Origin of the sequence: Streptosporangium sp. NPDC051022, assembly GCF_040683035.1 — a bacterium.
In the GTDB taxonomy this organism is placed as follows: Bacteria; Actinomycetota; Actinomycetes; order Streptosporangiales; family Streptosporangiaceae; genus Streptosporangium.
In genome coordinates, this window is sequence record NZ_JBFBCF010000052.1 from 1 (window position 1) to 45,819 (window position 45,819).

The following is a 45,819-nucleotide window of genomic DNA, read 5'->3' on the forward strand; positions in this document are numbered from 1 at the left end:
ACGCCCAGCAACACGACCTACCCGACACCGTCAGCGGCCACACCGAGCTGACCGAAACCAGATAGGAAACACTCCGGGAAACCGGGGGAACCTCAGAAGGTTGCAGGGGAGTCAGGTGGCGCCGAGGGCCAGTGGCTGACATCCCGTGTTGCTTGGGATGAGTGAATGCCGGAGCGTGCTTAGCGGTGCTCTGGCCGCCGCCCGTGAATCCGGACACATACCTGGTTTGCCGACCTTGCCCGACGCGTATCGGGGTTCTGGACGTGCAGGTGACATGGGCGCGAGTGGTTCTCGGACGGCCCTGAACCCGGGTTAGGCCGACGGCGGAAGAACGGACGTTTGGGCTGATATTGCGATACCACTTTCTGTCAGAATGACAAAAAGCTAGTCTGGGTGCATGACCGACGACCGATGGGAGCCTCCCGTCGTCCTGCTTGCCGTCGACCTGGTGATCCTGACGTTGCGTGAATCGAGCCTGCAGGTGCTGCTCGTCGAGCGCGGCGTCGAACCGTACAAGGGCGCCCTGGCACTACCCGGCGGGTTCCTGCGGCACCTTGAGGAAGACCTCGCCGTCGCGGCCCACCGGGAGCTGTCGGAGGAGGCCGACCTGGACGTCGAGACCCTGCGCCTGGAGCAGATGGGCGTGTACGGCGAGCCCGGCCGTGATCCGCGCGGCCGGGTGGTGTCCGTGGCCTACCTGGCGATCGCGCCCCGGCTGCCCGAGCCGACGGCCGGGACGGACGCGGCCGACGCCCGATGGCAGCCGGTCGATCGCGTGCTCTCCGGAGACCTCGAGCTCGCCTTCGACCACCGGCGGATCGTCGCCGACGGTGTCGAGCGCGCCCGCGTCAAGCTGGAGCATTCGGCGCTCGCGACGGCGTTCTGTGGACCGATCTTCACGATCACCGATCTTCAGGAGGTGTACGAGGCGGTATGGGGGATGCCGCTCGATCCCAGGAACTTCTACCGCAAGGTTCAGAAGACCGAGGGTTTCATCGTCGCGGCCGGTTCGGCGCGTAAAGCCGCGACCGGGCGACCGGCCCGGCTGTTCAAAGCCGGTCCGCGCGAGGTTCTGTACCCACCGATGGCCCGGCCTGCCGGACCGTCGACCGAAGAGGAGAAGTGAAGTGAGTCGTCCGATCGTGATCCTCACCGCACTCGATCTTGAGTACCAGGCGATCCGCGAGAAACTGACCGGCCTGCGGTTGCACCGGCACCCGCAGGGCACCCGCTTCGAGGTCGGCCGCCTCGCCGACGGCCGGTGCCGGGTCGCCCTGGCCCACGTCGGCAAGGGCAACCAGTCCGCGGCGGTGCTGGCCGAGCGCGCCATCGCCGAGTTCACCCCGGCTGCCCTGCTCTTCGTGGGGGTGGCCGGTGCCCTGCACTCCCACATCGCTCTGGGAGATGTGGTGGTGGCGACGCACGTCTACGCCTTCCACGGTGGAACGAGCGAGGACGACGGCTTCAAGAGCCGTCCTCGCGTCTGGGAGACCTCGCACAGTGCCGACCAGATCGCCCGTCACATCGTCCGCGACGGTTCCTGGCGGCGAGGTCTTTCCGCTGACGACCGGGTCCCCGAGGTGCACTTCGGGCCGATCGCCGCCGGTGAGGTGGTCCTGAACTCCAGAATCTCCGCGCACGCGCGCTGGATCCGGGAGCACTACAACGACGCGCAGGCGATCGAGATGGAAGGCGCCGGAGTGGCGCAGGCCGGGCATCTGAACGGGGCGCTGCCGGTGGTCGTGGTACGGGGCGTCAGCGACCGGGCCGACGGCACCAAGGAGGCCACGGACCGCGAGCGGTGGCAGCCGCGGGCGGTGGCCAACGCGGCGGCGTTCGCCGCAGCCCTGGCCGGAGAGCTGGCCTGCGAGGGAGAAGACGACGACCAGTTCCCAGCGACGGGTACCGGAAGGAGCACGGCGATGGGGGAGACGACCCGAAACATCGCGAAGGGGAACGCCCAGGTGGGAGTACAGGCCGGTACGGTGAACGGCGGCATCCGGATAAGCCTCGGGCCGAACCCCCCGGCCGACCTGGGAGAGGCGCTCGCCGCCTTCCGTGCCCGGCTCCAGCGGGCGCGGGCGGCCGGTCACCTGGACGAGGACACCTACGCGGCGGCGGAGGCGGAGCTCACCGCGGCCGACGAGGCGCTGGAGACGGACACGCCGCAGAGCACGAGCAAACTGACGCTGGCGCTCAAGAAACTGCGCGGGCTCATCGGTGACATATCCGAGTTGGCCGCCGAACTGGCGGTCATCATCGCTCTGGCGCAAGGCTTGTCATGACGGTTCCGGGCACCACCACGACAAACGTTGCCGGGGGTTCCTCCTATGTCGGAATGCAGGCGGGGACCGTGCACGGTGATGTCTCCGTCTACACGACATTCGCGGACGATCCGCCTGAGAAGAAGTTCGAGACAGGTGCTCGATTCCTCGACGGCGGCATGCCGGGGCGGGCATGGCAGCTCATCAACGAAGCCGTCATGGCCGAGTACCGCAGTGACGAAACCTGTTTCCACCGGCTGCTCGCCCTGGTGAGCGGCAGAACGCGACGTGAGCTCTCCCCGGAGGAGGCGGGTCTGCTGCGGGACGCGCTGCACAGGTTTCCTCCCACCGGTAACAATGCATGGGCCGACGGCCTGAGAACGGTTCACCGTCTGCTGGACTCCGCAGGGAAACCCGAGGCGGATCTCCACGTCCTGCTGAAGGAGTTCGACAAGCTCGGCCGCGTTCAGCGCGCCATGATCCTGCGGCATCTGGAAGTGTTCCTGGACGGGCCGCTCAAGGACAAGATGTGGCATCGAGCCCTGACACGGGCCGCGCAGGAACAGATGGCCAACGGCCGGGCGGACCGGGTCTGGAAGTTCTTCCAGCCGGATCCGACCGGGCCGAGGAAACGGATGGCGCGCCCACCCGTCATCTCCCTCGCCACCTGGGCTCAGGCGATGACGGCTACGACCGTCTTCGCCGCGGCAGCGGCCCACATCGGTTACCTGCTGGTGCGTGAAGGTCCTATTCCCGCTCTTCTCGGCTACCTGCTGAGCATCGTCGGCGGTTACCTCGGCGCGCGTGATGGTGCGAAGTGGCGTTTTCACACGGTACGGCGCCGGGAGAAAGACAGGAAGTACGGGACGCCCCCGCGGCGCGAGGTCGCACCGCCCGGTGGGTTCGCCAGAAGAATGGACCAACTATTCGATCACTACTCCGCCAGGTACGTTCCACGGGGGACGGACCGCGCTGTCTGGCTGGCGGCGACCGCGGGGATCCGCAGGAGCATACGTGATGAGCTGGCAGACACCTACCGGGAGACGAGGACCGGGGCTGAGAAGGTCGCATGGCTGATCCGGTACCGGGTCGGCGACGTGAAGGAGCGCTGGGAGAAAGGCACGTTGTGGAACTACCGCAAGGAGCTCGTGGCGCCCCTGTCCGTAAAAACGATGACGATCCTCGGGCTCGCCGCTCTTGCCTGCGGAGGGAGTTGGGCGGTGGGCATCGCGATTTTGGCCAGTCCCTTGAGCGCGGCCTGTTCGGCGTTCCTGGCGCTGGTAGGCGGGTGGATCGCCGCCCGTGCCTGGCTGCGCATCACTTTGGAGCGTCGACGGTCCGCCGCCGACAAGTTCGAGAGCGAATGTGCACTGGAGGAGGACAGAGCGGCCTTCGAGCGGTGGAAGGCGAAACTGGCCGACAAGCCCGAAGACCATGAGATGGCCGCATGGCTGGACCATGACCGGAAGGTGCTGCTGAACGAGGCATTGCAGCACTACAAGCTGGCCATGAGCGACGTCATCGCTCACGCCTTCATCGAAACCCCCGCCCCTTCGGCCAAACGCGCACGAGTACGGAGCGGCCCGTGGCGCTATGCGAAATACCAGCTTCTCGTCTTTCTTCTTACCGCGGACGGGGTACGCCAGCTCGCCGTCAAGCTCGACTTCGGACAGGGCACATTCCACGATCGGCAGCGGATCAATTACCGCTTCGAGGCGGTCGCAGCAGTACGGGTGAGCCAGTCGGACGACGATGAACGGATCTTCGAGCTCGCTCTTGTCAACGGACAGGAGATCAAGGTCCAGGTGACGGGGCCGGGAATGGAGGAGCTCCAGCAGGGCGAAAGTCCCGGAACGGTGTTCGAAGTAACGTTGGACGCCGCGGGCCTCCAGCACACCTTGCACGTCCTGGAGGGGATCGCCGCAGAAGGGAAGGAATGGATCACACATGAACACCGTCGCGGCCAGGCCTGCGCGGGGAACCTCGCAACCGCCGTGCAGGGACCGACGGACTGATCATGGAGTAGTCATCTATCGAGGACTTGAAACGGCTCAATCCCGATCACTGTCCGGGGTCGGGCGCGTGACGTTCCCGGTGGGCGCGGAAATAACGTTCCGAGCGTGGAGAATGCGCCGTGCAGTCAGCAGGGAGTTGCGCAGCCCGTGAGCGGCGATCCGCTCGCGCAGCGCGGCCCAGCGCCCGGCCTGGGTGCCGACGACGCCCCACAAATCGTGCTGCAGCTTGCCGCGCGCCGCCCAGGTCTGGTCGTAGGCGGGGTGGACGCCTTCACCGCGCACAGCCTGCGCGCCGGCGGCGCCACCGTCGCCTACGCCGCAGGCGTCCCGGTCTCCGTCATCGCCAAGCACGGCCGCTGGGCCCCCGCCTCCCCGGTCGTGCTGCGCTACATCCGCGCCGTCGACCGCTGGCGCGACAACGCCATGCGCAACGTCGGCCTGTAACCCATGCAAAACCGGACGACACCACCTGGACCTTCACCGGCCTGACCAGCCCAAACGTCCGCGTGGCCTGCGCCGGCCCGCGTGTTGCTCGTTGCCGCCACCCGGGGAGGGCCTCATCGCCGAACACGGGGGCTGGACCGGAGCAACGACACCGCACATCGTGAGGGCTTCTCTGAGCGTCTCTGAGACGCTCAGACACTTTCGCCACAGCGGTCGTCGACACCCGAGAACGCCTCTCCCGGCACCGCACCCCGCCCCGGCTCGCGGGGGACGGGTATCGAGCCTGGCCAGGCGAAGAGACGGCGTCCGAGCCGAGGGGCTACTCGTCCTCGACAGAGGTGTCACTGACATCCTGGTGACGACTTCCGCTGACAGCAGATGACGAACCTCCAGCCTCCGGCGGCGTGACTCGGCCTCGAAGAAGAGCCCCGCGATGATCACTGGCAGCCCAAAAGGGCCTCTGAGCTGCGCACTGACACCTCATGCAGATTCCTGCTGACATCCCGGTGCAGATTCCCACACACGCGTTGGGGGAGTGGAAGAGACTCGCGGGGTGCCAACTTGCGGGAATCTTCATTCCCGGTAGTTGGCAACATGTCCCTGTGACGCAACGGATCGTGATTACTGTTTTTTAATTTCTGGAAAATAGAAAATGCTACCCTGGGGCGGTGAGTGAGAGGGCGGGCGCGGTGACGCCATGCAAGCACTGTGGGATGCCGATCGAGCAGCGCTCGGGACGGGGGCGTCCGCGGGCTTACTGTCCGCAGAGTGACTGTCAGGCGGCGGCCAAACGGGAGCGGGAGCTGAAACGGGCCACGCCTGGGCTGGAGGGGACGCTGGCTCGGGCGGAGGAGTTCTACGAGCGCATGGAGAAGGGCATGGCGGCGGTGATCGCGCCGCTGGCGCAGATCCTGGCCGACGAGTTGAGCCCGGCGGGGGTAGAGGCCAAGCTGAGCGCGGTGCAGGCCGAGGCCCACACGCGGGTGGCGATCGCGCGCACCGAGCGGGAACAGGCCTTCGAGCAGGTACGGCTGGCACGCGAGGCCACCACCCACGCGCGCCGCGAGCGAGACGTGATGGCACGGCAGGCGGAGGAGGCCCACGCCGAGCGGGACGTCGCCCTGGCCGACGCCGAGACCGCCAGGGAACAGGCACTGGCGGCCCTGCACGAGGCGGCGGCGACCGAACGGCTGGCCAAACACGCGGAACAGGAGGCGCGGCGGCGGGCGGAGCGCGCGGAGGCGGCCAGGGAGGTGGCGCTGCGGGAGGCGGCAGAGCGGGTCGAGGCGGCCGAGAGCGCGGCGGAACAGGCGCAGGTGCATGCCCTGCAGGAGCGGGAACAGGCCGAGCAGGCCCTCACGGAACGTGACCGGGCGGAGCGCGCCGCGGAGATCGCGCAGGAGGCGAGAGCCGAGGCCGAACGGGCCGTCGTCGCCTCGGAGGCCCGGGCTCAGGCGATCGAGGCCGAACGGGACCGCGCGCAGGCACGGGCCGACGCCGAGGCACAGGCCAGGGCGCGGGCCGACGCCGAGGCGGCCGAGGCTCGGACGCAGGCGGCGCGGGCCGACAGGAAGGCGGCCCAGGCGGTCAAACGGGTGGAGGAACAGCTGGCCGAGGTGCAGGCGCGGGCCGGCGGACGGATCGCCGAGGTGGAGGAACGGGCCTCGGCGAAGGTCACCGAGGCGCAGGCGGAGCGTGACCGGGCGCTCATGCAACTGGCCATGGAGCAGATGAGGCTGTCCGACATGCGCGAACAGCTGGAGGCGATGCGCCTCGAGGCCGCTCAGCTGCGGGAGCGCGCGGTGGCCGCGGAACTGGGCCCGGTGCTCAGGCCCGCCCAACCGGAGGAGAAGTAGTCTCCCGCTCTGTGCCGGCGGCGCCGGATCGGTCGTCGGCGAGGAGTGAGTGCCGAAAGCACAGGCCGTAATCGCAGAGTGTTACTCCGGGACCGGCGGCACGGGGAGGTGACCGGTTGTTCGGCGGCCACGGCTCGCAAGATGGATGGGGGAATGCGACACAAGGTGTCGGGTTTTACATCGAGTACGGGTTTCACCGGTCGACGTCGACGGCACATGCGGAACCGGACTTACAAACAGATAGGGATCTCAATGCGCGAAACACCAGAAGAACTCGAAGGACTCCAGGCCCTCCTCGATGCCTCCCTTTCCCGCTCCACCTCGCACCTCCGCTCGATCGTCACCGAGAACACCCTGAGCGCGGAGCAGCTCACCCGGATCCTGACCGGCATGTGCACTCTCGCCCTGTCCACCGTGACGGCGAAGGGCGAACCACGGATCAGCGGTGTGGACGGGCACTTCCTGCACGGAAAGTGGCACTTCGGTACGGCGCGCGGCGCCGCCAAGGCCCGCCACCTCGCCGCCCGCCCCGCCGCCAGCGCCGCGCACCTGCGCGGGGAGGACCTGGGCGTGTTCACCCACGGCACGGTGGAGATCCTCAACCCCCAGGACGGCGAGCCGGCCCCGGACTGGCCGGACCTGCTCGCGTACTTCAAGGACTTCTACGGCGACGACCTCTTCGACTGGGACAACGACGTGGTCTACTACCGACTGCATCCGCACTGGATGACCGCCTACGCCCCCGACATCACAAAGCTCACCGCGGAGTCCCGGTCCTGACCCCGGCACAGGCACTCGCGGGACCGTGTCGGCCACCGGTACTGGTGAGCTCGCTCGTTTGACTGCCGCGAACCGTCGTTCCCACGGGGCTGACGGTGACGTTCCGTGTTTCCCGGCGGCGTAGCGGTTCCCGGCTCCGCCGCCTTCCCCGAGGAGACGGGCGGTGGTCTTGTCGTGGTAGCCAAGGGCGACGGCTGAGGCGGGCATTTCGAGGAGTCGCCCCCGGATGGTGGCGCCGCGGGCGGCGTCCGCGGAAACGCCGATGGGCAGGCCAGGTGCTTGGACACCGTGAACTAGGCCATCCCGGACTCGCTGGTCAGGTCCACCATCCGGGCCTCACCGCGGGTCAGTCGAGCCACGATGCGCAGCCGGGCCCCATCTGCCGGCGGCTGGAACAGCACCGCGGCGGCAACCCGGCCGCGATGTCGGCACTGACGCATCTCCCGCCGTCACCCTCAACATCAATCGCCACACCGTGATGACAGTTTGAATCTGTGAGGATTCTGCAAGGGGGCGAATGTGAAGTTCACGACCAGCGCACCCAGCTCACCGGCCCGAGCCGGCGCCTCGCCGGATGAGCGCGCCACCCGGTTGCCCGGCAGGGGGCCGCGCTGGGAAGGCTCGGCCACGGCTGTCCCGGGTCTGCTGGCCTTCACCGGCGCGATCGGGTCAGCCGAGCCGCACGCGCACGCCGCAGTGCAGGCCCTGCTGGTGTTCGGCGGCGAGGTGGTGCTACGTGACGGCCGCGGCCACCGGCGACGAGTGCAGGCCGCGATCATCCCAGCCGGGGTCCGGCACGAACTGCGAGCCTCTCCGGACTCCTTCGGCCTGCTCGCCTACCTCGACCCGACCGGACCGGCCGGGCGCGCGGCCACCGCACGTGCCGCGGCCAGCGGTGAGGCGGACGCCGTGAGCACCTGGCAGGCCGCGGCCCTCCCGCTTGCCGCCACCGCTGGAGTCACTGCTGGGGTCACCGGTCCGGCGGAACTGTCTTCCGTGCTCTGCTCGACCGTACCGTCGGCGGGGACGGGCGACTTTCCCGCCGCGCTGTCGCGCGCGCTGCAGGCCGTCCCGTTGCTCGTTGACGGGCCGTTGCTGCTGGACGACCTGGCCGCCCGCGCAGGGGTATCGGCCAGCCGGCTGGGGCACCTGTTCGCCGAGCACCTGCACCTGCCCTATCCGGCCTGGCGGCGCTGGACCCGGCTGCTGCACGCCATTCAGGCCGTCCGTGGCGGCGCCACGCTCACCCGGGCCGCGCACGCGGCCGGGTTCGCCGACAGCGCGCACCTGAGCCGCACCTGCCGGGCCATGTTCGGCATCACTCCCAGCCAGGCCCTGGCAGCCACCGGTTGGAACACCGCCGCGCACGGACGCCGGTAGACGGCCGGGAGCCCTGGCAGCCATGGCGGTCCGGGGTTGATGGGCGTCGTAGCGGATCTGTTCAAGCCTGGATCCGGGGACGGCGCAAGGGTGAGGCCTATGTCCTTCGTGCACTCGTCTGTCGACAGCGCCGTCCGGGCGGCGGCCCGGACGGTCGTCCGCTACGGGTACGTCCCGCTGATGCTGGTCGGCGTCAACGGCGCCGCCATCGCCCTGACCGCCGCCGGTGCTTCCAAGCTGTGGCTGCTCGGCCTGCTGGCCGCCGCGATCGTCCTGTCCTTCGCCGCCGAACGCATCCTGCCCTATGACAGCGCCTGGAACTCCTCCCAGGCCGACGCCGGCCGTGATGCCGCGCACGGTGTGGTCAACGAGAGTCTCATCCTGGCCGGTGTCGCGGTCATCCCGCTGCCGGCATCCGCCCTGTCGACGGCGCTCCCAGGTGCCGCCGTCTGGCCACACACCTGGCCGTTCCCGGCGCAGGTGCTGCTGGCCGTGCTGATCGCCGATCTCGGCATCACCCTGACGCACCACGCCAGCCACAAGATCGGCGCGCTGTGGCGCCTCCACGCCGTCCACCACTCCGTCAAACGCTTCTACGGCCTCAACGGACTGATGAAGCACCCCCTGCACCAGAGTCTGGAGATGACCGCCGGCGTCGCGCCGCTGCTGCTGATCGGCCTGCCCGTGCAGGTCGCCTCGGTGCTGGCGCTAGCCGTCGCGGTCCAGCTGCTGCTTCAGCACTCCAACGCCGACTACCGCATCGGCACCTTGAAGTATGTGCTCGCCCTGAACGAGGGGCATCGCTTTCACCACCTCAAATGGGCCGGCATCGGCGACGTCAACTTCGGCCTGTTCACCCTCGTCTGGGACCACCTGCTGGGCACCTTCTCCTACGACCCCACCCGCCGCTTCACCTCCGAGCAGATCGGCATGGCCGCCAAACCCGACTACCCCACCGGCTATCTGGCCCAGCTTGCCGAGCCTTTCCGCGCTTCGGGCGCTTGCCACGCCGAGCCCGGCGGCGGCGAAGACGGGGTGCCGTCAAGGAGTCCGCGATGAGCCGCCAAACCTGGTCTGAGCTGGGATGTCGTGACAGTCGTACGGGGTCCGGCTCTCGCGACGTGGCCTGGCCGGTACAGGCGAGCCAGCCGTCCGTAATGCTGGGGCGTCGCGAGCGGATCTATCAGTATGGAGTGTCCGCCGCTCAGCATGGACGAGCCGGTCGGCCACTGGACGGTGCTCAGCGATGAGGCCGGCCTGGTCAACGCCAAGCAGGAGAGCACGCGCCTTGCTTTCGCGCCGCTGCCGAAGTTCCATACGCAGCACGGACGCTTCCAGCGTCGCCGGGCGGAGTTTCCCGACGAGGTGGTCGGAACGCATCGGTCACAGGTTCCGCAAGAACCTGTCCATGACGCAGATCGTCGAGCCGGCCCAGGCCGGCAGCGGCGTAGTCGCCGTGGAGAACCGGGCGGCCTGACGTTCGGCCGCCGGGGGGCCGTTGGTGAGAAGCACAGAAGTCCCGGCTCCGAAACGGTTTGGCGGCTCATCGCGAACTTCTTGACGGCACCCCGACTGAGCACACCGCAGGCGACCGGCTCGTGATCGGCCATCACTGGGGGAGTGAGTGAACATGACGACGGCCCGTACCTGGAACGATCAGCAGGCGAAGTCGGCCCGGCGCTGGACGCTCGGTGCCGTGGCCCTGAGCCTCGTGGCCGCCGCCGTACTCCTCCTCGTGCCGGTCTACGCGTCGGCCACCCCGTCCGGGATCACCGGCGAGCGCGCGACCGACCTCATCGGCGGTCGCGCGCTGATCTTCCTCATCCCGGTCGCGATCTCCGTGCTCCCCCTCCTCATCGCCGGAGCGCTGCGCAAGGCGTCCACCCTCGCCTCGACCGTCCTCCTGGGCGCCTTCTGCCTGATCACCCTGCCCTCGGCCGGCATCTTATTCATCCCCTCCGCCGTCTGCCTTCTCGTCGCGTTCACCCGCCTGCTGCCCCGCTGACGGACCCGGCCGACCAGCGCGATGTCCGGAATCGTCAACGTCCGATGTCCGGGAGGGGAAGACCGCTACTTCACCCCTGGCCGTGGCTTCGGGAGTCCTGGGCCCCTTGTGGGCTCACCGTGCCTGCCCCTTGCCTCCGGCGAACGAGGAAAGCGCCCCGGGGGTGTCAGCCCACTCAGCAGACGCAGTAGCAGTGACGGCCTCCGCCGTTGATGGGGGCGAGGATGTGGCCGTTGGGGCCGGGCACGATCACGTAGGTGGTCCCGCCGATGACGATCGTGCCGCCCGTCCCACCACCGGCAGACCGGCAAGCCTCCCGTTGATCAGGCCCGTCCCCTCCCCATGCTCCCTCCTCGAACCCCGCGACCACGGGAAGGGGCATGGCGGACGGCGAGCTCGGCCTGCGGGTCAGGCAGGGCCGCCGCTCAGCCGGATCGCGGCGAGGCCGCCGAACTGCTCAGCCGGGAAGGGATCGCGCTACGCGAGCGAACGCTGTGGCGGCTGCTGTACGAGTCCGCAGCGCGGTCTTCGGAAGTTCTAGGCCTGGATGTCGATGAACTGGACCTGCGCAACCGGCGGGCCCGGGTACAGCGCAAGGATGGCGCGGTCAACGTCATCGTCTGGCGCACCGGCACCGCCCGGCTGCTACCCCGTCTGCTGGACGGGCGCCAGACGGGGCCGGTGTTCACCACCGACCGGCGTGCTGGTCTACTTGGCACGTCGAGCGCGGGTCGGTGGTGGTGCACTCCCAGACGCTCAAGGCCTCGGCCTCGGAGGTGGCCGCGATGGTGGAGGGTGCCATCCGGCACGGCACCGCGATGAAGGTCGAGGGCAACTAGTGCTGTGACCGAAAACGATCACCGGGTTGACGTATAGAGCGCTGCTGCCAGTTGGATGGTGCTGATCACGTTCGATCAGCGCTCGGGAGGCAGAGTGACGCAACCGGTCAAGGTCCGCAGGCTCACGGACCTGGAAGGGCAGAAGCTGCAACGGATCGTGCGGCGTGGCACCACCAGCACGGTCCGCTACCGGCGGGCGATGATCCTGCTGGCCTCGGCAGGCGGCAACACCGTGCCGGTCATCGCCCGCTTGGTCCAAGCCGATGAAGACACCGTGCGCGATGTCATCCACCGCTTCAACGAGATCGGGCTGGCCTGCCTGGACCCTCAGTGGGCGGGAGGCCGTCCCCGCCTGCTGAGTCCTGACGATGAAGACTTCGTCGCGCAGACGGCCACCACGCGACCCGCCCAGCTCGGCCAGCCCTTCACCCGCTGGTCCATCCGCAAGCTTTTGCACTATCTGCACCGCCTGCCCGGCCGTAGCCTCACCCTGGGCCGGGAGGCACTGCGCACCCTGCTGGCCCGCCATGGCATCACCTTCCAGCGCACCAAGACATGGAAGGAGTCCCCGGACCCGGACTTCGACGCCAAGCTGGAAGAGATCGAGTACGCCCTGACGCACCGGCCCGAACGCACCTTCGCCTTCGACGAGTTCGGCCCGCTCGGCATTCGCCCCACCGCCGGCACGGGCTGGGCACCCGCGGGCGAGCCGGACCGGCTGCCGGCCACCTACCGCCGCACCCAGGGCGTCACCTACTTCCACGGCTGCTACTCGGTCGGCGATGACCTGCTTTGGGGCGTCAACCGATCCCGCAAGGGCATCGGCCCCACCTGGGCCGCGCTGCGCTCCATCCGCGCCGCCCGCCCGGACGGCGCCCCGATCTATGTGATCCTGGACAACCTGTCGGCCCACAAGAACTGGCGCATCCGCGCCTGGGCCAAGAAGAACAAGGTCAGGCTGCTGTTCACCCCGACCTACGCCTCCTGGGCCAACCCGATCGAGGCGCACTTCGGCCCCTTGCGCCAGTTCACCCTGGCCAACTCCGATCACCCCAATCACACCGTCCAGACTCGGGTGCTGCACGCCTACCTGCGCTGGCGCAACGCCCATGCCCGTCATCCCGACCTGCTGGCCGCCCAGCGCCGCGAACGCGCCCGGGTCCGAAGTGAGAAGGGCATCCGCTGGGGCCGCCGTCCCCTCGCACCGGCAGCTTGAGAGCTCACCCAACCCGGTGATCGTTTCCGGTCACAGCACTAGGTCGATTCGCACGGCCAGTCGGAGATCGGGTTCGGCATCACCCGGCTGCTGAACGTCGACCTGCTGCCGCGCATCAAGCAGATCAATCACGTGCGGCTCTACCAGAGCGGGCCGGGTGACGCGGCCCGCTACAGCAGGCTGGCGGCGGCGTTGACCCGGCCGGTGCGCTGGGACCTGGTCGCCAAGAACTACGACCAGGTGATCAAGTACGCCACCGCCATCCGCACCGGCACCGCCTCCACCGAGGCGATCTTGTCGCGGTTCACCCGCTCGGCCTCGCATCCGGCCTACCAGGCGATGCTGGAGATCGGCCGCGCCCAGCGCACCATCTTCGTGGCCCGCTACCTGCGCGACCGGAGCCTACAGCGCGAGATCGAGGAAGGGCTGAACGTGGTGGAGGCATGGAACGGCGCCAACGCCATCATCTGCTACGGCCGCGGCGGGGAGATCTCCACCAACCGGCGCGAGGAGGTGGAGATGACCGCGTTGTGCCCGCGGATCCTGCAGGCCGCGCCGGTGTTCGTCAACACGCTCATGCTGCAGGACGTGCTGGCCGACGCCCAGTGGGCGGACCTGCTCACCCCGGCCGACCGGCGCGGGCTGACCTCGCTGTTCTGGCAGCATGTCCGCCCCTACGGCGAGGTCAGGCTGAACTTGTCGGCCCGGCTGCCCATCGCCGGGCCAGCCGCTCCCGCCCCACGGGGGTGAGAGAGGCGGGAGCTGAGGCGAGGTGTCGCACGGGGGGCGTCCGTACGATGCTGTGCGGTCGCCGCCAGGCGTCCACGACGCGGCGGCAGCCGACAGGCGCGATCGAGAAACGGGGAGGGCGGGGGCGCGATGCGGCGACAGCGGTGGGCGATCTGGGTGCCGCTGGCCCCGGCGCTGCTGGCCCTGACGCTGCACCGAAGGCTGACCCCTTCCGGCGTTGTGGCCCAAAGGGGAAGCAGCCACCTCAGCATCGTCTAGTACTCCAGTGACACTTCGGGATCTTGAGGGGTCGGGGTCACATGGCTCGGGGTCATGGCCCTCCCGCCCGCGATGGACCCGGCGGCTCACCTGCTCAATGCCCTGAACGGCGTCATGCTCCGCCAGCAGCCGCCGCCACGGCCCCGGGGCGTCCAGCAGGAGGGGTGCGCCGGAGTCACCGGGGCGCCGGGCGGCGACTCGTACGGAACGCCGTCCGCCGTCCTGACGCTCACCCGCCTGTCCTCGGACACCTCCTCCAGCAGCTCGGCCCGCCCCTCCACGCGGACCACCAGGTGCCGCAGGCAGGCCCGCCACCAGGGGTCGGGCCACACCCCGGCGAGGAGTCCGGCAGGCACCGGCAGCCCGTTCAGCATCCATGACTCCACGGTGGCGCGGCACTCCTTTTCGTGCCCGTCCAGGTGCTCAAGCAGCGCCGCGAACTGCTCACCGACCGGGCTGGACCGCACGGCCCTGGGCACGGACGCCAGCAGCTGGCCGCCGGTCTTCCTACAGCGCAGGGTCATCCCGTCCAGCGCCTGGCTCGTGGCCGCGGACGGCGCGGACTCACGTGAGGGGAATCGTCATGGCGACGACTATGTCGGCGGGCACCGACAATCGTCCCGGTCTCTAACCCCGGAGGGTGCTTGATCACGGTTTGGTGTCGCGCGACCGAATGATCTTGACGTGGGAGCACCCATGAGACGTTATTAGAACATATTTTCCCATCCCGGCAGGAGGCTCTCGTGTCCCTATCCCTGGTTCGCCGATTAGCCGCTTACTGCGGCGCCGCCGGCCTGATCACCGGCCTGCTCACCGTCACGGCCCCCGCCGCCTCGGCGGCCGGCACCACCACCGACCTCGGGGTCACCGACTCCTACACCGCCGACCTGGCCGTCGGCGGCGGCCGGGTGTTCGTTCCGGCCGGCGACCGCATCATCGTGGCCGGCACTGACGGAAACCTCACCGGCGGTGTCGTCACCGGCCTGCCCGGCGTCCAAGAGCTGGCCGTGAACGCGGACGGCACCCGCCTGTACGCGGCTCTCACCGGCTCGAACGAGGTCGCCGAGATCGACACCGCGAGCCTCGCCGTCACCCGCCGGATCGACCTGTCGGCCCACCCCTGCCCGTCCACCCTGGCGTTGCTGGGCGAGCGGTTGTGGGTGGGGCACGGATGCGACAACGGCCCCGGCGGCGTCGTCGGCCTGGATCTCAGCGCGAGCGCCCCGGCGCCCGTGGCGGTCGGGGGCGAGCACCTGCGGCCTCCCGTGCTCGCGGCCGCCGGCGACACGCTCGTGGTCGGCCAGACCGCCCTGCACCACGCCGACATGCTGGTCTACGACCTCGGCGACGGCGCCCCCGCGCTGCGCGGCACGATCGACGGCGAGGAGTGGCGCATCGACTCCCTGCGCGACCTCACCCTGAGCTCCGACGGCGGCACCCTGTTCAGCGCGGCCGACACCCCCGGTCACTTCACCAGGTACGACACCAGGACCCTGGCGGCGACCGGCACCTACGGCGACGGCTGGGACGGGTACCCGTCCGCCGTGGCGCTCGGCTCGGACGGCGCGTACGTCGCGGCCGGACGCCAGTGGGGCAGCACCGACCTCACCCTCTACGACGCGGCGACGGGCGCGGAGCTGTTCGCGGCCGACCAGCCGGACGCCGAACTGCTCCCGGACGGCGTCGCGTTCTCCGGCACGGACGTCTTCGCACTGCTGCGCAGCTCCACGGACCGGCTGCTGCTGTGGCGGGTGACGGGCGTCGCGCTACCGGCCACCAAGCTCACGGTGACGGCCCCCGCGGACGCGTACGCCGGCTCGCCGATCACCGTCGAGGGGCGGCTCACCCGCGCCGACGGCGAGGCGCTCGGGCTCAAGCCGCTCACGGTGATCCAGTACCTGCCCGGTTGGAGGAAACTGCCGATCACCGGCGTGACGACGCGGCAGGACGGCACGTTCACCTTCCAGGACACGCCCGTCTTCGAGCTGCCGCCGTACATCGGCGAGGTGATCTACTGGGTGTTCTGGGACGGCGACGACGGCCACCGCCGCAGCAGCGCCTCCGTCACCGTGACGGTCAAGCGCGAAGCCACGCTCACCCTGACAGGGCCGCAGTCCGGCGTCGCCGGCACGGCCGTGGACCTGAGCGGCGTCCTGGCGGCGGGCGACAGGCCGCCCTCTCCGGGGTCCACGCTCACCGTGCAGCGCACCCTGTACGTCAAGGGCACCAGCGGTAAGACCGTCAAGCTCCCGCCGGTGAGGGTGAACGCCGACGGCACGTACACGTTCACCGACACGCCCGCCAACGCCGGCAGGTACAGCTACCTCGCGAGCTATGCGGGGGACGGCGGGACCGGACCGGCCCAGGCCACCCATCAGATCATCGTCAAGTGACCCGACGACCGGTGCCCGGCCGCCGGGCCGGGCACCTCGGCCGGGATCCGGCGGTGACTCACCAGGCCCTGACGGTTCCGGTAGCCCATGACTAATACTCCAGTGACAGTTCACGATCTTGTGGGATCGGGTCACATGGCAACGGCCACCGCGTGATCATTCGGAGTTTGTGAAGACAACCAAAGATCGTGCGGTGGCCGCGCGCCACAGCGCAGACCCTGACGGCTGGATGGTCATCTTCAACGAGCTGATGACCCGAATCGCCAGCCACTTCGGCCGCGTCGAACCACGCCGCGCCGCCACCGCCTACGTACGCGCCCTGCTGGCCGACATCGACCGCAAGAACTGCTGGAACCTGGCCGAGCACGCCGGACTGACCGGCCCGCAGACCCTACAGCGACTGCTCCGCACCGCCCGCTGGGACGCCGATGCGGTCCGCGATGACATCCGGGACTTCGTGGTCGACCGGCTCGGCCCCGACGGCGTGCTGATCGCCGATGAGACCGGCTTCGTCAAGAAGGGCACCGGCTCGGCCGGAGTGCAGCGGCAATACAGCGGCACCGCGGGCCGCATCGAGAACTGCCAGATCGGCGTCTTCCTCGCCTACGCCACCCCAGCCGGGCGGGTCCTGCGGACCGGCGGCTCTACCTGCCCGAGCACACCTGGCTGGCCGACCCCGGCCGCTGCCAGGCCACCGGCATCCCGGACGAGACCGCCTTTGCCACCAAGCCCGCCCTGGCCACCGCCATGATGCTGGCCGCGCTCAAGGCCGGCGTACCCGCCCGCTGGATGACCGGCGATGAGATCTACGGCCAAGACCCGCGCCTGCGCGCCGCCCTGGAGGAGCACCAGATGGGATACGTGCTGGCCATCGCGGGCAACCGCCGGGTCACTCTCGACGGCGTCCAGGTCAGCGCGGCCGAGGTCGCCACGCGGGTGGCCGACCGGCACTGGCATCGCTACCGCGCCGGGGCGGGCGTGAAGGGACCGCACTGGTATGCCTGGGCCTGGGCGCGAATTGACGACGGCCAGGCACAAGGCCATCGGTGGCTGCTGATCAGGCGTAACCTGACCACCGGCGAGCTGGCGTTCTACCACTGCTACGCCCCCACCCCACAGCCGCTCATGGCCTTGGTCAAGATCGCCGGTATCCGCTGGGCGGTCGAGGAGTCCTTCCAAGCCGCTAAGGGCCAGGTCGGGCTGGACCACTACCAGGTCCGCGGCTGGACGGCCTGGCAGCGGCACATCACCCTGGCCATGCTCGCCCTGGCCCTCCTGACAGCCATCGCCGCCGCCCAACCGCCCAGCGTCACCGACGACCGCATCCCTTTGACCTTGCCCGAGATCCGCCGACTGCTGACGGCACTCGTACTGACCACGCACCGCTCCATCACGAACATTCTGCGCTGGTCGGATTGGCGCCGCCGACACCAGGCCACTGCCCGACGCTGCCACTACCAGCGCAGATCCGAGCAATGATCGCGAAGTGTCACTGGAGTACTAGAAGTAGCGCGTGGCGCCGCAGTACGAGCCTCCCGCATTGTTGGCAACGCAGAGCTGCCCGGAATAGACATCGGCAGGCACGTTGATGGCCTGGGCAGCCGGATAGCCGACATACAGGCGGCTGAACCCATATCCGTCCTTGAGAACGTAATCGAGGTACGCGGCGTCGTAACCGTACGCCCTCACCCCTGCTGCGTTCACCCAGATCCACCCCGGAGCTCCGTTGCCCGGGTTGTTGTCCACCTGAGCCTGGGCGCCGAAGATGTGGGGGAAGTTGTATGCCGTGCTTGCGGTCGCGGAAGCGGGTTGCGCGGAAATCATGCCCGCGACGGCGGTCGCCGCCACGAAAGCGACTGCCTTCTTGAACAGCGTCTTCGTTGCCATTGTCTCCCTCTATTCTTTTTCGCCGGATATCCGGCTCGGTTGCGGGCACCCCGGAGATCCTGCGCCGTCCGGATGCCGTCGATGACGTATTCACGATCGCCCCCGGACGTCGCGTCTCGCCCCCGTAGAAGTCCCTGGACCATGCCCTGGCCGTCTACGACGATCACGCCAGATGCAGCCTGGAGACCCACCTGGCCAACCGCCTGCCCGCCGGCACCGTGGGGTCGCCGTAGAGGTCGCCGAAAAACGGGCGGATATGGCGGGACCTGGGATTACTGCGTACGACGCCGCGGCGCCAGGTGTTCGGTGACCTTGGCGATCGCCTCGGCGCCGGGTTTGACATAGCGCATCGCAGTGCGGGGGTTCTTGTGCCAGGTCTTGCCCATGATGAGCTGCAGCGGTACTTCGGCCTCGCCGAGATGGGTGGCCGCCGAGTGGCGCAGCTGGTGCAGGTCGAGGCCGGCGTACTTCTCCAGCAGGACTCGGGCGCGGCCGGTGTGCGGGCAGATGTCGGCGGCCGCCGGGCACCGGGCCGGGACAGGCCGTCGCTCGGCCAGGAACAGCGGCCCGTGCGTGCGGGTACTGCCGTCCGGCAGGCGGAGCAGCAGATGAGCGGTCCCGGTGTCCCAGTACACCCACTCGATCGCCCCGCCCTTGGAGCGCACCGGTGCTCGCCGATTCTCCAGATCGAGGTCCTCGAAGCATCCGCCACAGCGTCTTCTCACGCAGCGGAATGTCGCGGCGCGACAGCAGCCGGTGGATGGTGGTCTTGGCGACAGCGGCGCGGTTGCGGTTCCAGGTCGCCGGCGCGCATGCCCCCCACAGTTCGGTAAGCGCGGCGCCGATCTCGGCGTCGGCGACGTCGGCGAGCGGCCGGTCGCGGCCGAGCCGTGCGGTGACGCGGTCAATGGCCGAGGCGTAGGCGCGGTGGGTGTTGGGGAAGGTGAGCGCCCGGCTCGACATCGGTCGGGCAGTCCCGGGAGCGCACGATCGTGATCGTTCATCACGACTCCGGCTGTCCCTGACGACGCCGCTCAGCAACACCCGTGGGTTACCCGGGCGCGAACGAACACCTTGGCGAGTCAGGCTGGAGCCATGATCAACGAACTACCTGGTCCCACGCTCACGCAGGTATTCCGCCTGCACGCCGTGCTGGGCGCTCCTGTCGATCTCGGATACGGCGGGCGCCTGATCGTGCCGCTGATCGGCGGCCGGTTCACCGGCCCGGAACTCCACGGCAACCTGGTCGTCGAAGGCAGCACCGACCGGCGGGATGCGTTCCCGGACGGAACCGTCCGGGGCCACATGCGCTGCACGCTGCGTACCGACGGAGGCGATCTGCTCGACGTCCACTCGCATGCGATCACCCACGGCGGCCCGGCCGACGCCCCGCTGATCCGCGCCACCACCCGGCTGCAGGCCGGCGCCCCGCATCTCGCCTGGGTCAATCAGGGCGTGTTCATCAGCGTCAGTCTCTACCGAGGCGACGGTATGACCTTGGAGACATATCTGGTGTCATGAGATGACCGCATACTTCAGGGATGACGGGCAGCTCTGGCACCAACTCGCTCCTACTCGGCCGTCAGGCCGAGTGCGCAGCTATCAACGCGCTGCTGGAGCGCGCTCGCGACGGGCACGGAGCGGTTCTGGTCCTGCGGGGCGAGACGGGTGTGGGCAAGACGGCGTTGCTGGAGTACGGCGCCGCGCGCGCCTCGTCCTTCCGCATCGTCCGGGTGGCCGGTGTGGAGTCGGAGTCGGAGCTCATGGGCGCCGGGCTGCAGCAACTACTCGGAGCGTCGCTGATCGAGGAGGCTCAGCGCCTGCCCAGCTCGCAGCGCGATGCTCTCCGTATCACGTTGGGGCTCCAGGACGGTCCGGCGGCCGACCGGTTCCTGGTCGGGCTCGCCGTTCTCGGCGTGCTGAGCGAGCTCGCCGATGAGCGTCCGCTGCTGGTCGTCGTCGATGACGCGCAGTGGCTGGATGCGGTCTCGGCGCAGGTCCTCGCCTTCGTCGCCCGGCGGCTGGCCGCCGAGCGGGTGGCGATGCTGTTCTCGGTGCGCGAGCCGGGCCAGGACGCCAAGCTCGACGGGCTGCCCGCCCTGCCCGTGGAAGGACTCGGCGACCACGACGCCCGCCGGTTGCTGGGCTCGGTGATCCCGGGTGGCCTGGACGGGCAGGTGCGCGACCGGATCGTGGCCGAGACGCGCGGCAACCCCCTGGCCCTGCTCGAACTTCCCCGCACGATGACGCCGGCGGAGCTGGCGGGCGGGTTCGGGCTGCCCGACGCCCGCATGCTGTCCGGACGCATCCAGCACAGCTTCGTGCAGCGCGTCGAGGCGCTGCCCGGCGACACCCGCCTGCTGCTGTTCACCGCGGCCGCCGAACCGGTCGGCGACATGCTGGTGCTGATGCGCGCGCTGGAGCACCTGGGCATCACCATCGGCGCCGCCGAGCCCGCCGAGTCGGCGGGCCTGATCGATCTCGGCCCGCGGGTCGTCTTCCGCCACCCCCTGGTCAGGACCGCCGCCTACCGGGCCGCGCCACCTGAGGTGCGTCGTCGCGGGCACGCGGCGCTGGCCGAGGCCACCGACCCAGAAGCCGACCCGGATCGGCGCGCTTGGCATCGCGCGCACGCGACGGCGGCACCTGATGAGGACGTCGCGGCGGAACTGGAGCGCCGTGCCGTCCGCGCGCAGGCCCGCGCCGGCGCTGAGGCGGCGGCAGCTTTTCTAGAGCGGGCGGCCGAGCTGACGCCCGACCAGCGGATGCGCGGAGTGCGGGCACTGGCCGCCGCCCAGGCCAAGCTGGACGCGGGCGCTCTCGGCGCGGCCGAGGCCATGCTCGCGCTGGCGGCGATCGCCCCGCTGGATGAGGCCGACCGGGCGCGACTGGAGCGCGTGCGCGCCCACATCGCGTTCGCGCGCACCCGGGGCCACGACACCCCCACCCTGCTCAGCGGCGCGGCCAGGCAGCTCGAAGTCGTCGATCCCGAGCTGGCTCGCGAGACACATCTGGAGGCGATGTGGGCGCTGATGCGCAGCGGCCGGTTCGGCCGCCCCGACGGCGTTCTGACCGCCGCCGACGCCGCGCTGGCACCGGTCCGCGATCACCCGGTGCGGGCCGTCGACCAGTTCCTTGACGTGCTCGTCACCCGGGCCACGCACCAGTACGTGCAGGTGCTGCCCTCGGTGACCAGGGCGATCGCGACCTTCCAGCGTGAGGGTTTCCGCCGTGACAACATCGCCTGGTGCTGGCTGGCCTGCCAGCTGGCCATGGACGTGTGGGACGACGACGCCTGCGCGGTGATGGCAGGTGGTCTGGTCGAGGTGGCGCGCGAGCGCGGCATGCTCACCGTGCTGCCGTTCGCGCTGAACTACTCCGCCGCCCACCAGTTGTTCGCCGGACGCTTTGACCTCGCTCAGCAGCTCGTCCAGGAAGCCGACTCGATCACCCAAGCGACGCGCAATGTCGCCGTCGCTGACTTCTCCATCCTGCTCGCCGCCTGGCGAGGGGACCGCGAACACACGCTCGACCTGCGTGAGCGCATCCTCGCCGCAGCCACGGCTCGGGGCGAGGGTTTCGCCGTGGAGGCGGCCGAATGGGCCGCCGCGACTCTGCACCTGGGCTACGGCGAGTACGGTCCTGCCGCCGAGGCCGCCCAGCGTGCCGCCGAGCCCGACGGGATCGGATTCACCGTTTGGGTGCTGCCCGAGCTGATCGAGGCGGCCACCCGCGCCGGCGACGCGGACACCGCGCACCAGGCCTTCGCGCGCCTGGAGGAACGCTCGTCGACCAGTGACACACCTTGGGCGCGGGGCATCGAGACCCGTTCCCGGGCGCTGCTGAGCCAGGACGGCAAGTCCGAGGAGCTGTATCGGGAGTCGATCGAGCACCTGGCCCGCTCCCGCGTCACCGTCCACCACGCCAGAGCCCAGCTCATCTACGGCGAGTGGCTGCGCAGGCAGAACCGCAGGATCGACGCGCGCGCCCAGCTCAAGGCTGCCCTGGGTGCCTTCGACGCCATGGGCGCGCAGGCGTTCGCCCAGCGCGCGGAACGAGAACTGCTGGCGACCGGGGAGACCGTCCACAAACGCAGCGAGGGCCCGAGCGTGGGGCTGACCCCGCAGGAGGCGCAGATCGCGCGGCTGGCCGGCGACGGGCACACCAACCCGGAGATCGCCGCCCGCCTGTTCGTCAGCCACCGCACCGTCGAATGGCACCTGCGCAAGGTGTTCACCAAGCTCGACGTCACCTCACGCAAGGACCTGGCGCAAGCACTACGAGCGGTGAGCACGTGATGGACGAACCCGCCGCCCGCGGTCACTGACGGCCTGACCTTCGCCGAATCCATCACCCCAGTAGACGGCCAGTAGGCGGCCAGTGGACGGGCCGGGGGTCACCAAGTCGCGCCGGTGTGGATGGAGGCGATGATGCGGCAGATGTCGTCCCAATGGCGCTCGATCTTGTCCAGGGCGATGCGTCCACGCGCGATGTGCTGCAACGGCCCGTAGTCGGCGCGCGGGTCGATACGCCACAGCTTCTGGTCGGGCAAGTCCGCCAGCTGCGGGGAGCAGGAGAACCCGGCCAAGGTCAGGAGGCCGGTCTCATGGAGTCGCTGATGACCGCCAGGCTGGTCGACGACCTCACCGACACCCGCTCCTCCAAGACCCGCGAGTCCATCGGCCAGGGCATCGCCAACATCGTCACCGGTTTCTTCGGCGGCATGGGCGGCTGCGCCATGATCGGCCAGACCATGATCAACGTGAAGAACGGTGCCCGCACCCGCCTGTCCACCTTCACCGCCGGCGTCATGCTCATGGTCTTGTGCATCGTCTTCGGCCCGCTGGTCTCCCAGATCCCGATGGCCGCTCTGGTCGCCGTCATGATCCTGGTCTCCGCCGGTACCTTCGACTGGCACTCCATCGCCCCCGCGACCCTCAAGCGCATGCCCGCCGGCGAGATCGGTGTCATGGTCATCACCGTCGCCGTCGTGGTCGCCACCCACAACCTGGCCATCGGCGTCGTCGTCGGCTCCCTGACCGGCCTGGTCGTCTTCGCCCACCGGGTGGCGCACCTGGCCGAGGTCTCCGCCGTCGTCGATCCCGACGGCGGCCAGGTCGTCTACGCCGTCACCGGCGAGCTGTTCTTCGCCTCCAGCAACAACCAGCCCGGCGCCCGCATGCACGGCGCCATGTCCGGCGAACTGTCCGGCAGCCACTGACGCCCCTGCCGCCCTTCGGCCTCACCGCTCCTCGCCACTACCAACGTACAGCGCATGGAGGGGCTTGCCGCAAGGCCCCGGTCGTACCGCACAATCACCCTTCGAAACCGGAACGTACGGAGATCGGGGCTGCGGAATGCGCGTTGTGTTGGTGACCTACGGGTCACGCGGGGACGTCGAGCCGATGACGGGGCTGGCGGTGCGGCTACGGGCGCTCGGCGCCGAGGTGCGGGTGTGCGCGCCGCCGGACTTCGCGGAGCTGCTGGACGGTGTCGACGTGCCGCTGAGTCCCGTCGGCTGGCCGATCCGCGCGCTGGCGACGGGGGCGATCCCCGGCAAGGAGAAGGCAGGTCTGTCCGACATCGCCGCCGAACTGACCGCCATGGCCTACGAGACGGTCGCCGGGGTGGCCGAGGACTGCGCCGCGGTGGTGGCCACCGGCTCGTTCCCGGCCCTGGCCGGTACGCGAACGGCGGCCGAGAAGCTGGGCGTGCCCTACGTGTTCACGTCCTTCTCCCCGTGTTACCTGCCGTCGTCGCATCACCCGCCTCTCCGCCGGCCGGGCCAGGTGATCCCCCCTGGGGTGACCGGCAACCGGGGGCTGTGGGACCTGCACGCCGAGCACATGGAAGCCATGTTCGGCGACACGATCAACACCCACCGGGCCTCGATCGGCCTGCCGCCGGTGAGCGGCGTCCGCGGCCATGTCTTCACCGGCCACCCGTTCCTGGCGGCCGACCCGGTCCTGGGCCCGTGGCAGGAGACGCCGGAGCTCGACGTGACGCAGACCGGCGCGTGGATCCGGCTGGACGAGCGCCCGCTCCCGGCCGACCTGGAGGTGTTCCTGGCCGCCGGTGCGAAGCCGGTGTACGTGGGCTTCGGCAGTATGCCGATGCGGGGCGCGAACGCGCAGGAGGTCTCCCGGGCCGTCATCGAGGCGGTCCGGGCGCAGGGGCGCCGCGTCCTGCTCGGGAGCGGCTGGGCTGATCTGGCCCTGATCGACGACCGGGACGACTGCTTCGTCGTCGGCGAGGTCAACCAGCAGGCGCTGTTCCGCCGGGTGGCCGCGGTCGTGCACCACGGCGGCGCGGGCACCACGACGGCGGCGGCCCGTGCCGGGGCGCCGCAGGTGATCGTGCCCCAGGTCGCCGACCAGCCGTACTGGGCGGGCCGGGTAACCGAGCTGGGCATCGGCACGGGACACGACGGTCCGACGCCGACCGCCGAGTCCCTGTCGGCCGCACTCAGGATCGCCCTGGCCCCCGAGACCGGTGCCCGCGCGGCCGTCGTGGCCGAGACGGTCCGCACCGACGGGGCGGAGCAGGCCGCGAAGCTTCTGCTCGACATGATCAGCCGGCGCGGGCCCGCGCTGTCCGCGGGCTGATCCCCGGGAGTCCGGAAACCCCGGCATCGTGCACGCGATACAGAGCGGGTCCGTGCTGTCCGCGGGCTGATCCCCGGGAGGTTGCGCAGGTGGGCACCCCGCCGGTCCGCGCGTGCCCGCGGCCTGGTCGGGGCCACGCTGCCCGGACCGGCCGGCTCGTCAGGAGAAGAGATCTCACACCGTGGAACGCGGCCGGGGAAAGATCGGCGATCTGCCCGGCGCCTCCCGACGAGCCGCCGCAGACTTCAGGATCGGCTGACGCTCAATCGTCGCTCTGATCGCCGGTGGCGTGGGCCTGGCCCAGACCGAATCGGGACAGAACCCGGGTGACCTCCTCGTCATCGGCGCCTTCGATGTCGACGACGTCGTCCACGTTCAGATCAAGATGCGCGAATCGGGGTGCCAGCTCAGCCAGCGCGGCCAGCGGATCACCCTCGCAGTCCTCCCGCCTGATCGTCAGGTCTCCAATGGTCAAAGACCTGAGCGAAGGAAGGACCGAGGAATCAGCGAGGGCCGAGATCACCTCATATGAGGTGGCGTCGAAGCCCGCCTTGCCGAGGTCGAGATCTTCGAGGTTGGGATACTTGGACGCCTCAAGCTCGTCGAGTTGCCCAAGCGGGCAGAGGCAGCCGAAAACGTCACTGCCGATTTCGACTTCCAATGACACCAGGCCGGAGGTCCATCCAAAATCGAAAATCGAGCCGTCGGAGATGACGGGGCCCCGCACCCACAGCCGGGTCAGGCTGTCGTGCCTCACGAAGTGGAACAGGAACGCGCCTTCGAGTTCCAGTGTGCGCAGGGCGGGAAGCGAGTCCCAGACATCGGCCTGAACAAGCCCCTTGTGGTGGTACTCCAAGGGGTCGATCCGATTACCCGTCGATCCCTCACTGTTTTCATACAGATACTCGAAGTCGTAGCCGAAGTACATGTGCTCCAGCCGGGGGCGTCGCCGGCCGGCGAGTGAGATCGCGGAGTGCTCGGCAGAGTGGTGGTAGTCGGTGAGGTGCAGTTCGAGGGTGCGCAGCCGGTGGGTGGCGGGGTGGGAGAGCAGGGCGTCGATCAGTGCGCCTTCCCACTGTTCAGGGTCGGTCAGGTCGGCGGTCGCGGTGTGCGGGTGGTCTGCCAGGAGCCGTTCCACCAGTTCGCGGCGTTGCGGCTGAGTGTCCTTGGCCAGGCGGAAGCATGCCTCGTCAATGAAACCGCGGGACCAGGTGAGCCGCCACGAGCCGTCCTCCCGCAGCCCGTCCAGCCCCCACTGCCGCTCCACCTCCGCGTAGGCCGAGGCCAGCCGGGCAGGATCTCCGTCCCCGGTCTCACAGCGATGCTCCAGCCGGATCGCCTCGCCCCGCGGGTCACCCGCCCCGGTCAGCAGATCCGCGTAGGCGAGCCACGCTTCCCAGTGATCCGTCTCCGGAACGTCTACAGCATCGAAAAAGTGCACGTCGTTCTCCAGGTCTTGGCGGCGGTGTCCGGGCGGATCGGGGCGCGCCATCGTCAGCAGCACCATAGAGGCGGCCTCCGACATCAGGCCCCTCGCGACCGCCCCCACCGCGTCGCGCGCCTGCGGACGGGGAGGGGATCGACGACGGTGGGATCGCGGTTGCGACGTCCATCCGGCTTCCTCATTTTCGAGTCCCTCGGGTCGAGCACGGACCGGCGATCAGTGCGTCGCGTTGTGCGGAGCTCAGGCGGTCCGGCCTCGGGGTGATGGCGAACGTGCCACGCCCGGCCTGCTCCACAATGAGCGGATCGGAGAGGCCCGGACGGCGGCTGATCGCATCCAGGGCGTCGGCCGCCCGCTGGATGGGCCAGTCCAGTGCCGTGGCGAGTTCGTTCACGGTGAGTGGCCGAGCGGCGTACACCAGCGCGGCCAGCACCGTCAGCGCGTCGCGGACGACGGCGTCGGTGAGGCCGCTGTCGTTCATCTGCTCGCTGATCCAGGTGAAGAACTGAGCCATCCGGCCCAGCCGGGTGCCGGCGGGCGTGCCGACGCCGAAGATCTCGATCCCGTGCCGCGCGGCCGCCGCGACCTTGGCGTGTGCCCCGGTGTCGGCTTTGAACGCCCGGAGCCAGACGTCGTCGTCGATGACGTACCGCTCGCGGCGGCCGGAATCCCGCGTGCGCCTGACCAGTTCGATCGCCTCGAGGTAACCGACGGCCTTGGACACCGACGCCGGGCTGACCTGTAGCCGACGTACGAGTTCGGCGGACGTCAGGCCCCCGGAGCCGGAGGTGAGCAGGCAGACGAACACGCGAGCGGGCATCCGGGGAAGGCCGGTCCCGGCCAGCAGCGTCGCGAACCGCTCCACGAAACCACGTACGGACTCGGCCGGCCCTCCGTCGGCTGACGGCTCCGTGGCCTGAACCGGTCTGCGTCGGCGGGCGCGCCGCCCGGCGGCCTGCTGGGCGCGGTCGGCCAGGTAACCGCCGGCCGCGCTGTTGCGCGCCACTTCGCGGCTGATCGTGGATGTGGGTCTGCCCAGCCGCCTGGCGATCTCGGCGTATCCCAGCCCTTCGGCCAGCCAGATCGCGATCTGCCGGCGATCCTCGTGGGTCAGCCTGCCTCCGGGCATCGGCTCGCCCCCTGTCGGTTCGGGTTCACGGGTGCGTTCACCAACAGTACATTGCAACGACCGGTTGGCGTGAATTGCATTTATCGACAATGTTGTTGCAACGATTGACATGAAAGACCAGTACCAGAGCATCTCATTGAAGGTTTATCGTTGACGAAATCTGAAATGCAACGTAGCTTTTTCTCGCTTGGAAAGAATCGGCGGGATGAGGAACCCCCTATGGCAAGAGCGTTGGATGTGGCCCGGATGCGAGCTCGCGTCTCCGAGCTGCTCATGGAGTACCGGATCCCGAGCGCCGCGATCGGCGTCCTCAGCGACGGAGAGATCACCGACTTCGCCGTCGGCGTCAAGAACATCTCCACGCGGGAGCCCGCGACGACCGGCACCGTCTACCAGTGCGGCTCCGTATCCAAGACATGGACCGCCCTCGCCTTCATGCAGCTCGTCGACGAGGGAAAAGTCGCCCTGGACGAGCCGGTGCGGACCTACCTCCCCGATTTCCGGGTCGCCGACCCCGACGTCAGCGCCAAGGTCACACCCCGCCATCTCCTCAACCACACCAACGGCATCGAGGAGAGCTACGGAGATCCGGGGGAGGACGACGACGTGTACAAGCGCATGGTGGAGAACATCGCCGGCGCGTGCCAGGTCCACCCCTTGGGTCACACTCACGGCTACAGCGCGGCCCTGGGCTACGCGATCCTCGCCCGCATCATGGAGGTGATCGACGGCGGGCGGTGGGACGACATCATGAAGAATCGCCTGTTCGACCCCTTGGGACTGACCTCGACGAGCAGCCGGCGTGAGCACGCGGACCAGAACCGGGCCGCGACCGGATACCTGATCCGATCCCTCGAAGAGGGACCCGTCCTGTCACCGCTGGATCACCTGCCGCGCGCCTTCGGCCCCGGAGGCAACGTCAACACGACGGCCCGGGAACTGCTCACGATGGCGTACATCTTCCTCAACGAAGGAAAGGCGCCGAACGGGACCGGAATCGTCTCACCCGGCATCATCCGCGAGATGACGGAATCGCGGGTGCCCGTACCCGACCCGTACATGTTCGGGCCGGAATGGGCACTCGGCCTCATCGTGTGCGACTGGCACGGCCAAACGGTCTACGCCCACGACGGCAGTGCGGTCAGCCAGAGCGCCCGCCTGCGGATTCTGCCGGAATCGAACATCGCCGTCTCGATGCTGGCGAACGCCGGGCCACGCGACGGCTTCTACCGGAAGGTGTTCAACGAAATCCTGGCCGACCTCGGCGCGGCCACGATCCCCGGCCTGCCGGAGCCCGATCCGACCCTGGCCCTCGATCTGTCCAGGTACGAAGGCTCCTACGAGCGCCCCGGCACCCGCTACGAAGTGGCGGCCGAACGCGGAAAACTCCACCTCAAATTCACCCTGAACCCCATGGAGGCGCAACTCCTCGACAAACCAGAGCAGCTCGACTACGAGCTGTCCCCGATCAGCGAGACCCACTTCTTGATGCATTCGGACGATCCGCTCGACGACCCTCAGACCGTCGCGATCCATGGCTTCGAGAACGGTGCCGCGCAGTATCTTCACATCAATTGCCGAGTGAATCCGAGAGTCGATGAGGAGGGTGCCACGGTGCACGTCATGGCTGTTTCCACGATTTCCGACAACGACGGTTTCTGGGATTCCCTGAAGAAGGCGTACGGCCGGCTCCCCAAGGGGGCCAAGTGGACGCTGGCGGTGGCGAGCACCGACGGGACCAAGGCGGTGAACGTCGTCGTCCATGACTCGATCGACGGAGTCAGGGGCTTCTTCGAGGATCACGTCGGCCCCTTCGCCACGACGGAGTACTTCGAGGCCGACGCGTCCAACGCGGTCGGCCTCCCGGCGACGTAGCCGTTCCTCGCACCGCCGTCCGCCCAGGCCGCGCTGGCGGCGCACCGCCCGGATCCATGTGACCGTTGCCCGAAACACCCCGGGGGGGCCGTCCCGGCGGCGGGAGGCTCACCGGCCCCCGGCCCGCCTCGGTGCCGGTCGCGACCGCGCGCTCGGATTCGTTCACCGTTCACAAGGCACTCACCTGCCGGAGGGCGCCCGTTGGGTCCGTATCGGGAGCGTGGTTCCGGCCTGTCAGAACGACCCCGGGACGGATATCGTGACCGAATCGCACACACTCCGGTGGCGCCGTAACCTCGTTCTCCTCCTCCTCGCCGTTGCCGGCCCGACGCTTACCGCCGGCGCCCTGGCGGCGTCCCCGGCCCACGCGGCCCCGGCCGACGACATCCGGATCAACGAGGTGGTGACCACCGGAGCCGTCAACGACTCGATCGAGCTCTCCAACAAGGGCACCACCACCGTCGACATCTCGGGCTGGATCCTCAAGGACGACAACAACAGCTCGAAGTACACGATCGCCTCCGGGACCACACTGGCCCCCGGCGCGTTCCGCGCCTTCGACGTTCACGACAAGTTCGGCCTGGGCTCCAGCGACAAGGCACGCCTGTACCTGCCGGACGGCACCACCCTGGTCGACGGCTTCAGCTGGAGCGGCCACTCCGACCCGTCCTGGTCGCGCTGCCCCGACGGCACCGGCGCCTTCGGGCAGGCCGCGGTGACCCTCGGCGCTCCGAACGACTGCGGCGGGGGCGGGAGCACCTCACCGGTGGCCTGGCCGGGCAGCGGCTCCGTCGCGACCGCCGACGCCTCGAACGTCTTCGGTACGGACCTCAGCGGCCTCTACCAGGAGGGGAGCGTGATGTGGGGGGCGCAGAACAGCGGAAAGCTCTGGCGACTGGTCCCGAACGGCTCCGGCGGCTGGAAGCCCGACACCACCGCCGGATGGACCTCCGGCAAGACACTCCGCTTCCCGGGCGGCTCCGGCAGCCCTGACAGCGAGGGGGTCACGCTCACCGGCGCCGGTTCCGCGGGAGGCGTGTTCGTCGCGAGCGAGCGCAACGGCGACGCGTCCGGCACCAGCCGCCTGTCCGTCCTGAGGTACGACGTCAGCGGAACGGGCACCACGCTGACCGCCACGAAGGAGTGGAACCTGACCGCCGGCCTGCCGTCCGTCGGCTCCAACCTCGGCTTCGAGGCGATCACCTGGGTTCCCGACACCCATCTGACCGCCACCGGGTTCAAGGACGAGTCGACCGGCTCGGCCTACGACCCGAGCCGGTACGGCGCGCACACGGGCGGAGTGTTCTTCGTCGGTGTCGAAGGCACCGGCATGGTCTACGGTTACGTCCTCCAGGACGCGGGCACCTTCACCCGCGTCGCGTCCGTCGGCAGCGGGATGGCCGGCGTCATGGAGTTGCAGTGGGAGCCGCAGGCTTCGCGCCTGTGGGTGGTCTGCGACGACACCTGCAACGGCCAGCACAGGACCCTGCAGATCAACGCGTCCGGCGTCTTCGCCACCACCGCGATCTACAACCGCCCGAGCGGCATGAGCAACCTCAACAACGAGGGCTTCTCCGTCGCCGGAGCCGACGAGTGCGTCGGCGGTTCCAAGCCCGTCTACTGGGCCGACGACAACAACACCGGTGGTCACGCCCTGCGAAGGGGCACCGTCACCTGCTGAACACCGGCGTGACTCCCCGCCGGCCTTCCATCGGTCGCCCGGCGTTCCACCGGATTCGGTGAGTTCGTCTGTCGCGGCGCGCGGGGTCGCCCCCTCCGGGGCGGCCCCGCGTCGCCGTGTCCGGGGTGGCACCCGGCCGTCTCAGCGGATCCCGCCACCCCCTCCCAGGATAGGTACGGCCAGTACCCTTTATTTCCAACTAGAGCACAAATTTTCCTAACATTAAGGTACGGTGAGTACCGAAAATTTCCCTCCGCCGGAAGAAGGCGCAGCACATGCGAGCCAAGGGCATCAGCTACGACACGGGTTTCGTCTACAACGGGGCGATCGGCCACAAGCGCTTCGACACGGAGGTCGTCAAGCGCGAGCTGCGCATCATCCGCGACGACCTGCACTGCACCGCGGTTCGCGTCATGGGCGGCGATCCGGAACGGATCGAGCTCGCGGCGGCGCACGCCGCCGACCTCGGCCTCGAGGTCTGGTTCTCCCCCTACCCCCTGGAGCTGACCGCCGATGAGATGCTGCCGCTGTTCGCCGACTGCGCCGAACGCGCGGAGCGGCTCAGGCTGCGGGGGGCCGAAGTCGTCTTCGTCGCCGGCGCCGAGCTCAGCCTGATGAACAAGGGGTTCCTGCCGGGTGACGGCATCGACGAGCGGATCGCGTCGCTGCGCGTGCCGCATGGTGCGCGCGAGCGGATCGGTGAGGCCGGCACGCGTGTCAATGACTTTCTCGCCAGGGCCGTGGCGGTCGTCCGCGAGCGCTTCGGCGGCAAGGTGACCTACGCCTCCGTCCCGCTTGAGCGCGTCGACTGGACCCTCTTCGACATCATGTCCGTGGATCTCTACCGCTCGGCGGAGATCGCCGACCGCTTCGCCGACGGCGTCGGCAACCTCGTCGCGCAGGGGAAACCGGTCGCGATCACCGAGTTCGGCTCGGCCGGCTACCGGGGAGCCGGTGACAGGGGCGCGCTCGGTCTGGAGATCGTCGAGTACGACGGCACCCGTGCGCCCGTCCGGCTGAAGGGGGAGTACGCCCGCGACGAGACCGGCCAGGCCACGTATCTGCGCGAGCTGCTGGAGGTTTTCGAAACCGGAGGCGTCGACAGTACCTTCGTGTTCACCTTCGCGCTCCACGACCACCCGCACCGCCCCGACGGGGACCCCCGCGAGGACCTGGACCTGGCCAGCTACGGCGTCGTCAAGGTCTACGAGGACCGCTTCGGGACCACCTACCCCGACATGCCCTGGGAGCCCAAGGCCGCCTTCGCCGCCCTCGCCGACTACTACCGGGAGCACTGAGACAAGGCATGGAGGACACAACGACAACGGAGCAGATGATGACCGGCTCTCGGAGCAGGGAACTGCCGGCGACGATGTCAGTGGGTAGTCCTACGGTCGGTCCGGATCCTTTGCTCCGGACCGTGGATCCCGTCACCGGCATCACGGTCCCCACTGATGAAAGTCGTGAACTTGATGTCCAGCCTCTCCGCCCCCGCCAATCGACGCCGCGGCGGAGTTCCCGGCCGCCTTCAAGGAAGACCTGGTGGCTGTCAAACTGGCAGGTCCTGACCGCTGGCCTCAGGTCAGGGGCGTCGAATTGGCGCGCCTGACGGCACGCCACGGGGTCGACCTCACCTCGCCGGACCTGCCTGCGAAGACCTGGTGCGTGACGAGCGTCAGAATCGCGTCGGACGGCACACTTGCCGACGCCCTTCGGGTCGCCACCGGCATGGGCGAAGGCTTCGACGGCCTTGTGCCGTGTGAAAGGACCGATGCGGAGGCGGCCGTCGCGGCCGTGGAACACGCTGGGATCCGAGCGCATCTGGGCGCGTTCTGCGACCCCCACTCCGACGACCTCGCCCTTTGTCTTCACGACATGCGTAAGTCCAGAGAAGAGGGCGGCGCACTGGTGGCCCGGTGGCAGGGTGCTGTGGACCAGTATGAGATCACCGTGCGGCGGGTCGAGGCCTGACCCGTCACCTGCCGCCCGGTTTCCTCTGCCCGGTCCCGGTGCATCCGGTTCCCAGCTGCGGGGGTTGGCCGAGCCGCGCAAGGGGGCGGCGCCGGACCGGGGCTTCCGGACGCTTTCCGATCTTCCCGGACCGGTGCGTGACCGGTACCCCGGGAGGGATCGGCTAGGGTGCGTGATGAAAGTGCCGTGCCCGGACCGTCATCGGTGACCGCGGCAGGCACGGGGTTACCTCGTACGGGAGATCGCGCACGTTGTCCGAGAATCGCGAGCACGCCGGGTCCGCCGCGGAAGCAGGACGTCTCGGCCTGCGAGCCGACTGCGAGAGCTGTTTCGCGCTGTGCTGCGTCGTACCGGCCTTCTCGGCCTCGGTGGACTTCGCGATCGACAAGCCCGCCGGACAGGCCTGCCCCAACCTTCGGCCGGACTTCCGCTGCGGTGTTCACGCGGACCTGAGGTCGCGGGGCATGCGGGGGTGCACCGTCTACGACTGCTTCGGCGCCGGGCAGAAGGTCTCCCAGGTCACCTTCGGCGGCCAGGACTGGCGGAGCGCCCCGCGCACCGCCAGGCGGATGTTCGAGGTGTTCCCGATCATGCGGGACCTCCACGAGCTGCTGTGGTACCTGACGGAGGCGCTGACGCTGCAGCCGGCCCGCCCGATTCACGAAGAGCTCGGCCGCGCGCTGGAGGAGACCGAACGCCTCACCCGCGACAGCGCCGACGTCCTGGTGAAACTGGACGTGGCGGCGCACCGGCGGGAGGTCAACGCCCTGCTGCTGCGCGCGAGCGAGCTCGTGCGCGCCCAGGTCCGGCAGAAGAAGAAGGACCGCAGGGGCGCCGACCTCATCGGCGCCAGGCTCAGGGGCGCCGACCTCAGGGGCGCCAACCTGAGAGGGGCCTACCTCATCGGCGCCGACCTCAGGGGCGCCGACCTCAGAATGGCCGACCTCATCGGGGCGGACCTCAGGGACGCCGACCTTGGCGGCGCCGACCTCACCGAGAGCATCTTCCTCATCCAGTCGCAGCTGGACGCGGCGAAGGGCGACGCCACGACCAAGCTGCCGCCGTCGCTCAGGCGCCCGGCGCACTGGTGACCTCCGGCCGCCCCGGCCGTCGTTCCCCCTCCACCACCGTACGGTGAACGGATCCCGCCCCCGTACGGCGAGCGGGCCACCGGCGCCGGGCGACCCGTCCCGCGTTCCTCCCCGGCGGGGCGGTCAGACCACCTCGAAGGTGCTCATCATGGCCATGTCCTCGTGCTCGAGGTTGTGGCAGTGCATGACGTAGCGGCCTCGGTAACCGGTGAAACGGGTGATGATCTCAACGGTCTGCGCCTCGCGCAGCTCGACCGTGTCCTTCCACTCCGGCGGCCCCGCCGGGCGTTCGCCGTTGACCGACAGCACCTGGAAATGCGCCAGGTGCAGGTGCACGGGATGGGCGACGTCGCTGGTCAGGCGCCAGATCTCGGTGTCGCCCAGGCGCGGCCTGGCGTCCGCGCGCCCCGGGTCGAACGGCTTGCCGTTGATCAGCCAGCCGGTTCCGCCGTGCATGCCGCCGCTGGTGAACTCGAAGTCCCGGACCGTCTTCGCCCCCGCCGGATCGAGCCGTTCGACCGTCGACAGCGTCCGGGGGATCGCCGAGTCGTCACGGGCGTCGCGGTCGACGGCGAAACGCATCACCTTGGCCTGCGGGCCGTCGCCGGCGAGGTTGCGCAGCTCGATCTGGTCGCCGATCCGGTAGGCGGAGAAGTCGACGATCACGTCCGCCCGTTCGCCGGGGGCCAGCCGTACCTGCCGCGTCCCCTGCGGCGCGGTGAGCAGGCCGCCGTCGCCGCCGATCCGCACGATCGTCCCGCCCGGTGCCAGGGCGAGCTCGTACGGCCTGGCGTTGGAACCGTTGAGCAGCCGGAAGCGGTAGCGGGCCCGCGCGACCCGCAACTGTGGCCAGGGAGCGCCGTTGACCAGGATGACGTCGCCGAGCACCCCGCCCATGAAGGCCTCGCGGGCGCCGGGCCGGTCGGTGGCCGCGGGGTAGGGCATGGAGCCGTCCTCGGCGAAGGAACGGTCGCAGATCATCAGCGGGATGTCCCGCTCACCGGAGGGCAGGGGCAGCGCCTCCTCCTCCGCGTCACGGACCAGGAAGAATCCCGCCAGGCCACGCCATACCTGCGACCCCGTGTGATCCATGCGGTGGTCGTGGTACCACAGCGTCGCGGCTCGCTGCTCGAGCGGGAAGTCGTAGTCGCGCCGCGTGCCCGGCCGTACCAGGTCGGTGGGGTAGCCGTCGGACTCGGGCGGGGTGCGGCCACCGTGCAGGTGCATGACGGTCGGCTCGCCCAGGCCGTTGAAGAGCCGGACGACGGTTCTGCGGCCGCTGCGCGCCTGGATCGTCGGGCCGGGGAAGCTCCCGCCGTACCCCCAGATCCCGGTACGCAGGCCGGGCAGGATCTCGACGTCGGCCCGGCGCGCGGTCAGGTCGTAGTAGTCCGCCGAACCGTCGGTCCGCGACGGGCGGGCCGTCTCGGGCGACGGCAGTGCCACCGTGAACGGCGCGGGCAGCGGCGCGGTGCTGCGCAGCAGCCTGGGCTGCGGGGTCGAGCCGATCAGCGAGCAGCCGGAGGCGCCGGCCGTCACGGCGCCCACGGCTCCCAGCCCGAGCAGGCGCAGCGTCTGCCGTCTTGTCGGGTTCACGGTCACGCCGCGGCGGCCGGGGCGGGACGGCCGCTCGCCCAGATCTGGCCGAGCTGCATGAGGCTTCCGCCGAACATCAGCACGCCGATCGGCACGTGGACCGCCTTCATGTGCATGGCGCCCAGCGCCATCTGCGCCAGCGCGAGGACCAGTATGAGGGCCGCGGGGAGGACGGCGCGCGGCGAGCCGCCGCCGGGCCGCCACACCAGGATCGCCGCGACAAGGTGCAGCAGTCCGGTGAGGAGTACGGCGCCGGCCGAGATCCCGTGCAACGCCCGGCCGCCGGGTGTGGACAGCAGCAGCCCGGCGGTGATCGCCTGGGCCAGGAGCGCGGCCGTCTGCAGGGCGATGGTGACGCGCAGGACCGGAAAGAAGCGCGGGGTGGGCATGGGTCTCCTCGGAGGTTCGTCGGGCCGCCCGCGTCAGGCGGCCGGAGCCGCGGCCGGAGGCTCGCCGGCCGCACGCGACGTGCGGGCGGCGGCGGGAGCTCGGATTTCCGCGAAAGGGCTCGGGTTCAGATGGTGGCCTTCGCGCTCTTCCGGGGCGTCGTACCGGGGAAGGCTCTTCGGCTACGCCCCAGGGCGCAGGCCCGGCCGCACCGCTACACCGGCGGTAGCGCAAGAGTGTCCACGGCGGATCGCCACGCCGGACACCGGGGTGTCGCGCGGCCCGTAGAATGCGCCCTCTCCGTACCCCCGAGGAGCAGAAGAATGATCGAAGTCCTGGTCGCGGACGACCACGCGCTCGTCCGCACCGGCTTTCGCATGGTCCTGGACGCCCAGGACGGCATGACGGTGGTGGGGGAGGCGGGTGACGGGGAGGAGGCGCTGCGCCGTACCCGTGAGCTGCTGCCCGACGTCGTGCTGATGGACCCGCGCATGCCGGGCGCGGGCGGCGTCACCGGGGTGATCGCCGCCGAGTTGCCGGAGGTGCGGATCCTGGCGCTGAGCGCCTCCGACCTGGACGAGTACGTCGTCGACGCGCTGCTGGCTGGGGCGTCGGGCTTCCTGCCCAAGGACGTCTCCCCCGAGGAGCTGGCCGAGGGCGTGCGGGTGGTGCACCGGGAGGGATCGGCCGCCGCGCCGGGGTCGTCGCCGGGGTCGTTTCCCCGCCCGGCCGGCGGCTTCGCCGGCCTTCCGCGGCCCCGGCGGGTGCTCACGGCCTCGATGCTCGCCGGGCTCACCGATCGCGAACGGCAGGTGCTGGTCCTCGTCGCCGGGGGCCGGTCCGACGCCGAGATCCGCGAGACCCTGCGGCTGCCCGCCTCCACCGTGAGGGACCACGTGGGCAGCCTGGTCGCCAAGCTCGGCGCCCGTGATCGGGCGCCGGCCGTCATCGCCGCCTACGAGGCCGGGCTCCTGACTCCCGGGGAGGCACTGCGGCGGTGAGGCCGGGGGCCGGTGATTTCAGGGGAAGACCCTGGCGAGCCAGGCCTGCCAGTCCGCCTCGGCCGGTTCCCGGCCCGTGCCGCCGGAGAAGACGTGGTGCCCCAGGACCACCGCGTCGCCCCTTGAGGCGCCCGAGTGGATGAAGCGGTACAGCCCGTCGCGCGTGCGCACGCCCACGAAGGTCGGCAGGTCCACGTAGTCGACCACGCCCTCGACCCGCGTGAGCCCGTCGGGGGTGAAGCTCACCCGGTCGCCCTCGGCGACCGCCTCGCCCAGCCCGAGTTCCTTCTTGATCACCGCCCAGGCGTGCTCCTGGTCGGCGGCCTGGAGCCTCATGGCGGAGACGACCTCGGCGGTGTGGCCCTGGAAGTGGGTGAGGTACTGCGCCAGCGTGTGGAGGTAGAGGTCCCAGCCGGCCTTCATGGCCTCGTACTCGGTCTCCCAGTCACCGCTCAGAAAGCCGCTCTGCACGAGCCTGAGCACGGTACTGCCCTTGTCGCGGCCCTCGACGAGCCACTCGAGCGCCATGAACGATCCGTCCTCGGCCTCGTCCGTGCGGTAGGCGAGTTTTCTCGACGGCTCCCAGGCGGTGACGGTGGACTCGTCGACGTGGCCGCCGACGGTCAGCCGTCCGGCGCCGCCCACGCGCGGCTCGATCTCGCTGCGTCCCATGAACCAGGAGTCGATCCCGGGGCCGGTGGCGATGGCGTCCCAGACCTCCTCGGGGGTCGCGTCGAGCTCGATCTCCTTGCGCACCTCGAATTCGCGGCCCAACTCACAACTCCTTCGTCTCGGTGCCGGTCGCCCTGGCGGCGCCGGTGGGCGGGGTGGGGTCGGGATGGACGGCGACGATGATCCGGTGCTCGCGCCCGCCGGGGGCGCTCTCGTCGTGGTACTTGCCGACCAGGGCGCCGACCGCGGCGGCCAGTTCCTCGGCGAAGGCGGCGCGGTCGGCGGCCGAGGCGAACCGGACCCGGCCGTCGACGGTGAAGGTCGCCACCCGCCTGCCTGCCAGGGTGGCGCCGGTGATGAGCTCGCCGACCTCGCGCACCAGCCGCGCGGCGACCGCCAGCAGCCAGCGCGCCGACAGCACGTCGGGGGAGCGCGCCGGGTCGGGTTGCACCGCGGCCAGCGCCGCCGGGGAGATCACGTATGAGGCCGCGGTGGCACGCAGGACCCGTTCGGTCATGTTGCCCTTGCGGCGTTCCTCGACCAGCTCCACCAGGCCGTGCCGCTCCAGCGCCCGCAGATGGTAGTTCACCTTCTGCCGGGGCAGGCCCACCCGGGCCGCCAGCGTCGTGGCCGAGGCAGGCTCGGCCAGCGCGGCCAGCAGCCGCGCCCGCATCGGGTCCAGTGACGCCTCTGCCGCCGCAGGATCTTCGATCACCGCCACATCCAACATGCCTCCACCCTCCCACCGACAAAAATTTTTGTCAAGGAGATCGGGGTTGTCGGCAAGAAGGGTGTCCACCCGCCTCCGCAGCCGAGGTGGACCGCCGCCGGCGGGACGGTCAAAGGCGCCGGGGTCTCCTCAGGGCGGCCCGGCCGACGGCGGCCGAGGCGAACGCGGTGATGATCGGGTGCGCCCTGCTGCCGTCCCCGGCCAGTTCCGGCTGAAAGAGCGTGGCCAGGAAGAAGGGGTGGCCCGGCAGTTCGAGGATCCGTACGGTCCCGGACTCGTCGTGACCGGTGAACCGCAGCCCGCCCGCCTCCAGCGCGGGCAGGTAGTCCGGGTTGAGACCGAAGTGGCAGAAGTATCTCTCCACGCTCCTGGCGGCGCCGACGGTCTTCTCGGCCAGCGACCCCGGCACCAGCCGTACCGTCTCCTCGTGGCCCGCGAGCGAGCAGGCCAGCGGCAGCAGCAGGAAGTCGGCGGCCCCCGGGTCGTTCTCCGCGTGCGCGACCGACAGGCCGAGGACGTTGCGGGCGTACTCCAGCAGGGTGTGCTGGAAACCGGCGCAGGTGCCCAGGAACGGGACGCCGTGCTCGCGGGCGGCGCGGGCGGCGTTCACCGCGCCCGCCTCACTGCGGTACGGGCTGCCGGGCAGCATCCAGACGCCGTCGAACTCCTCCAGGCCGTCGGTCTCGGTCGTGGGAATCCAGTAGGCGTCCAGGGTGAGCCCGTCACGCCCGCGCAGCGCCCGCAGGAAGGCGGGAATGCGCGCGTGCGCCTGGACGCTGGGAGATCTGTCACCCACCAGGGCGATTCTCGCGGTGGTCATGCCCTCATCCTCACCGCACCCCCGAGGTAAGCGCCAACGATGATCTCTGCTGGCCCGATAAGCGATACTGATGGACCATGGACCCGCACCTGCTGCGTACGTTCGTCACCGTCGTTCACTGGCGGTCCTTCTCCGCGGCCGCCGAGGAGCTCGGTTACACCCAGTCGGCGGTCTCCCAGCAGATCGCCGCACTGGAGACCGACCTGGGGCTGGCCCTGCTGTACCGCCGTCCGGTCCGGCCGACCCCGGCGGGGGAGCGCCTGCTGGAGCACGCGGGCCCGCTGCTGCTGCGCCATCGGGCGGCCCGGGCCGACGTGCTGCGCGCCGCCGCCGGGCCCGCCGCGCGGCTGACCGTGGCGGCCTCCCCGCTGGCGTGCACTCCGGCGGTCGCGCGCGGCCTGGCGGCGAGCCGTACGGCGGTGACGCTGCGCACCGTGGGCCGCGAACGCGTCGCCGAGCAGGTCGTCTCGGGCACGGCCGATCTGGGGCTCGTCGACGGGATCGCCGCCCCCAGCGACCCGCTGCGGCTGCCGGACATGGAAGCGCCGGTCCGGATCGGCGTGGCCGAGGAGGACCTGGTCGTGGTTCTGCCCGGCGACCACCCGCTGGCGCGCAGGCGCGGGCTGGCGCTGGCCGACCTGGCCGACGCGCTGTGGCTGCAGGCCCCGGCCGCGGTGCCGGTCGAGCGGCTGCGTGAGATCGCCGGAGTCGGCGGGTTCCGTGTGGCGTTCGGCTACGACGGCGAGGACCTGCACACCGTGGTGAACCTGGCCGCCGCCGGGAGCGGGCTCACGCTGCTGCCCGCCTCGGTGGTGGCCGGGGCGGCGGATGGGGCGGGGGACAGGACGGTGGCCGGGGTGCCGCTGACCACGCCGCGCGTCGTGCACCGGGTCGAGGTGCTGCACGGCGCCGCTGAGGGCCCGGCCGCCGTCCTGGCGGATCAGCTCCGCCAGCCGCCCTCGTCGACCCCGCCCGGCACCTCGGCGGCCGGGTCGTAGGGGGTACGGGTGAAGACGAAGGTGTTGAGGTCCAGGTGGCTGAGCGAGCCGTCGGCCCTGCGGGCCAGGCTGAGCCTCTCACCGGCGTAGTAGCCGTCCAGGCCGAGCCAGGTCCCGTCGGCCTGGGCGGCGAACCTCGAGGCGCGCCCCGCGCCGCCGATCGGCGTGAGCGACAGCCCCCGGTCGGGCAGCACCCGCAGCGCGTACGCGCCCGGCCCCCAGTACCACGGGCCGGTCAGCTCCAGCAGGTCGGGGTCGGCCCCCGCGGGCTCCCACTCGGCGGGCAGGCGCGGCTCGTGCTCGTCCAGGACGGCCAGCAGCTCGGTCAGGAGCGTCCGGCTCACCCCCGAGGTGGAGTTGGCCATGAACAGCACGCCCACCCCGTCGGACGGGTCGGCCCACACCGTGGACAGGAAGCCCGGCATGGAGCCGCTGTGACCGGCCAGGCGGCGCCCTGCCGCACGGGCGAGCTGCAGCCCCAGGCCGAACCCGCCGACCCAGGCGTCGCCGTCGTCGACGGTCGCCGGCTCACGCATCTCGGCCACCGTCGCCGGGTCCAGGACACCCGCGGTGTCCCCGGCCACGAACGCCGCCCAGCGGGCCAGGTCGGTGGCCGTGGACCAGAACTGCCCGGCCGGGGCCATCGCCAGCGCGTCGTGCTCGGGTTCGGGCAGCAGCATGTCCGCCCATGGATGCACGGCGTATCCGGTGGCGTGCGGGGCTCGCGGCCGGGTCGTGGTGTCGCGCATGCCCAGCGGCTCGAGCACCTCCGCCCGGACCGCCTCCGCCCAGCTCACCCCCCGCTGCCTGGCGACCAGCTCACCCAGCAGGGCGAAGCCCAGGTTGGAGTAGTGGAAGCGGCGTCCGGGCCGGTGGCGGGAGGTCTCGGGGCCGAGCAGGCCGGCGAGCTCCTCGAACGGCATGCCCGGGGTCCGCTCCCACCACTGCCCCGGCGGCTCTGCGGTCAGCCCGGCGGTGTGCGACAGCAGCTGGGCGACGGTGACCTCGTCGACCGGGGTGCCCGGGACGTGCTTGCCGATCGGGTCGAGCAGGTTCACCCGGCCCTCGTCGCGCAGCCGCATGACCACCGTCGCGACCATGCTCTTGGTGATGGAGCCGATCCGGTACTGGGTGCTCTCGGTGGGGGCGGCTCCCGCGACCCGGCCGCGTGAGCCGAACCAGGCGAGCCGTCCGTCGCGCACCACCGCCGCCGCCAGGGAAGGCAATCGCGACTCGGCCTGCTCGACCGCGATCCTGCGCAGCAGCGCGCGAGCCGTACTCTCCAAAACCGGCGACATCAGATGACCCCTCCCCGACACGACATGTGCTCTCAGGCTAGTGCTGCCGGGGCCTCACCAGCATCCCCGACGCAGCCGAGGTTCCGCGCCCGCCCGCCGGGCGGTGGCCGGCCGGGCCGCGGTCGCGGCGGTTCTCCGGCGGGCGGGCGGTGCGGACGCCGGCGAGCGAGGGACGACAGGCACGATGTCTCCCTTCGAGGGGATGGTGATGTTCGCCGGACGAACACCCTTCGTCGCTCACCGTATTCATGCGACCACGAACTGTAAAGACAGTGTTCTGTTACCGGTGTGACCGCCGCGACAGGCGGGGGCGGCGAGACGCCCTCCGTCTCGCCGGGCGGGAGAGGGCGGGCGGCGCGCCGCCGCATGCCCCCTCCACGCAAGTGGTCACTATAAGTCGTGATATGACTACTTTTAGTGGATTATGTGAATGGGGGGTCCGGCCGACGGGGGAGTGCCGTTCACGGGCCGCGGCGCCGGGCCAACGGTTGAGGAGGCAGTCATGGAGTGGTTTCCCGCCATGCCGCTGGAAGACTGGATCGGCACGAAGGAGACCGTGCACCGGTTCGCGCAGATCGTCGGCAAGGTACGGCTGGCCGAGAGCACCCGCCGCAACCACTGGTGGAACGTCCCGTTCCACCTGACCGGCCGGGGCATCACCACCCGGCCGAGCGGCGGCTTCGGCGACACACCGATCTTCACCGTCGACTTCGACTTCGTCGGCCACCAGCTGATCGTCACCCGGCTGGACGGGCGCGCCGTGACGTTCAGCCTGTTCGGGCATTCCGTCGCCTCCTTCCACCGGACCCTTTTCGAGGTGCTGGAGGACCTGGACGTCACGGTGCGGATCGAGGCCGAGCCGTTCGGGCTCACCGACGGCACGCCGTTCGCCCAGGACGTCAAGCACGCCGACTACGACCCCGTGCTGGTCAACCGCTACTGGCGGATCCTGTCCCAGGTCAACCTGGTGCTGGAACGCTTCGCCGCGGACTTCTGCGGCAAGATCAGCCCGGTGCACCACTTCTGGCACACCTTCGACATAGCCGTGACCCGTTTCTCCGGCCGCCCGGCGGGCCCGCAGCCCCAGGCCGACCCGGTCACCAGGGAGGCCTACTCCCGGGAGGTGATCAGCAGCGGATTCTGGTTCGGCGACGACGCGATGCCCTGGCCCGCCTTCTACTCCTACACCGCCCCCGAGCCCGCGGGACTCGCCGAGGAGCCGCTGCGCCCCGAGCAGGCGGCCTGGCTGCCGCAGCGGGGCAGCCACCTGGCGGTCCTGCGCTACGACGACGCGCGCGCCCACGACGACCCCGTCGCCACCGTGCTGGACTTCCTCGGCAGCGCCTACCAGGCGGGCGCCCGGCGGGCCGGCTGGGAGACCGTACTGCTCATCCACCCGCCCGGTGTCACCGACCCGGTGCTGGAAAAGGAGGAGTGACGAGGAGTGACGTCGCCACCGAACGCCGGCCGGCGCCGGCGCTCACCGACGACGGGGGAGGGCGGCGCCCGGCCCTGCTCGGCCGCCGGCACGGGGCGATGCAACAGAAAACGGGCGTGATATATCTTATATTTCTCCTATCTGACCGATCGGACAGTTCTGGCCGATCGGTCAGATATCGTCGGCGGCATGGCACGTTCCGCGACCGCTATGCGCGACGACATCCTCGATTCCGCCGTCCGGCTGTTCGCCACGCACGGCTTTCTGGGCACGTCGCTCCAGGACATCGCCTCCGACGCGGGCTGCTCGAAGGCGTCGCTGCTGTACCACTTCACCAACAAGGACGCGATCCTCGCCGAACTGCTGGCCCCGGCCGGACAGGAGCTGGCCGCGCTGACCGACCGGCTCACCGCTCTCGAGGGTGACGAGGCGGCTCGGGCCGCGGTCGCCGGGCTCGTGGAGCTGGCACTGCGCTTCCGGCTGCACGTGAAGATCCTGATCCAGGACATCGACACCATGACGAACCGCCCGGAACTGCCGGACGTGCACGCCCTGACCGAACGGATGGTCGACGCGCTGACGGGCCACTCGGGCGACCCCAAGGCACGGGTCTGGGGGTGGATGGCGCTGGTGGCGATCTTCTTGACCAGCGCGGCCGACCTCGCGATCGACGACCGGACCCTGCGAGCCGAGCTCACCCGTGGCGCCCTGCGCACCCTCGGCCACCAGGCTCCCTCCAACCGCTGACACGACGAACGAACACACGAGAAAGAGATCCGCTTTTCTGATGGCAACTTTGCTGTACCGGCTCGGCCGGTCGTCCTTTCGCCGGCGCGGTCGCGTCGTGGCGGTGTGGTTGTTGCTGCTCGTGCTCCTGGGCGGGGCCGCCGTGGCCTTCCACGGCGCGACCAGCGACAAGTTCTCCATGCCCGGTACGGAGTCCCAGCGGGCGATGGACGCGCTCGCGACGGAGTTCCCGCAGGCCGGCGGCGCCGGCGGCAGCGTCGTCGTCGCCGCCCCGCAGGGGGAGAGGCTGGAGGCCGGCGACCTCGCGCCCGTGCTGAAGGCGGCGGCCGCCGTTCCCGGCGTCATCGCCGCGGTGGACCCCTTCCAGTCCGGGGCGGTCTCCCGGGACGGCCGCTACGCCATCGTCCAGGTGCAGTTCGACCGTCCCGTCAACGACATCACCGCCGCTCAGCGCGAGGCCTACCTGAAGGTCGGCTCCGGCGTGACCGGCCTGCGCGTCGAGCCCGGCGGCGAGGTCCTGGGCAACCAGGTCGAGGTGGGCTCCTCGGAGGGGCTCGGCGTCCTGATCGCCGCCGTCGTGCTGATCGTCACCTTCGGCTCGCTGGTCGCCGCCGGCATGACGCTGCTCAACGCCCTGATCGGCGTCGCGGCGGGCATGGCCGGGCTGTACGCGCTCAGCGGCGTGTTCGAGCTGACGTCCGTGACTCCGGTGCTGGCGCTGATGCTGGGCCTGGCGGTCGGCATCGACTACTCGTTGTTCATCACGTCCCGATACCGGCAGTTCCTGTCCGAGGGCATGGAGCGCGAGGAGGCCGCCGGGCGGGCGACCGGTACGGCCGGGTCGGCGGTCGTGTTCGCGGGCGCGACCGTGGTGATCGCGCTCGCCGGGCTGTCGGTGGTCGGCATCCCGTTCCTGACCACGATGGGCCTGGCCGCCGCCGGGACCGTGGCCGTCGCCGTGCTGGTGGCGCTCACCCTGCTGCCGGCCGCCCTCGCGTTCGCCGGGGACCGCGTGCTGCCGCGCGCGCAGCGGGCGGCCCGGCCCACCGGCACCCGGCGCGAAGGGTTCGGGTACCGGTGGGCGGGCTGGGTGATCCGGCTGCGGGTGCCGATCCTGGTGGCGGGGGTCGTCGGCCTGGGGGCTCTCACGCTGCCCGCGCAGGATCTGCGGCTGGCCCTGCCGAACGCCTCCACCGCGGCGCCGGGCTCGTCCGCCCGTGAGGCCTACGACCTGACCAGCGAGGGGTTCGGCGAGGGGTTCAACGCGCGGCTGGTCGCCGTGGTCTCGGGCGCCGACGCCAAGACGACCACGGCGGCCGCGCAGCAGACCGCCCAGCTCATCCAGCAGACCGAGGGCGTGCTGGCGGTGATGCCGCCGCAGCCCAACGCCACGGGCACCACCGCGCTGGTGAGCATCATCCCCAAGGCCGGTCCGACCGACGCGGCCACCGAGGACGCCGTCCACGCCATCCGCGCCAAGGTCGCCGCCGTCGACGGCGCGCGGATCGCGGTGACCGGGGCGACCGCGGTGGGCATCGACGTGTCACAGAAACTCGCCGACGCGATGCCGGTGTACCTGCTGCTGGTCGTCGGCCTGTCGGTGCTGCTGCTGATGCTGGTCTTCCGGTCGATCCTGGTCCCGGTCAAGGCCGCCCTGGGATTCCTGCTCACCGTGGGCTCGACGTTCGGCGTCACGGTGGCGATCTTCCAGCAGGGACACCTCGCCGGCCTGGTCGGCGTGGACGTGCCCGGCCCGCTGGTCAGCTTCCTGCCGATCCTGCTGATCGGGATCCTGTTCGGGCTGGCCATGGACTACGAGGTGTTCCTGGTGTCGCGGATGCGGGAGGACCACCTGCACGGTGACACGCCGCGCCAGGCCGTCGTCAACGGCATGGGGCACAACGCCCGGGTCGTCACGGCCGCCGCACTGATCATGACCGCGGTGTTCGGCGGGTTCGTCCTCATGGAGGACCCGACGATCAAGTCCATCGGCTTCGCCCTGGCCGTCGGTGTGCTCATCGACGCCTTCGTGGTCAGGATGACCCTGGTCCCGGCCGTGATGTCGCTGCTCGGCAGGGCCGCGTGGCGGCTGCCCCGGGCGCTCGACCGCATCCTGCCCGACCTCGACGTCGAAGGCGAGCGCCTGCGGCACAGCCTCGCCCCGGACGACCGGCCCCGGGAGAAGGCGGACGCCGCGTCCTGACCTTCGCACGACGCCCGGCCCGGGCCCGCCCGCTCGCGGGCCCGGG

Annotated in this window: 41 protein-coding genes and 3 pseudogenes; 30 read left to right on the top strand and 14 right to left on the bottom strand. The window is 70.3% G+C overall.

All coding sequences use genetic code 11. The features are described from left to right. Positions 1-397: 397 nt before the first annotated feature. From AB0N02_RS44755 to AB0N02_RS44765, 3 genes are read left to right on the top strand one after another with little or no spacing between them, the layout of a single operon-like run. Positions 398-1,126, top strand: coding sequence for an NUDIX domain-containing protein (locus AB0N02_RS44755; protein WP_363960786.1), 729 nt, complete (start codon positions 398-400; stop codon positions 1,124-1,126). A gap of 1 nt (position 1,127) precedes the next feature. After that, positions 1,128-2,285 (top strand): 5'-methylthioadenosine/S-adenosylhomocysteine nucleosidase, encoded by a 1,158-nt coding sequence (locus AB0N02_RS44760; RefSeq protein ID WP_363960788.1) that lies wholly within the window; start codon positions 1,128-1,130, stop codon positions 2,283-2,285. Further along, entirely contained in the window at positions 2,282-4,279 is a 1,998-nt protein-coding gene (locus AB0N02_RS44765; RefSeq protein WP_363960790.1) for a hypothetical protein, read from the top strand. Before AB0N02_RS44760 ends, AB0N02_RS44765 begins: the two co-directional genes overlap by 4 nt. Positions 4,280-4,315: 36 nt before the next feature. Here AB0N02_RS44765 and AB0N02_RS44770 read toward each other — a convergent pair whose 3' ends face one another. Next, positions 4,316-4,504: a hypothetical protein gene (locus AB0N02_RS44770; RefSeq protein ID WP_363960860.1), complete on the bottom strand. Its 189-nt coding sequence runs from the start codon at positions 4,502-4,504 to the stop codon at positions 4,316-4,318. Here AB0N02_RS44770 and AB0N02_RS44775 point away from each other — a divergent pair. The 7 genes from AB0N02_RS44775 to AB0N02_RS44805 all read left to right on the top strand — a co-directional run bounded on the left by AB0N02_RS44775 (position 4,427) and on the right by AB0N02_RS44805 (position 10,744). After that, positions 4,427-4,723, top strand: coding sequence for a hypothetical protein (locus AB0N02_RS44775; RefSeq protein ID WP_363960864.1), 297 nt, complete (start codon positions 4,427-4,429; stop codon positions 4,721-4,723). The genes AB0N02_RS44770 and AB0N02_RS44775 overlap by 78 nt on opposite strands. A gap of 668 nt (positions 4,724-5,391) precedes the next feature. Continuing rightward, on the top strand, positions 5,392-6,579 hold the full coding sequence (locus AB0N02_RS44780) for a hypothetical protein (protein ID WP_363960792.1): 1,188 nt from the start codon (positions 5,392-5,394) through the stop codon (positions 6,577-6,579). Between the two features lie 252 nt (positions 6,580-6,831). Next, the gene (locus AB0N02_RS44785) at positions 6,832-7,359 is read left to right on the top strand and encodes a pyridoxamine 5'-phosphate oxidase family protein (protein ID WP_363960794.1); all 528 of its coding nucleotides are present in this window, start codon (positions 6,832-6,834) and stop codon (positions 7,357-7,359) included. A 519-nt stretch (positions 7,360-7,878) separates the two neighbouring features. Further along, positions 7,879-8,739 carry an AraC family transcriptional regulator gene (locus tag AB0N02_RS44790; RefSeq protein WP_363960796.1) on the top strand — a complete coding sequence of 287 codons (861 nt, stop codon included), beginning with the start codon at positions 7,879-7,881 and terminating at the stop codon, positions 8,737-8,739. A gap of 99 nt (positions 8,740-8,838) precedes the next feature. Then, positions 8,839-9,798, top strand: coding sequence for a sterol desaturase family protein (locus tag AB0N02_RS44795; RefSeq protein ID WP_363960798.1), 960 nt, complete (start codon positions 8,839-8,841; stop codon positions 9,796-9,798). Positions 9,799-9,948: 150 nt separating this feature from the next. Next, on the top strand, positions 9,949-10,341 hold the full coding sequence (locus tag AB0N02_RS44800) for a hypothetical protein (protein ID WP_363960800.1): 393 nt from the start codon (positions 9,949-9,951) through the stop codon (positions 10,339-10,341). Positions 10,342-10,369: 28 nt separating this feature from the next. After that, positions 10,370-10,744 (top strand): hypothetical protein, encoded by a 375-nt coding sequence (locus tag AB0N02_RS44805; protein WP_363960802.1) that lies wholly within the window; start codon positions 10,370-10,372, stop codon positions 10,742-10,744. Between the two features lie 175 nt (positions 10,745-10,919). On the opposite strand, the gene AB0N02_RS44810 is transcribed toward AB0N02_RS44805, so the two are convergent. Then, positions 10,920-11,126, bottom strand: coding sequence for a hypothetical protein (locus AB0N02_RS44810; RefSeq protein WP_363960866.1), 207 nt, complete (start codon positions 11,124-11,126; stop codon positions 10,920-10,922). Here AB0N02_RS44810 and AB0N02_RS44815 point away from each other — a divergent pair. From AB0N02_RS44815 to AB0N02_RS44830, 4 genes and pseudogenes are all read left to right on the top strand, one after another. Then, a pseudogene (locus AB0N02_RS44815) lies at positions 11,087-11,383 on the top strand (tyrosine-type recombinase/integrase); the annotation flags it as partial. The gene AB0N02_RS44810 and the pseudogene AB0N02_RS44815 overlap by 40 nt on opposite strands. A 294-nt stretch (positions 11,384-11,677) precedes the next feature. Next, on the top strand, positions 11,678-12,799 hold the full coding sequence (locus AB0N02_RS44820; protein ID WP_363960804.1) for an IS630 family transposase: 1,122 nt from the start codon (positions 11,678-11,680) through the stop codon (positions 12,797-12,799). A gap of 102 nt (positions 12,800-12,901) precedes the next feature. Continuing rightward, on the top strand, positions 12,902-13,549 hold the full coding sequence (locus AB0N02_RS44825) for a Tn3 family transposase (protein ID WP_363960862.1): 648 nt from the start codon (positions 12,902-12,904) through the stop codon (positions 13,547-13,549). 129 nt (positions 13,550-13,678) lie between these two features. Further along, the gene (locus tag AB0N02_RS44830) at positions 13,679-13,807 is read left to right on the top strand and encodes a hypothetical protein (protein ID WP_363960806.1); all 129 of its coding nucleotides are present in this window, start codon (positions 13,679-13,681) and stop codon (positions 13,805-13,807) included. Positions 13,808-13,893: 86 nt separating this feature from the next. On the opposite strand, the gene AB0N02_RS44835 is transcribed toward AB0N02_RS44830, so the two are convergent. Then, positions 13,894-14,331, bottom strand: coding sequence for a DUF4132 domain-containing protein (locus AB0N02_RS44835; RefSeq protein WP_363960808.1), 438 nt, complete (start codon positions 14,329-14,331; stop codon positions 13,894-13,896). Between the two features lie 219 nt (positions 14,332-14,550). Between AB0N02_RS44835 and AB0N02_RS44840 the strand changes: the two genes are divergently transcribed. Together AB0N02_RS44840 and AB0N02_RS44845 are read left to right on the top strand one after the other, a co-directional pair. After that, entirely contained in the window at positions 14,551-16,200 is a 1,650-nt protein-coding gene (locus AB0N02_RS44840; RefSeq protein ID WP_363960810.1) for a hypothetical protein, read from the top strand. 250 nt (positions 16,201-16,450) lie between these two features. Next, positions 16,451-17,679: pseudogene (locus AB0N02_RS44845) on the top strand (IS701 family transposase). A 21-nt stretch (positions 17,680-17,700) separates the two neighbouring features. On the opposite strand, the gene AB0N02_RS44850 reads toward AB0N02_RS44845, so the two are convergent. Beyond that, positions 17,701-18,087 (bottom strand): hypothetical protein, encoded by a 387-nt coding sequence (locus tag AB0N02_RS44850; RefSeq protein ID WP_363960812.1) that lies wholly within the window; start codon positions 18,085-18,087, stop codon positions 17,701-17,703. Positions 18,088-18,359: 272 nt separating this feature from the next. Next, complete coding sequence (locus tag AB0N02_RS44855; RefSeq protein ID WP_363960814.1) at positions 18,360-18,812, bottom strand: tyrosine-type recombinase/integrase; 453 nt, start codon at positions 18,810-18,812, stop codon at positions 18,360-18,362. 370 nt (positions 18,813-19,182) lie between these two features. On the opposite strand from AB0N02_RS44855, the gene AB0N02_RS44860 reads away from it, so the two are divergent. After that, the gene (locus AB0N02_RS44860) at positions 19,183-19,608 is read left to right on the top strand and encodes a DUF3237 domain-containing protein (RefSeq protein WP_363960816.1); all 426 of its coding nucleotides are present in this window, start codon (positions 19,183-19,185) and stop codon (positions 19,606-19,608) included. A gap of 20 nt (positions 19,609-19,628) precedes the next feature. Next, a complete protein-coding gene (locus AB0N02_RS44865; protein WP_363960818.1) occupies positions 19,629-22,385 on the top strand; it encodes an AAA family ATPase in 2,757 nt (918 codons plus the stop codon). Positions 22,386-22,483: 98 nt separating this feature from the next. Here AB0N02_RS44865 and AB0N02_RS44870 read toward each other — a convergent pair whose 3' ends face one another. Further along, positions 22,484-22,675 carry a Tn3 family transposase gene (locus AB0N02_RS44870; RefSeq protein WP_363960820.1) on the bottom strand — a complete coding sequence of 64 codons (192 nt, stop codon included), beginning with the start codon at positions 22,673-22,675 and terminating at the stop codon, positions 22,484-22,486. Positions 22,676-22,687: 12 nt separating this feature from the next. Between AB0N02_RS44870 and AB0N02_RS44875 the strand changes: the two are divergent. Both AB0N02_RS44875 and AB0N02_RS44880 read left to right on the top strand, forming a co-directional pair. Then, a pseudogene (locus AB0N02_RS44875) lies at positions 22,688-23,308 on the top strand (SulP family inorganic anion transporter); the annotation flags it as partial. 136 nt (positions 23,309-23,444) lie between these two features. Next, entirely contained in the window at positions 23,445-24,692 is a 1,248-nt protein-coding gene (locus AB0N02_RS44880) for a glycosyltransferase (RefSeq protein WP_363960822.1), read from the top strand. A 262-nt stretch (positions 24,693-24,954) separates the two neighbouring features. On the opposite strand, the gene AB0N02_RS44885 is transcribed toward AB0N02_RS44880, so the two are convergent. Continuing rightward, the gene (locus AB0N02_RS44885) at positions 24,955-26,199 is read right to left on the bottom strand and encodes a hypothetical protein (protein WP_363960824.1); all 1,245 of its coding nucleotides are present in this window, start codon (positions 26,197-26,199) and stop codon (positions 24,955-24,957) included. Positions 26,200-26,314: 115 nt separating this feature from the next. After that, positions 26,315-27,265 (bottom strand): helix-turn-helix domain-containing protein, encoded by a 951-nt coding sequence (locus AB0N02_RS44890; protein ID WP_363960826.1) that lies wholly within the window; start codon positions 27,263-27,265, stop codon positions 26,315-26,317. Between the two features lie 219 nt (positions 27,266-27,484). Between AB0N02_RS44890 and AB0N02_RS44895 the strand changes: the two genes are divergently transcribed. From AB0N02_RS44895 to AB0N02_RS44915, 5 genes are all read left to right on the top strand, one after another. Next, positions 27,485-29,140, top strand: coding sequence for a serine hydrolase (locus AB0N02_RS44895; protein WP_363960828.1), 1,656 nt, complete (start codon positions 27,485-27,487; stop codon positions 29,138-29,140). Positions 29,141-29,399: 259 nt separating this feature from the next. Continuing rightward, positions 29,400-30,821: a lamin tail domain-containing protein gene (locus AB0N02_RS44900; protein WP_363960830.1), complete on the top strand. Its 1,422-nt coding sequence runs from the start codon at positions 29,400-29,402 to the stop codon at positions 30,819-30,821. Between the two features lie 275 nt (positions 30,822-31,096). Continuing rightward, entirely contained in the window at positions 31,097-32,119 is a 1,023-nt protein-coding gene (locus AB0N02_RS44905; protein WP_363960832.1) for a hypothetical protein, read from the top strand. Positions 32,120-32,363: 244 nt separating this feature from the next. Beyond that, positions 32,364-32,792, top strand: a complete 429-nt coding sequence (locus AB0N02_RS44910; protein ID WP_363960834.1) for a hypothetical protein — start codon at positions 32,364-32,366, stop codon at positions 32,790-32,792. Positions 32,793-33,043: 251 nt separating this feature from the next. Next, positions 33,044-33,883 carry a pentapeptide repeat-containing protein gene (locus AB0N02_RS44915; protein ID WP_363960836.1) on the top strand — a complete coding sequence of 280 codons (840 nt, stop codon included), beginning with the start codon at positions 33,044-33,046 and terminating at the stop codon, positions 33,881-33,883. A 123-nt stretch (positions 33,884-34,006) separates the two neighbouring features. Here AB0N02_RS44915 and AB0N02_RS44920 read toward each other — a convergent pair whose 3' ends face one another. Then, positions 34,007-35,479, bottom strand: coding sequence for a multicopper oxidase family protein (locus AB0N02_RS44920; RefSeq protein WP_363960838.1), 1,473 nt, complete (start codon positions 35,477-35,479; stop codon positions 34,007-34,009). A 2-nt stretch (positions 35,480-35,481) separates the two neighbouring features. Then, positions 35,482-35,868: a hypothetical protein gene (locus AB0N02_RS44925; protein WP_363960840.1), complete on the bottom strand. Its 387-nt coding sequence runs from the start codon at positions 35,866-35,868 to the stop codon at positions 35,482-35,484. Positions 35,869-36,189: 321 nt separating this feature from the next. On the opposite strand from AB0N02_RS44925, the gene AB0N02_RS44930 reads away from it, so the two are divergent. Further along, positions 36,190-36,867, top strand: coding sequence for a response regulator transcription factor (locus AB0N02_RS44930; protein ID WP_363960842.1), 678 nt, complete (start codon positions 36,190-36,192; stop codon positions 36,865-36,867). Between the two features lie 18 nt (positions 36,868-36,885). On the opposite strand, the gene AB0N02_RS44935 is transcribed toward AB0N02_RS44930, so the two are convergent. The 3 genes from AB0N02_RS44935 to AB0N02_RS44945 form a co-directional block, all read right to left on the bottom strand. After that, positions 36,886-37,641, bottom strand: coding sequence for an SRPBCC domain-containing protein (locus AB0N02_RS44935; RefSeq protein WP_363960844.1), 756 nt, complete (start codon positions 37,639-37,641; stop codon positions 36,886-36,888). A 1-nt stretch (position 37,642) separates the two neighbouring features. Further along, positions 37,643-38,269: a helix-turn-helix domain-containing protein gene (locus AB0N02_RS44940; protein ID WP_363960846.1), complete on the bottom strand. Its 627-nt coding sequence runs from the start codon at positions 38,267-38,269 to the stop codon at positions 37,643-37,645. A gap of 109 nt (positions 38,270-38,378) precedes the next feature. Further along, a complete protein-coding gene (locus AB0N02_RS44945) occupies positions 38,379-39,089 on the bottom strand; it encodes a hypothetical protein (RefSeq protein WP_363960848.1) in 711 nt (236 codons plus the stop codon). Between the two features lie 77 nt (positions 39,090-39,166). Here AB0N02_RS44945 and AB0N02_RS44950 point away from each other — a divergent pair, with 77 nt between their 5' ends. Then, positions 39,167-40,087, top strand: coding sequence for a LysR family transcriptional regulator (locus AB0N02_RS44950; RefSeq protein ID WP_363960850.1), 921 nt, complete (start codon positions 39,167-39,169; stop codon positions 40,085-40,087). Here AB0N02_RS44950 and AB0N02_RS44955 read toward each other — a convergent pair. After that, entirely contained in the window at positions 40,030-41,385 is a 1,356-nt protein-coding gene (locus AB0N02_RS44955; protein WP_363960852.1) for a serine hydrolase domain-containing protein, read from the bottom strand. The two genes, AB0N02_RS44950 and AB0N02_RS44955, sit on opposite strands and share 58 nt — an antisense overlap. Before the next feature lie 502 nt (positions 41,386-41,887). Here AB0N02_RS44955 and AB0N02_RS44960 point away from each other — a divergent pair. The 3 genes from AB0N02_RS44960 (at position 41,888) to AB0N02_RS44970 (ending at position 45,773) form a co-directional block, all read left to right on the top strand. Beyond that, positions 41,888-42,823: a DUF5996 family protein gene (locus AB0N02_RS44960; RefSeq protein ID WP_363960854.1), complete on the top strand. Its 936-nt coding sequence runs from the start codon at positions 41,888-41,890 to the stop codon at positions 42,821-42,823. A 189-nt stretch (positions 42,824-43,012) separates the two neighbouring features. After that, the gene (locus AB0N02_RS44965) at positions 43,013-43,570 is read left to right on the top strand and encodes a helix-turn-helix domain-containing protein (protein ID WP_363960856.1); all 558 of its coding nucleotides are present in this window, start codon (positions 43,013-43,015) and stop codon (positions 43,568-43,570) included. Positions 43,571-43,610: 40 nt separating this feature from the next. Further along, positions 43,611-45,773, top strand: coding sequence for an MMPL family transporter (locus AB0N02_RS44970; RefSeq protein WP_363960858.1), 2,163 nt, complete (start codon positions 43,611-43,613; stop codon positions 45,771-45,773). Positions 45,774-45,819 lie beyond the last annotated feature (46 nt).

Excerpts from the sequence above, each read along its gene's own strand:
- AB0N02_RS44755 (WP_363960786.1), top strand. The coding sequence starts at position 398 with ATGACCGACGACCGATGGGAGCCTCCCGTCGTCCTGCTTGCCGTCGAC.
- AB0N02_RS44765 (WP_363960790.1), top strand. The coding sequence starts at position 2,282 with ATGACGGTTCCGGGCACCACCACGACAAACGTTGCCGGGGGTTCCTCC.
- AB0N02_RS44785 (WP_363960794.1), top strand. The coding sequence starts at position 6,832 with ATGCGCGAAACACCAGAAGAACTCGAAGGACTCCAGGCCCTCCTCGAT.
- AB0N02_RS44795 (WP_363960798.1), top strand. The coding sequence starts at position 8,839 with ATGTCCTTCGTGCACTCGTCTGTCGACAGCGCCGTCCGGGCGGCGGCC.
- AB0N02_RS44800 (WP_363960800.1), top strand. The coding sequence starts at position 9,949 with ATGGACGAGCCGGTCGGCCACTGGACGGTGCTCAGCGATGAGGCCGGC.
- AB0N02_RS44805 (WP_363960802.1), top strand. The coding sequence starts at position 10,370 with ATGACGACGGCCCGTACCTGGAACGATCAGCAGGCGAAGTCGGCCCGG.
- AB0N02_RS44810 (WP_363960866.1), bottom strand. The coding sequence starts at position 11,126 with ATGCCCCTTCCCGTGGTCGCGGGGTTCGAGGAGGGAGCATGGGGAGGG.
- AB0N02_RS44830 (WP_363960806.1), top strand. The coding sequence starts at position 13,679 with ATGCGGCGACAGCGGTGGGCGATCTGGGTGCCGCTGGCCCCGGCGCTG.
- AB0N02_RS44835 (WP_363960808.1), bottom strand. The coding sequence starts at position 14,331 with ATGACCCTGCGCTGTAGGAAGACCGGCGGCCAGCTGCTGGCGTCCGTG.
- AB0N02_RS44850 (WP_363960812.1), bottom strand. The coding sequence starts at position 18,087 with ATGGCAACGAAGACGCTGTTCAAGAAGGCAGTCGCTTTCGTGGCGGCG.
- AB0N02_RS44860 (WP_363960816.1), top strand. The coding sequence starts at position 19,183 with ATGATCAACGAACTACCTGGTCCCACGCTCACGCAGGTATTCCGCCTG.
- AB0N02_RS44865 (WP_363960818.1), top strand. The coding sequence starts at position 19,629 with ATGACGGGCAGCTCTGGCACCAACTCGCTCCTACTCGGCCGTCAGGCC.
- AB0N02_RS44880 (WP_363960822.1), top strand. The coding sequence starts at position 23,445 with ATGCGCGTTGTGTTGGTGACCTACGGGTCACGCGGGGACGTCGAGCCG.
- AB0N02_RS44885 (WP_363960824.1), bottom strand. The coding sequence starts at position 26,199 with ATGGTGCTGCTGACGATGGCGCGCCCCGATCCGCCCGGACACCGCCGC.
- AB0N02_RS44890 (WP_363960826.1), bottom strand. The coding sequence starts at position 27,265 with ATGCCCGGAGGCAGGCTGACCCACGAGGATCGCCGGCAGATCGCGATC.
- AB0N02_RS44895 (WP_363960828.1), top strand. The coding sequence starts at position 27,485 with ATGGCAAGAGCGTTGGATGTGGCCCGGATGCGAGCTCGCGTCTCCGAG.
- AB0N02_RS44905 (WP_363960832.1), top strand. The coding sequence starts at position 31,097 with ATGCGAGCCAAGGGCATCAGCTACGACACGGGTTTCGTCTACAACGGG.
- AB0N02_RS44925 (WP_363960840.1), bottom strand. The coding sequence starts at position 35,868 with ATGCCCACCCCGCGCTTCTTTCCGGTCCTGCGCGTCACCATCGCCCTG.
- AB0N02_RS44930 (WP_363960842.1), top strand. The coding sequence starts at position 36,190 with ATGATCGAAGTCCTGGTCGCGGACGACCACGCGCTCGTCCGCACCGGC.
- AB0N02_RS44940 (WP_363960846.1), bottom strand. The coding sequence starts at position 38,269 with ATGTTGGATGTGGCGGTGATCGAAGATCCTGCGGCGGCAGAGGCGTCA.
- AB0N02_RS44945 (WP_363960848.1), bottom strand. The coding sequence starts at position 39,089 with ATGACCACCGCGAGAATCGCCCTGGTGGGTGACAGATCTCCCAGCGTC.
- AB0N02_RS44950 (WP_363960850.1), top strand. The coding sequence starts at position 39,167 with ATGGACCCGCACCTGCTGCGTACGTTCGTCACCGTCGTTCACTGGCGG.
- AB0N02_RS44955 (WP_363960852.1), bottom strand. The coding sequence starts at position 41,385 with ATGTCGCCGGTTTTGGAGAGTACGGCTCGCGCGCTGCTGCGCAGGATC.
- AB0N02_RS44960 (WP_363960854.1), top strand. The coding sequence starts at position 41,888 with ATGGAGTGGTTTCCCGCCATGCCGCTGGAAGACTGGATCGGCACGAAG.
- AB0N02_RS44965 (WP_363960856.1), top strand. The coding sequence starts at position 43,013 with ATGGCACGTTCCGCGACCGCTATGCGCGACGACATCCTCGATTCCGCC.
- AB0N02_RS44970 (WP_363960858.1), top strand. The coding sequence starts at position 43,611 with ATGGCAACTTTGCTGTACCGGCTCGGCCGGTCGTCCTTTCGCCGGCGC.